This is a genomic window from Streptomyces sp. NBC_00727, from assembly GCF_045161745.1.
Taxonomy (GTDB): Bacteria; Actinomycetota; Actinomycetes; order Streptomycetales; family Streptomycetaceae; genus Streptomyces.
This window is the reverse complement of sequence record NZ_CP108981.1, coordinates 5,702,960-5,760,630: the sequence shown is the minus strand read 5'-3', so window position 1 is coordinate 5,760,630 and position 57,671 is coordinate 5,702,960. Positions and strand designations below refer to the sequence as shown.

Sequence of the window (57,671 nt, the reverse complement as noted above, 5' to 3'; positions counted from 1 at the left end):
TCGGACTGGTTGAGCTTCACACCTTCGGAGTTGATGCGCACGAAGATGTCGGCGACCTGCTCCTCGTTGGCCGAAGCACCCAACTCCACAACCTGAAAGCGGAACTCGTGCAGGTCCCGGACTCTGTCCACGCGTTCTTCGAGCGCATCCTTGGCAGCGTCTGACAAGGGCTGACCAATGGCCTGTTCGAGCCGTTGGAAGAACTGTCGGACGGTGGGTTTGTAGCCGCCTTGAGCCCATAGCGCGGTGATGTCCGGGATGAAGTGGGCGTCACGCTCGATCGCCGCGTCCGTGACCTCGAACGTCTGGTCCTCGGGGTGGAACGCGATGCGAACGTTGATCTCGTCGAAAGACTTGGTGACGATCTTGCGCCCGGTGAGGACTGCGAACAGGGCGGTGAGCCGCTGCTGCCCGTCAACAACCAACAGCTGAGGCGCCCGATCACCGGCTTCCGTTCCGATCTGTCGCGTCCCCACCTCAGCGCCGGTCTCCCAGAACATCAGGGTGCCGATCGGGTAGCCCCGATACATCGAGTCGAAGAGATCGCGGGTCTTCGCCGCGGACCAGACGAACGGGCGTTGGATGTCGGGGAGTCCGATCCGGCCGCCTTCGATGTTCTCGATCAGATGCCGGAGCGTGTAACCGGTGTCGCGATACAAAGTGGGTGGCACAGCCGAGGGCTCCTAACGCCCGAAGGCAACTGGCCGGCGGAACGACCAGAGCGTGGGAACAGCATCAGACTTCTACCACGCGGGCACACCACAGCGCAGGGTCAACGGCGCTCCCCACAAGGACGAATTCACGGCAGCGGGACCCAACTAGGCCAATCTGGAGGGGTCACGGGGATGAGCCTCGTCGTGCGTCACGCGATCTCGTCGAGAGGACATCGCACGGACGTTTCGCGGACCGCGGTACCGAATCGACGGACGCGGCAACGAGTAACCCTCACGTCGACATCCCTGCGGGGTGTCCGGGGCTGCCTGCCCCGATCGCCGGGGCGTCCCATGCGCAGCTCGCACGTCGATTCTCAGCCAGCGTACAGTCCGATCCAGCCGCTCACCTCCCTGACCTGCTTCAGCCCCAGCAGAAGACGCGGCCGCCCGTCCTAGACTGTCCGCATCCGCGTACGCCGTCGGCCGGACGCGGCCTCCCCGTGCGTCCGGCTCCTCCGGGACCGCCCGCACCGCCGACAACAGCACGATCAGGTTCGACAGGGGTGGGGCACGGCCGTGTACGAGCTGAACGAGGAGACGGACCCGGCGCTGCTCGGCCCGTTCGAACTGCTCGCCGTACTCGGCCAGGGCGGAATGGGCCGCACCTACCTCGGGCGCAGGCTCCCGCTGGAGCATCTGGGTCCCGAGCTGGAGGCCGGGTATCACCTGACGGAGCTGGACGAGTCGGCGCAGCCGGTGCTGGCGGCGGTGAAGGTCATCAAGCCGTCGAAGCTGCGGGACAGTTCCGAGCACTCCGAGGAGGAGACCAGGGCTCGGTTCGCGCAGGAGATCGAGACGATGCGTACGGTCGCCAGCGCCCGGGTCCCGGCGCTGCTCGGCGCCGATGCCGATGCCGAACAGCCCTGGCTGGCCATGGATTACGTCCACGGCCCGACCCTCCACAAGCTCGTCCACGCCTGCGGCCCGCTGGCCGTGGGACCGTACGGGGCGCTCGGACTCGCCCTGGTCGACGCGCTGCGCGCGATCCACGGCGCCAAGCTGCTGCACCGCGACCTCAAGCCGGGCAACATCGCCGTCGGCCCGGACGGTCCCGTCGTGCTCGACTTCGGTCTCGCCGTGCTCACGGAGCGGGACAGCGACGCGGCTCTCACGAAGACGGGTACCGGCTTCGGCACCCCGTCCTACATGTCTCTGGAGCAGGCGAGGGACGCCAAGCACGTCACGGAGCCGGCGGACATCTATTCGCTGGGGGCCGTGCTCTTCTTCGCTGCCACGAAACGGCCGCCGTACCCGTACGGTCCCATGCCCACCGCCCCGAAGTGGGACGGTGTGTACGGGCCGTGCCTGCCGCTGCTGGGCCGGATTCTCGTACAGACGGCGGAGCAGCGGCCGTCCTTGGACGAGATCGCGAGCGACCTCCGTCAGCTGCTCATCGATCACGGGCTGACGGAGGAGGCCGCCGCGGACCAGCTGCGGAGCCTGGTGGCGGAGTCCGGGCTGATTCCCGAGCTCCCCGCGCGGGCGCTGTCCGATCTGCCGGACCCCGGGGTCCGGCAGGCGGCCCAGCAGGCCGTGGACGACGGGGGCGCTCCGGACAGCCCATGGGCACCCGACCTGTTCGACGAGTTCCTGGAGGCCGAGGCGCAGGTCCCGGCGTCCCTCGCCCCGGCTGCCGAGCCCGCGCCCGGTCCCGCCGGATACGTGCCGACCGTGGTGGACCCTGCGGCGCAGCCGGCTCCGGAAGCCGTCGCGCCGGTGCCGGCGCAGCCCGGGGTGACCAGCTACGACCTGGCACCCCCGCAACCGCACGCGGTGCCCGAGTCCGAGGTGGTGCCGCGCCTCGCCCGGGACGCCGCCGAGCGGCTCCGCAGGGCGTACGCGCACAGCGGACGCCTCTGACCGGCAGCACGGGCAGCCACCGGGCCTGGGGCAAGCAGCGTTCCCAGGCCGTCTAGGCTGCAAAAGCGCCCCGCAGCCCCTCCTCACCGGTAGAAACAGAACGTCGTACGTGCCCGGGTCCGGCGCGCGTCCCGCCGGCCCGTCGAAAGGAACCACCCGCCATGCCCGACGCAGCGTCCGAACTCTCGTCGGGCCCACCCCCCGCGGGCACGGTGATCGAGGTACGGGACGAGGAGTGGCTGGTCCGCAGCAGCGGCCTGACCCCCTCCGGCGAGATCGTGATCGAGGCCACCGGCGCCTCCGAGCTGGTGCGCGGGCACCGGGCGCGCTTCCTGACCTCGCTCGACGGCATGCCACGCGTCCTGCGCCCCGAGAACACCAGGCTCGTCCACGACGGATCGGAGAACTTCCGCCTCAGCCGGCTGTTCCTCGAGGCCGTGCTCCGCAAGACCCCGCTCCCCCAGATCGAACGCCGCCTCGCGCTCACCGAGGGCTTCCTGGTCGATCGCATGGGCTATCAGCTGCGCCCGGCCGAGAAGGCTCTCGCGAACCCGCTGCGGCCGCGCCTGCTGATCGGTGACGTGGTCGGCCTGGGCAAGACCCTGGAGATCGGCATCCTGCTGGGCGAGCTGATCCGCCGGGGGCGCGGGGAGCGCATTCTCGTGGTCACTCCGGCGCCGGTGCTGGAGCAGTTCCAGCACGAGATGTGGACCCGTTTCTCGCTGCCCCTCGTCCGCCTGGACAGTGTCGGCATCTCCCGGATCGAGCGGAAGATCCCCGTCGGCCGGAACCCGTTCACGTACTACAAGCGCGTCATCATCTCGATGGACACCCTGAAGAACGCCAAGCGTTACGGGGCCTGGCTCCAGGGCATCGAGTGGGACGCCGTCGTGATCGACGAATCCCACAATCTGATCAACCGGGGCAGCGACCGCCGTGTGCTGGCCGAGTTGCTCGCGAAGCAGACGGACGCGCTGGTCCTCGCGAGCGCCACTCCGCACAACGGTGTGATGCGGGACTTCACCGGTCTGGTCCGGCTGCTGGACCCGATGGCGGTCAAGGACGAGCAGCACCCGAAGGCGTCGGAGCTGCACCACCTCATGCTGCGCCGTACGAAGGTGAGCACGGAGGTGGCCAAGGCGCTGCACGACTCCTGGGCGCCTCGCGGTGCCTCGGAGCCGATCCCGTGCGCGGCGGGCGAGCTGGAGGAGCGCGTCTTCGCCGAGCTGACCGCGAGCTGGCTCGGGAGCCCGGACCCGCACGGCGCCGATCATCTCTTCCCGTACGTGCTGCTGAAGTCCTTCCTGTCCTCGCACCGGGCGCTGTTCGCGACGGCCCGCAAGAAGCTGTCGAGCCTGGGGTACGCCCTCCCCGACGGCCACAAGCACGTCACCGATCCGCCGCTGACCGGCGCCGAGGCGCACTCGCCGGTGCCGGAGGTCGCCTCGCTGGTACGGCTGACGGAGCTCGCCCGCGAGATCGAGCGGGCGTCGACGGCCGGACCCGGTCCCACAGCCACGGCCAAGCTCGCCGCCCTCGTCTCCTACCTCCGGAAGATCGGGGTCGGTCCGGGCGGCCGGACCCGCGCGGTCGTGTTCTCCGAGCGCCGCGAGACCCTCAACTGGCTCGGGACGATGCTCCCCGCACTGCTGGGCTGGCGAAAGCATGAGGACGGCGAGGCAGCCGTCAAGGTGATGCACAGCGAGGTCTCCGACACGGTCCAGATGGATTACGTGGACGAGTTCGCGCGGGCCGGCAGCGACGTACGGCTGCTGCTGACCGGCGACGGCGCCTCCGAGGGCGTCAACCTGCACCGTCAGTGCCACCACCTCGTCCACTGGGACCTGCCATGGAGCCTGATCCGCGTCGAGCAGCGCAACGGCCGCATCGACCGCTACGGGCAGACGGAGAACCCGGAGTTCCGTGCGCTGATCCTGCGGAGCGACGTCGAGGGCGCCCTGGACGACCGGACCGTCGCGGAGAAGGTCCTCGCCCGCGAGGCCCGGGTCCACGAGGTGCTCGGTGCGGTGGAGGCCGCCACGCGGGAGGACGACTGGGACAAGGAGGAGCGCCGCGTGATGGAGGCGCTGCTCCGCGAGGCCCCTCCGGAGGAGGCGGTCGCGGACCTGGAGGCCGTCGATGTGGAGGCCCTTGCCCGGGGCGGGGGTCTCGGCGAGGAGTTCCCCCTCGCCCGGCGGACGATGAGCGAGTTCGGCACCGGGCCCGCACCGGCGGACGAAGACGGCACGGCCCCGGGCACGGGCTTCGACGCCGACTTCGACTTCGACTTCGATCTGGACATGGACCTGGACGACTACGGGTCCGACGCGCAAGACGAGTCCGTCCCGGCGCACGACGGCCGGGGCCCGGCTCCGGAGGAGCCGGGCGTGCCGACCGTGGACGAAATGCGCCTCTTCGACACCGCACCGGAGCGCAACCGCCTCCTGTACGTACGCACCGGGCTGGAGGAGCTCGCCCGACTGGAGTCCCTCCGTCTCGACGCCACCTTCCACGGCACCGACCTGAGCTTCGACACCCCCGAGGACCTGGCCGACCGGCTCGACGTCCTGCCGTCCGGCTATCTGCGCGACCAGAACATCGCCCGCCGGATGAAGCTGACCTTCAGCCGTGAGGACGCGGCCGACTCCCTCAAGAGAGCACGGGAGGACTCGAACTCGACCTCTCTGTGGCCGGACGCCCACTACGTCGGCGAGCTCCACCCCGTCGTCGAGTGGATCACCGACAAGGTGCTCGTCCAACTCGGCCGCCAACAGGCCCAGGTCCTCCAGGTCCACCCCGCTCGCGCCTCCTCGCCGGTGGTCCTCACCCAGGGCGTGTGGTCCAACGCCGAGGGCCGCCCGACCCTGGTCGCCTGGCGCGCGATCGACCGGCTCGACGGGCCGGAGCCGCGCGTCCGGGAACTCACGCCGCAGCTGCTCGCCGAACTGGGCATCGGCCCGGACATGCCCGACCACTACACCCCGGGCCCCCTGGAGAACCTTCAGCGGCTGGTCCCGGAGGCGGTGGCCGTGACCCGTCGCGAACTCGACGGTCTGCGCGAGATCGCCGACCGGGAGGTCGACGCCCCGCTGCACGCGTACGAGAAGCAGGTCAACGACTGGCGGCAGGAGCTGCTTCCGGGCTTCACCAGGTCCACCCGCGACGAGGCGGCGGACCGCCTGGCCGGGGCGGCCGCCCGGCTGCGGACCTCAGGCGAGCCGATGATCCGGGTCCTGGCCGTGCTGGAGCCCGGCGCATGAGCCCTCGCCCCCTCGACCTCCCCACCATGAACAGCGAGCAGGAGCAGCAGGCGTGACGTTCGACTCCCTGATCAACGAGCGCGAGTACTTCCCGTCCTTCTACCTGGACGACATCCTGCCGAAGCAGCTCGCGAGCGGCCCCCTCAAGCAGTGGTCGGCGCGCGAACGCCAGGGTGAGGCCACGCCCCGGCAGAACCTGCGCGATCTGACCCGCCCCTACATGGACGTCCGGGCCGTGCTCGCCCCGGACTCCGAGAAGTACAACGGGCTGCCGTACGCTCCGGCCGTCGCCGCGCAGGCGGCGGCCGCGGCCGTGCTGAAGGCGGTCGGCCCGGACACGGAACCGCCCGCCTTCCAGCCGCTGCACGAGGCCGAGGCCGACAGCACACCCGAGGGCGCGTGGCGGGGCGCGCTGGCCGGATGGCACGAACGCCTGCTGAAGGCGCTGGACTTCGCCCCGCGCCCCGGGCACTTCACCGCCCGCACCCCGACCGGTCCGATCGCCGTGCCCGTGGCCCACTCGGAGCCCGGCGTCGTCGTCCTGACCGGTGGTTTCGCCGAGGACCTGGACGCCACACGTGGCGACGGCCCGGCGAACCTCCTCGCCGCACCGGTGCGTCTCTCGGCCTCGAAGAACCTGACGACCGTCCGCGAACTGGCCTCCTGGGTGCTGAACGCGGACAACGCCCCGCGCTACGCGCTGCTGCTGTTCGGCGGCGTGCTGATCCTCGCGGACAAGCAGCAGTTCTCCCGTGGCCGCTACCTCGCCGTGAACCTGGACACCGCCCTCCCCCGCAAGGCGGCCAAGGGGGCCAGGGCCAACGAGATCGACCTGATCGCGGCGGTCTTCGCGGCCTCGTCCCTGCGCCCGGCCGAGGACGGCTCGGACGACGAGATCGCCAAGCTGGTCGCCGAGTCCCGGGACCACTCGGTGGGCGTGACCGCGGAACTCCGCGTCGGCCTCCAGAAGTCCGTCCAGCTCATCGCGAACGAGGTGCTGTGGCGGGCGCGCACGGAGTTCGGGGTCCACCCGGACGACCTGCCGGAGTGGCTGCCCGGCGCCCTGCCGGAGCACGGTGACCTGCCGCGCCTGCTCACCGAGGAGTCGCTGCGCTACCTGTACCGCATCCTGTTCCTGCTGTACGCCGAGGCCCGGCCCGAGCTCGACATCCTGCCGGTGAAGAGCGAGGCGTACGCCTCCGGATACAGCGTGGCTCGGCTGCGGGAGCTCGTGGTCCAGGAGAAGCTGGGCAGCGCGTCCCGCGACGGGTTCCACTTCCACGAGTCCCTCTCCCTGCTCTTCGAGAAGGTGTTCAGCGGCCACCCGGTGGCGAACACGGTCACCGACCGGAGCGCGCCCGTCGAGGAGGCCCCGGAGCTGGCCGAGGACGACGGCCACGAGAGCGTACGCATCGAGGCGCTGCGCTCACGGCTCTTCGACCCCGCCTCGATAAAGCTGGTCGGGCAGCGGATCGACTACCCGGAACCGACCCGTCGCGACGGCTCACCGGCCCCGGCGGCCCCCCTGGACCTGCGCCTGCGCAACAAGGTGCTGCACCAGGTCCTGCGCCATCTGACCCTGGTCGAGGGCAAGGGCAAGGGCCGGGGCGGGTTCATCAGCTACGCCAACCTCAGCATCAACCACCTCGGCGCGGTGTACGAGGGCCTGATGTCGTACACCGGTTTCATCGCCGAGACGCCGATGTACGAGGTCGCCAAGGGCGGCAACCCGGAGGGCGGGTCCTGGCTGATCACGACCGACCAGGTCCGCAGCGGGCTGTACTCGGACGCGCCGGGCGACAGCGTTTTCGTGAAGCAGGACGCCATCAACCCGGACACGGGCGTGCCCGACTCGGTGGTGCACGAGGTCGGTTCGTACGTGTACCGGCTGGCAGGCCGGGACCGGCAGACCAGTGCCTCGTACTACACACCGGAGTCCCTGACCCGGGCGACGGTGGAGCAGACGCTGCGCTTCCGCCTCGACGACGAGGGGCGCGTCGACCCGCGCGAACCGGAGAAGTCCGGCGTCACGGCGGCGGAGGTGCTGCGCTGGCGGGTGTGCGAACCCGCCCTCGGTTCGGGGGCGTTCCTGAACGAGGCGGTCAACCAGCTGGCCGAGCTGTATCTGAAGCTGGCGCAGAAGGAGCGGGGCGAGCAGATCGACCCGGAGGAGTACCCCCGCGAGTTCCAGAAGGCCAAGGCGTACATCGCCCTCCACAACGCGTACGGCGTCGACCTCAACAGGACCGCGGTGGAGCTGGCGGAGATCTCGCTGTGGCTCAACACCATGTACCCGGGGATGCGGGCGCCCTGGTACGGGCTGCACCTCCACCGGGGCAACTCGCTGATCGGTGCGGCGCGCAAGGTGTACCCGGGGAAGTCGCTGGGTGACGGCGGCTGGCTGAAGTCCTCCGGCCGCCAGGCGCCGAAGGCGGTCCCGCTGACGGAGGCGCTGGGGGGCAGCGGTGTGCACCGGCCGGTGCACCAGTTCCTGCTGCCGGCGCTCGGGTGGGGCTCGGTCGGCGACTCGGTGTCGGTGCGGAAGGCCACCGGGAAGAGCGTGGTGGCGGGGGCTGTGGCGGAGTGGCTTGACCCGTCGCTGATCGAGGCGATGCGGAAGTGGCGCTCGGGGATGCGGCGGGCGCCGAAGGGTGAGAAGAGGGGGTCAGCCTCGGTCTCGGCCTCCGCTTCGGGGAAGGCCGCGACGAGCCAGGCGACCGTCCTGAAGCGGGAGGAACGAACCGGGCAGGGGGCGCTGGACCTGGGCCTGGACATCTGGGAGCAGTCGGGCTTCGACTTCGCGGCGGCGTCGGCCGCTGACGCCGCGCCCGCCAAGCGTGTCGCCTCTTCGGCGGCCGGTACGAACGCGGACGACGGCTCTTACGGGCAGACGGGCCGCCTGCGGGCGCTGGCCGAGCGGGTGGAGTACCTGTGGGGCCTGGTCCGGCTGCGGCTTGAGCTGTCGGAGCAGGAGATCTCGCGTGACATCCCGGTGTGGGGTGCGAAGGGGCGGGACAAGCGGTCGGCGCCGGTGATGGACCGGAAGGCCGTGCTTGAGGCGCTGGAGGCGCCGGGCAGCCCGTACTGGCGGCTGAAGCAGGTCATGGACGCGTGGTGCGCGCTGTGGTTCTGGCCGCTGGAGGAGGTCGCGCTCCTGGACGGCACGGCGCCGGACTACTTCAACGGGGCGCAGGACCTGAAGAAGCTCGGCAAGGGCGCCATGGACCGGAAGGTGGCGCTGCGGAATCTGGACGAGTGGATCGAGTTCGCGGAGTCGGTCGTCGGCCGGGTTGATGTGGAGCCGGGGAAGGATGCCGGTTCGCTGTTCGAGATGCCGAAGGTCAACGGGCTCAAGGGCCTGGATGAGTTCGAGGGTGCCCTCGACGACAAGATGACCGAGATCTCGGGGTGGGTGGACTTCGGGAACCTCGGGGACCTCTTCCCGTGGCACGGAACGGCGGTGCAGATCGCGAAGGATCGGGGGTTCCTGCACTGGGAGCTGGACTTCGCGCATGTGTTTGCAGCGGGTGGGTTCGATTTGATGGTGGGGAACCCGCCGTGGGTCCAGCAAGAATGGAAGGAGGATGGCGTTCTCGCCGAGTTCGAGCCGTGGTTCAAGCTTGCCGATAAGTCGACCACTGAAGAGTGGTCGGCCCGCAAGTCCATCGCACTTGACCGCCCCGGCCGCCGAGCGGCCTTTCTCGGGGAACTCGCGAACCATGCCGCATTTTCACAGTTCCTCGGGTCGATAGATTGCTATCCGGAACTGGTTGGCACTCAGCCAGACCTTTATCGCGCGTTCATGGTGCAATCCTGGCGGGCAACCGAAGGGCGAGGGACAGCAGGGCTAATTCACCCATCCACGCATCTCACGGGAGCGAAAGAGGGGAACCTTCGGAAATCGACGTATGGCCGCTTGCGCCTTCATGCCGACTTCGTTAACGAGCTTTTCTTGTTTGCGTGGCCCGTGCGGGATGACACTCGCTTCAGCGTGAACGTCTACGGCAGATCACGTGAAATCAATTTCCAGCATGCGGCCTGGCTATTTCACCCCCGGGTCCTACTCGAATCCCTCCATCACGAAGGCGCCGGGGATCTCCCAGGCATCAAGCGGTACGATCGGCAAAGCGACAAGTATGTGTGGGACCTCCGCGCGCATCGCGATCGAATCCTCACTGTCGACAGGCAGACATTGGCCGGATGGCACGAGCTAGCGGGAGAGGACAAGACTCTATCCGCCGATGAAGCTAAACTTCTCTTCCCTGTAACCAAGGACGAGCAGTCAGCCATCAGCGCTCTGGCTGAATGGCCTCATAGGCTGGCAGCCCTCGATCCGCGCATCAGCTCCGGATTCCACGAGAAAAGCGATCGTACCGCTGGCTACATCGGCTGGAATTCTGGCGACGTGACCGACTGGAGTGAAGTGGTCATTCAGGGGCCCTTCTTCAGTGTTGCTACACCCTTCGCCAAGCAGCCCCTAGAGGGGGCCTCCTCGTCGAATGAATTGGAAACTTGGGACCACGTGACGCTTGCACACGACGCGATCCCTCGGACTAACTACCGTCGCAGCAGGCCGCTTCCCGAATTCGCGGCGAAGCAGGACCGTTGGTTGGACCACGCAGAATTTGCACGCCTGAAGGCGAATAGCGATGCAGTGGACGAAGCAACAGAGGCTGCACGCAGGGCCCATCCGGAACTCACAGAAGATTCCGCGCGAGAATCAGTCATTGCCAGCCTCCGCGCGCAAAGTTTCCGCCCATATTCGCAGTTCTTCCGAGTCGCATGGCGAGAAATGAATCGCGCCAAAAATCAGCGAGTCCTCCACGCGAGCCTAATTCCGCCGGGCCCGACGCATGTCAATGCTGTCTGCAGTATGGCGCTTGACACTTCCATGGAGACGGCCCTCATGGCCGGGTTCTTCGCTGGGTTGCCAGCGGAATACTTGCTCAGGATTACGAACCGCAGCCATATGAACGTCTCGGACGCGCACGTCTTCCCCGTACCACGCCCTGAACATCCGTTGGTGCAAGCATTGCTCACCCGGACACTCCGCCTCAATTGCCAGACAGATGCCTACGCACCCCTTTGGAGCGCGCTGTTCAATCCCGCCTGGCAGTCCGAAGCGTGGGCAGCGAACGACTGGCCTCTCTTCTTGGCGCCGCTGACGGACGGCGTCTCACGCGACTGGGATGGCAGTGCGCCTCTCCGTACCGAAATGTCACGCCGCGCCGCCCTCGTGGAGATCGACGCGCTCGTAGCCGTCTGGCTCGGCATCAGTGCCGACGAGCTCGTCGCCATGTACCGCGCCCGGTTCCCCGTACTCCAGCAGTACGAGGAGAACATGTGGTTCGACGCGACGGGACGGCGTATCGCCAAGGCGCACCAGCAGCACGGGTACGGGCAGCCGAAGGACGCCTGGAAGCAGCTCAGCTCACACGAGAGCTTCCCGCTCGAAGCGAACGTGCCCGAGGGGTACGAGGGACCGCTTTACCGCGCCGACCGGGTCAAGGAAATGCGGGCTGCGCACGCGGAGTTCACGCGTCGGATGCGGGCCGTCGGGTGGGAGCCCGGGGACACGGAGCCGCCGGAGTCCACCGAGCAGTAGGCAGGGTCCGAACGCAGTCCGCCCCGCTCCCTCAGGGAGAACGGGGCGGACAAGCGGGCCGCGCTACGGAACCATGGGCGGGGTCAGAACTCGGCGGGATAGTCGTCGATCCTGATCACGCGGGCGAGGTGGAACCCGCGCTCCCCCTTCTCCGTAGCGGTCTCGTGGAACTCGACAAGGCCGAGGCCGCGCGGGATACCCTCCGTCGCCGGGAGCGGCCGGCCACTGGGGGGAAGTACGCCCAGTTCCAGCGCCTCGCGCATCTCGACCATGACGGAGGAGACGGCCGACATCACGTCGGCGGGAGTGTCGAGGCTAAGAGGTCGTTTTCGTCCAACGTTTCATCCCGAGATGGGATGTTCTGTGGTCTTCTTCGGGTCGCGCCAGGAGATGGTGTTCTCGCCGGTGAGGCGGCGGGTCATGAGGCTGGTCATGGCGAGGTGGATCAGGGCTTCGGAGCGGGTGGGCAGGGTTTCGTAGTCGCGGGCCAGGCGGCGGTTCAGCATGAGCCAGCCGTAGGTCCGCTCCACCGCCCACCGTTTCGGTATCGGGGTGAAGCCCCTGGTCCCGGACTTGCGGGCGGTGATCTCCATGTCGATGCCGAGGGTCGCGGCGTGCTCGACGAGGTACTGGCGGTAGCCGCCGTCGACCCAGACCTTGCCGATGCCCGGGTGTTCGGCGGCGACCTGGTCCAGGAGGTGGGTGCCGGCAACGGAGTCCTGCACGCCGGCCGCGGTCACCAGCACGGCGAGGAGGAGTCCGAGCGTGTCGGTGGCAATGCTCCGCTTCCTGCCGACGATCTTCTTCCCGGCGTCGATGCCCTGGCTCGAGGCCGGCACGCTGGTGGAGGTCTTGACGCTCTGGGCGTCGATCACACACGCCGATGGTTCACCCTCCCTGCCCTCCTTCTCCCTCAACAACTGCCGCAGCAAGCCGTTGAGCTGCGCGAACACACCCTCATCGGCCCATTTGGCGAAGTAGCCGTAGACCGTGTTCCAATGCGGGAAGTCGTGTGGGAGATAGCGCCACTGGACCCCGGTGCGGTCCACATACAAGATCGCGTCCATGATGTCGCGCAGGTCGTGCTCGGGCGGCCGGCCAAAGTGCAGAGCCGTACGTCGGCGCTCCAATCGCCACGCGGACAGGACCGGCTCGATCAACTCCCAGCGCGCGTCGGACAGGTCACTCGGATACGGGCGTCGCTTCGGCATGCCTCCGGCGTACCGCCATGAGCCGAATGCGCCCAGGCGCACTGCAGCAGCAGTGGAAGCACACGACTACGAAGGCCGGGCACCCTGGGATGAAACAGGATCACGTCGCCTTCCGCCCCACCCGCAACCCCACGAGCCCCGCAGACACCGACAATTCCCACGGCCTCACCCGCACCACCGTCCGACGCCTCAAGAAACAGCCGATACGCTTGCAAAGAGGGTGAAAACGACCTCTAAAGAGGACCTCTTCGACCTGTGGCGAGAGGGTCAGCGGGTCTTCCTCCTCGGGACCCTCGTCCAGTCATCCTCAGCACTCACCGCCCACGCTCCCGCAGCTCCCGCAGCTCCCGCAGCTCCCGCATGACCGTGGACGCCGAGCGCCCCGGGGCCGTGCCCGCCTTCACCGCAGCGGCTGTACGCACGGTCTGCGGGTCGCCTGCCACCTGGACGAGCAGCCACCAGTTCGTGAGCACCTCCCCGATCGTCTCGGGGGTCGCTTCACCCATCTCGCGGTAGAACTCCATGCGCTGCGCAGCAGGCAACGCGGCTGCGACGGCGTTCTGCGTGCGCGGGATCGGCTGCGGGTCGGAGTGGATCGGCTGCGTAGTCACGGTGACCTCCAGGGTGGGCCCCGCCAGCCTATCCGGCGGAGTCGTGGACGTGTCGGGGTCGACGCGGAGCGCCTTGACCCACCCACGGTGGAACGCGAGCACCGTCACCGCGCCGCGCGCACTCACTCGGCACCGTCCCGGTCCCCGCCGCGCCCGCTCGGGAAGAGGTCGATCACGTCCGGCACCGGCGGGAAGTGGGGGGCGCACTTCGGGCACGCGTACATGTTCCATCCGGGCCCGGAATTCTGGTGCACCTCGGCCACGACCACGGGTGCGTCCGTGACGAGGCAGCAGCGCACGCAGAGGCGGACGGGCTTCCGCGTCGGCGTACGGGGAGTCGGCTCGCTCACCAGGCCACCCCCGCCGCGTGCACGTCGCGGGCGTCCAGGTCGATACCGAAGTCCGCCGCCATCACGAGGCTGAGCCGCCGCAGGTGCTGCCGGGCGCGCTCCTCCTGCCGCTCGTACGCGACGAGGTAGGGGCGGACGAGGGCGCTGTCCTCTCCGGCGAGCCGTTCCCCGAGCCCGTACGGGGACCTCGGCCGGGTGGCGCGTGCCCGCGTGCGTTGTCGGGCCGGAACGCCGGTCGGGCCGACTCCTTCCGGCCGCCGGACGGAGGTCGGGGCGGTCGGCTGCGCGCCAACCCCGCGTCGTCCTGAACCAGGCGCCAGCCCGCCCAGCAGCCACGCAAGCAGCGCGGCGATATGGTTTCGCATAGCCGAAGCTCCAATCTTCGGTGTGCCCCTGAGCGATCCCTAGGCCGGATCTCTCAGGGGCGTTTTCGTGTGCACACCCAGTCTAAGCACACTGTGCACAGCGTGCACAGTGTGCTCCCCAAAGTGTGGCTTGCGCAGTGTGCACAGACGATGGAGATGTGATCTATGAATGGCAGCGGGTGGCCAACGACATCGAGCGACGCATCCGCGCTGGAGAGATCCCGCCGGGCGGACGAGTCGAGAACGAGCGCGAACTGGCGGACGTCTACAACGTCAGCGCGGGAACCGTCCGTCGCGCTGTCCGAGAGCTGCGCGAGCGCGGACTCGTCGAGACCCTCCCCGCTAAGGGCTCGTACGTCGTAGACGTACTGCCCCCCGCCGGCTGACCCCCACCCCGGCCGATTCCGGACCCACTGTCCGACCCCGGACGTAAAGTGGGCGGGGCCGGGGGCGGATGATCACCCGCGGCCGACGTCACACGTCACAAGGCGCGTCCGGGAGCGCCCGGAGCAGGACACAGGGGGAGGGCCGGCGGGCACCATGCGTCCCACACTCGCCGCGCAGGCGCTGCGCGACACCACGGTCGAGTATCTGACCACCACGTTCGCGCTCGCCGAGCCCGACACCCAGAAGGCCCTCACCGAGTTCCTCACGGACCCGGCCGACGGACTCTTCCGCGGGCCGTACCACCGGCTCCGGCGGCCGTTCCGCGCGGCCGAGGACGGCTGGCAGCAGCACCTCGACTGGTACAAGGGCGGTTTCTGGCCGTACGCGCACCAGGCCGAAGCCTTCGCCCGGCTGACGACCAAGGGCGGGCACGTCCCGCAGCCGACGCTCGTCACGACCGGCACGGGCTCCGGCAAGACGGAGGCGTTCCTCGTCCCCGTCATCGACCACTGCCGGCGGGCCAAGGCGGCAGGGAAGCACGGGATCAAGGCCGTGCTGCTCTATCCGATGAACGCGCTCGCGGGTGACCAGGCGGACCGGATCGGCGAGCTGCTGGAGGACGAGCGGCTCCGGGACGTGACCGCCGGGCTCTACATCGGTGAGGCCAGCTCCGCGAAGAACGGCTCCCCGTACGGGCGGGTCGCCGTGGACCGGGCGGAGATCCGCCGGAATCCGCCGGACATCCTGATCACGAACTACAAGATGCTGGACCTGCTGCTCCAGCGGCAGCAGGACGCCCCGCTGTGGGCCGACGCGGACCTCGCGTACATCGTGATCGACGAGTTCCACACGTACGACGGCGCCCAGGGCACCGACGTCGCCATGCTGCTCCGGCGGCTCGGCGCGGTCGTCGGGGCTGCCGACAAAGGCCGGCCGCTGGGCTCGATCTGCCCGGTGGCGACCTCGGCGACCCTCGGCGAGTCGTCCGTGAAGGACCGGCAGGACCAAGGGGGCGGGGGCGGGCCGCGGGCCATGCTGGATGTGGCCTCGCAGGTGTTCGGGGTGCGCTTTCCCGACGACGCCGTGGTCGGGGAGGACCGGCGGGACCTGAACTCCTTCCTCTCCCCCGTGGACGTGTGGTTGCCGCTGCCCTCGCCCGCGGAGGTCGCGGCCCTGCCCGATCCGCCCGCGCGCGACGGCGGGCTCGACGAGGTCTCCCGGCTGGTGCTGGGCTGCGACACGTCCGACGCCCGCGAGATGGGGCGCCGCCTCCTCGCGCACCCGCTCACCCACGACCTGCTGACCGCGGACGTGGATCAGCCGCTCACGGCCGGGGAGATCCTGGCGGCCTTCCCCGCCGGCTCCGCATGGCGGGTGACGGCGGCGCAGGACCCGGAGACCGCCGCCGAGGCGCTGGCCCGGTTCATCGCGCTGATCTCCGTAGCGCGTGACCCGGGGGCACCCGCCGGCAAGGACCGGCCGCTGCTGCTCGTCGAGACGCACCTGTGGGTGCGTGCGCTCTCCCGGGTGCTGCGCTTCGTCGCGCCGCGGCCCGCCTTCTCGTGGACGGACGCCGACCGGGCCGCCTCCGCCTCCGTGACATCCGCCGCGCAGGCGGACCGGAACCGCGTCGTGCCGCGGGCCGGGCGGCTGCCGTCGGCATACTGCCGGCACTGCGGCCGCTCCGGCTGGAGCGCCGTGTGCCCCGAGCGCAACCCGACCTCCCTCGTCTCCGCGCCCGACGACGTCTACCGGCTCAGCGCGGGTGGTGGTCCCGGCAAGGCCCGGGTGCGGGCGCTCATCGCGGCGACGCCCGCCGAGGCGGCGAACCAGGCGCGGCAGGCACTCGGCCGGAGCATGCGGCGCGGGAAGCGGGCGGCGGTCCGCGAAGCGACCGTGCTGGTCCTGGAGGACAACGGGGAGGCGCTGCGCAGGATAGACCCCGACGAGGTGCTGCGCCCCGACGGATCGATCGCCGAGGCCCCGGAGAACGGGGTGTTCGTCAAGGCGTGGTTCGACAACGCCGACCAGGACGTGTACGCCAAGCAGGACCGCTGCCCGGCCTGCGGGCAGGCCCAGGGCATCCGGTTCCTCGGTGCCGGTGTGGCCCCGCTCGCCTCGGTGGCGGTCACCCAGCTGTTCACCGGCGGGGAGCTGCCGAAGAAGGACGCCGACGGCAACGACGCGCGCAAGACGCTGATCTTCAACGACTCCGTGCAGGACGCGGCGCACCGGGCCGGATTCGTCGCGTCGCGCGCCTGGAAGTTCTCGCTGCGTTCCCTCGTGCAGGAACAGCTGGCACAGCGCTCGGCCGAGGAACCGGACTTCGCCGACGAGGGCGTGCCGCTGAACGAGCTGATCGCCGCGCTGGTGAAGCGGGCCTCCGTGGACAAGGAGAAGCTGCTCGCGTCCGTCGTGCCGCCCGACCTGCACGACGTGGACAAGGTGAAGCGGCTCCTGGCGGGCAAGAAGCGGCTGCCCAAGGGGACCTGGGAACTGATCGGTGAGCGGCTGGCGTTCAACACCCTGCTGGAGTTCGGACTGAACTCGCGGGCGGGCCGCACCCTGGAGCTCACCCGCACGGTGGCCGCGGAGGTGTATCTGCCGGACCCGGCGACCGCTGCCGAGCTCGCGGAAGGGCTGTACAGGGAGCACCTGCGCCGGCAACTGCCCGTGGACCCCGAGGAAGCGGCGGAGGACGACGGACTCGCCAAGAAGTCCGCTCCTCCGGTCCTGCCCGCTTCCGGGCCGGACCGACTGCGCCGCTTCGAGGGGTTCGTCCGCGGACTCCTGGAACACGTGCGGACCAGCGGCGGCATCCGGCACGAGTGGCTGGACAAGTTCATCGACGCCGAGGGGCGCAACCGCTACACGATCTGGGGCGGACGCCCCGAAGGGATGCAGGCCTTCGGATGGAACTCGGACGCACCCGCCTTCGTCCTGGTGGGGTCGCGATCGGGCCGTACGGACTTCGAGCGGGTCGACACCAAGGAGAGCTGGTACGCCGACTTCGCCGCACGCTGCCTGGGCATGGACCGGACCCTCGCCGCCGGCTATCTCGCCGAGCTGCTGCCGCGGCTGGCCGACCCGGAGATCGGCGCCCTGGCCCACCGGCGCACCGGCCAGGAGGCGGCGGGCCGGGGGAACCAGGACCACGGGACCTACGGGCTCACCCCCGGGCACATCCGGGTGCGGCCGCTGACCGACGAGCAGACGGCGCACGCGGCACTGGCCTGCCCGGAGTGCGGCTGGACGCAGACCGTGCCGCCGGAGCGGGTGCCGGTGTGGCAGGGCCTGCCGTGCCCGCTCAAGGGCTGTGAGGGGCAGTTGGCGGTGCCCTCGACCGAGGCGCCCGGCAGGGCCGGCCGGGACTACCGGGCGGACTACTACCGGCAGCTGTACCGGGACGCCGGGCCGTACAGCGTGGTCGCCGCCGAACACACCGGGGTGCTCACCCGCAAGGAGCGTGAAGAGGTCGAGAAGGGCTTCCGGCAGGGCGTCCGGCACACAGACCCCAACGTGCTGTCCTGCACGCCCACCCTCGAACTGGGCATCGACATCGGCCAGTTGGAGGCGGTCGTGCTGGCCTCCCTGCCGCCGACCACCGCCGGATACGTCCAGCGCGTCGGCCGGGCCGGCCGCTCGACGGGCAACGCGCTCATGGTGTCGCTCGCCGACACCAGCCCGCGCGCCCTCTACCACCTGGCCGAGCCACGGCAGTTGATCGCGGGGCGGATCCTGCCTCCCGGCTGCTTCCTTTCGGCGGGCGAGCTGCTGCGCCGCCAGTACGTCGCCCACCTCGTCGACCTGGCCGCGCGCGGGCGCCTGGAGGGCGTGACCCCGCTGCCCGACCGGGTGACGGCCCTGTTCGGGCGGGTCGGCTGGCTGCGGCGGTTCTCCCAGGCCGTGACCGGGCGCAGGGACCTGGCCGACGACTTCCTGGAGCTGTTCCCGGAGATCGACGGTGTGCCCGACTCCGGGGTCTCCCGCGATGCCCGTGCGTCGCTGCACCGCTATGCGGCGGGGAAGCTGGCCGAGGCCCTGCGGGACGCCGAGGAGGACTGGGAGGCCGAGCGGGCCGAGCTCGTGGACCGGCGCGCCCGGATCAACGAGGCGGCCGAGGCCCTGCACGAGAACGTGGAGGACGAGGCACGGGAGCAGCGCAACCTCGCCCGGGAGGCCAGGGCCGTCGGGGGTCAGCTCCAGGAGTTCGCGCAGGCCGGGGCTCAGGCGTTCCTGGTCCAGCGGGGTCTGCTGCCGAACTACAGCCTGGTGGAGGGCGGTGTGCGCCTCGAAGCCGCGCTGACCCACAAGGAGCCCGCCAAGCGGGCCCGGAACGCGGCCGGTGCCGACGCGGAGAAGGCGCCCGCGTCGCAGTGGCGCACGGAGCCCCGGACCTACACCCGGCCGGCCGAGTCCGCGCTCACCGAACTCGCCCCCGGGAACTCGTACTACGTCCTCGGCTACCACCACACCATCGACGGTTTCGATCTCGGTCCGCGCCCCAAGGACGGCGAGGACGAGGCCCGTCCGGCGGTGGCCGCCTGGCGCGTCTGCCGGGAGTGCGGGCACGTGCGCACCAAGGACGCCGAGACCGACATCTCGCCCTGCCCCCGCTGCGGCGGCCCCGGCATCGGCGGCCGGGCCGCGCTGCACCACGTGGTCGTCCCGCACAAGGTGACCTCCCGGGACAAGCGGAACGACGCCCGGATCATCGACGACGTCGACACGCGCAACCAGCGCCACTACTCGACGGCCACGGCGGTGGACATCGATCCGGCCGCGATCAAGGAGAGCTGGCGTCACACGGGGGCCACGTTCGGCGTCGACCACGTGCGCGAGGCGGTCATCCGGAGGTTCAACCTCGGGCCCGTCAGGGCGAACCGCCGCCCCGACACGTACTTCGCCGGCACCGAGGTCACCGTCACCCCCTTCGTGCTCTGCCCGCTGTGCGGGGGCGCCACCGACCACGAGCCCGGGCACGCCCCCGTGCAGGAGGAGCTGTCCGAATCCCTCGCCGGACGGCCGGATCTCGCCCACCACCGCCCCTGGTGCCCCACCCGGCGCCGCGGCCGGGCCGTCCAGGCCCAGGACCGGCGGGTGATCACCGCCACCGAGCACCGCACCGAGGCGCTGCGCATCCTGCTCCCCGCCGCGACCCTGCACGTGCCGGAACGCCTGGCGTCCTTCTCCGCCGCCCTGCACCTGGGGCTCGCACTGCGCTACGGCGGCGACCCCGCGCACATCCGGTCCACCCCGAGCACGGAACCGGACCGCGAGACCGGGCTGACCCGCAACTACCTGGTGCTCTACGACTCACTGCCCGGCGGCACGGGCTATCTGCAACGGCTCGTCGAGCGCGTGGGCGACGAATTCCGGGCGGTGCTGGCGGCGGCGCAGGAATACCTGCGCGCCTGCCCGTGCGAGAACGGGCCCCGGCGCGCGTGTCACCTCTGTCTGCTGGGATACGCGCCGGAGCGCGAATACCCGCTCCTGGACCACCTCGAAGCGCTGTGGATGCTCGACGACGTGCTCGGTGCGGACGGGCGCAGCCGGTGGGACGTCAGGCCGCTCCGCAAGGACCGGGCGGGGCGCGCGGAGGCCGAGGAGGAGGACCGCAGGCGCTTCGCCCGGCAGGCCCAGAGCGATCTGGAGCGGCGGTTCATCGACTGTCTCGACCGCTGGCTCGACGATCCCGCGAACAAGGCCGACGTGGAGCACGAGGAGACCCCGACCGGACGCCAGGGCAAGCAGTTCACGCTGCGCCGGCGGGACGGCTCGCCTATCCGCTGGGAGTCCGTCGCACAGAAGCCGCTGCACGCCCAGGGCACGGTGCCGGACCTGCTGCTGCGCCCCGTCGCGGGTGAGACCACGTCGGACGGGGCTCCGCCCGTGCCGGTGGCCGTCTACCTGGACGGCTACCGGTGGCACGCCTCCGCGGCGACGAACCGGATCGCGGGGGACGCCGCCAAGCGGGCCCGGCTCCGGGCCGACGGCATGCTGGTCTGGCAGATCACCTGGGACGACGTCATGGCCTGGGACAAGGAGCTGCGGACCCGGGCCGGCCGCGGTGCGGCGGCGGACGGGGACGAGGGCGCACAGGCCCTCACCCCCGCCCTGGCCGGGCCGTCGGCGCAGGCCGCGTGGCCGCCGTACGCCGTCGACGGGGACGCCACACCGGGTGGCCGGGCCCGGGCCAACTGGGCGCGGCAGCGGCAGGACCCGGCCGAGATCGACCGGCTGTTCGCCGGTGCCGTCCCCGCCCTCCTCGCCTTCCTCGCAGACCCCGACCTGCGGCGCTGGCACGCGCTGGCCCGGCTGTGCGTGGGGGGCCTGCTCCCCTTGGCGAAGCGGGAGGAGGTGGTCGACGCCTCCCCCGAGGCGGCCGTCGCGTGGATAGAGGCGACGCTGCGGGGCGACGCCCGGCCGCCGGTGAGCGGTCAGGGGCTGAAGCTCTACCCCGTACGCGACGGCTCAGGCCTGCCGCTGACGTTGATCGGTGACGCCCGGACGAAACCGCAGGGGCTGAGCGCGCTGGCCGTGCTCGACGACCGTGCGGAGGCCGTCGCCGGGGACGGCGACACGCACCGGCGGCGCTGGAAGGCGTGGCTGTGCTGGGGCAACGTACTCCAGTTCCTGGATCCGGCCGGGACCGGCCGGGCCGACGGTCTGCAACTCGCCCGCAGCGAGCTGGACTCCTTCGACGCGGGACTGCTGGCGGCCACGGCCGTACGAGCCGGCGGGCTCCTGCCGGCCCTGCGCGAGGAGCTGCCGGGCACGGGGCTCGTGCTGCCGGAAGCGGAGCGGGAGGACCCGGGCGCTGCGCCGGAGGCGGCGGCCGAGGCGGCTCCCGGCACGTCGCCGCAGGCCGACGGTGCGCGTGCGGTGCCGACGGAGCTGGAACGCGCCGCGTGGGATCTCGTCCTTCGTGAGCTGTCGTACGTGGGCGACCCGGCGATCGAGGCCCTCGCCACGGCACTCGCCGAGCGCGGCCAGGTGCGGGCCGCCGAGGCGGGCTGGGACGCCCCCGGTCTCTCCAGGCCGCTCGAACTCGCCTGGCCGGACCGCAGGATCGCGGTCGTCCTGGACGAGGACGCGGCCGACGACGCGTACATGGAGCAGTGTCACGCGGCCGGGTGGCAGGTCCGGGCGCCGGGCGGCTGGGACGAGAAGGAGCTCGCCGCCCTGCTGGACGACCGGCGGGAGAGCGCATCCGGAGAGGGAGGGGACCGGTCATGAGCCAGGGAGTCCGGACACAGGTCACGGTCACACCGCAGGCCAACGAGGACATCCGGCGCCTCGACGCGGCCACGAAGAACGCGGTGGGCGACTTCGTCCGCCGGCTGCGCACCGACCGGTCCAACAGGGCGCTGCGTCTGGTCTTCCTGCGGGAGACGGGCGGAAACGGGCGTCTGTTCCTTGCTTCCCTCGACGGCAGTCGCATGGGGCTGCTCCTCGAGACCGAGGAAAACCGCTTCAGTCTGCTGGCCGTCCGGGTCGGGCCGGCGGCACGGGACGAACTCGCCCGGCTGACCGTGGAGATCAACGCGGTCTCGGGTGGTGTCGAGCTCGTCGACCAGAGCGAGGTCAGCGCCCAGGTGGTGGCGATGCCCGCACGGCCGGAGCCCGATCCGACGCCGGATGCCGTGCCGGGGGAAGCCCTGGCCGCCGAGGAAGCCGCCTCGCCTTCCGAACCCGTGCCGACCGCTCTCCCGGTCCCGCTCTTCGCCCGCTACGACGACGGGGAGCTGGTCGAGCTCGGTGTCATCGCCTCCCTGCTGCCCGCTCTGCGGCGCATCACCGACGGCCGCCAGCTGGAGGCCGTGCTCGGTCACAACCTCCCGGGGCTCACCCGGGAGGTGCTGCTGGCGCTGCACGACGGCATGGAGCCGCCCGAGGTGCGCGCGTTCGTCACCGACCAGTGGCGGGCCGACGGACGAGTCGACCCGCAGGACTGGGCGCAGGCCGCTCGGCGCCCCGTCTCCCAGGTGAGCACGGAGGACGCGGCGGTCCTGGACGCGCTCGGGGACGGTTTCGAGGCGTGGCGGCTCTTTCTCCATCCCGAGCAGCGCCGGCTCGCCACCACGTCCTTCAAGGGATCGGCGAAGGTCACGGGCGGGCCGGGTACCGGCAAGACCGTCGTGGCACTCCACCGGGTCCGGTACCTCGTCGACCGGCTCCCCCCGGGCCAGACCCGGCCCGTGCTGCTGACCACGTACAACACGAACCTCGCCGCCGACCTGAGGGAGCGCCTGCATCGGCTCGGCGGTGACGCGCTCGTGCGCCGGGTCGACGTCAAGTCCGTGGACCAGGTCGCCCGGGAGGTGGTCGAGCAGCATCCCGGTTCGGTGCTCGGCACGCCCATGGGCGACGAGGAGGCCATGGCGCTCTGGCACCGCGCGTGCACGGAGGTGGGTGTCTTCGACTACGACGTCGACTTCCTCGACGCGGAGTTCAAGCACGTCATCCTCGCGCAGGGCTGCGGAACGGAGCGTCTGTACTTCCGCGCGGAACGCAAAGGCCGGGGAGTGCTGCAACGAGCCGACCGGAAAAAGGTGTGGGAGCTGGTGCAGACGTACCGCTCGCTGCTGGACAGTCCGCCCCGCCGCACCACGTACGCGCTGATCGCCGACGAGGCCGCGCGGATCGAGGGGCGCCACATGGCGAAGGCCGTCGAGCAGGCACGCTACAAGGAGGAGCACGGCGGCCTGGACCTCGTCCATCGTGAGGCCGGAAGCGGCATGTGGCTCAAGCCCCGCTACCGGCATGTGGTCGTCGACGAGGCCCAGGACCTGTCGGCCTCCCACTGGCGGATGCTGCGGGCGATGACGGCCCCCGGGCCGGACGACATCTTCCTGGCCGGTGACGCCCACCAGCGCATCTACTCGCACCAGGTGGTGCTGGGCCGGCTCGGCATCAACACCCCTGGACGGGCCTCCCGACGGCTGACCCTGAACTACCGCACGACGCGGGAGATCCTGGGCAGCGCCCACGGCCTGGTCCACGGTGAGAGCTTCGACGATCTCGACGACGGGGCCGACACCCTGGACGGGTACCGGTCCGTACTGACCGGGCTGGCTCCCCAGTACTGGCGTGCTCCCGACTGGGAGACCGAGATGCGGGCGATCGCCGCCCTGCTCAAGGAACGTCACGAGCGCTACGGCACTCCGTACGCCGCCATGGCCGTCAGCGTGCCCGACAAGGACGCCGTCACACAGCTCGCCTACACGCTGGCGTGCAAACCGTTCCTGATTCCCGCGAGTGAGATCGGCCGGGAGGGCCCCCGCGACGTCGACACCGTGCACATCGGCACCATGCACCGGTTCAAGGGGCTGGAATTCCAGCGGGTGTTCCTGGCGGGTGTCAGCGAAGGCTTGATTCCCCATCAGCGCATCGAGACCTTCAGGCTGAGCAGTCCCGACCGGTATCGCCAGGAGGAGCAGCGAGCCCGCTCCCTGCTCTTCGTGGCGGCGACCCGGGCACGGGACGAGCTGATCGTCACCTGGCACGGCAGAGCCAGCCGTTACCTGCCCCGGCAGGCCGACCGCGACGCCGGCCGCGCGTCGTCCCTGTTGCGGGAGGACGGTCCGCCTTCGGGTTCAAACGCGGCCTGACGCCACATAATCTCAGGTCAGGCCCTCTTGTCCGCAGGTTACAGAATCGCCACCCACTCCGCTTGCGAGGTCATCGGAAACGCTTCGACGATTTCCACGGACTCGCGACGCCGGCCAGTCCCCTGCGGCAACGGGGTCGTCCGCTCCACGGTGCGCACATCAATATGGCCCGTATGCAGCCCAGAGAACGCGGTAGTGGGCTGCAGTAGCCCCTGGGACTTTCGACCGCACCAACGTGTACGCGCAGGAGACACCTGAAAGATGATTAATTCAGGTCAACGTTCTGCCGCCGCGTATCGCCGCAGGCCATAGAACTGCGTGGTGTCTTCCGGGACATCTAGGCGCAGGGGTCCATCGGCGGATGCGGACCCCCCGTTGGCTCGGTGTTGTCGACGCGTTGGAGTGATCACTTAGCTTGATCACGAAACGTCCGGAGACCGGCACGTTCTCCGGATTCACGATGACATCGACCCAACGGGGGGCATTCCCATGTCCAAGAACATCGCCGCACGCGCCGCCATGGCAGCCGGCGGCCTCGCCCTGGCCACCGCCGGGCTCTTCGCCGGCGCCGGTACGGCCGCCGCCGGCTCCAGCGGCCAGCAGATCTCGTACACGGACCACGCGACGCCCGGCCTCCGGCACTCGATCGAGCTCTACGGCTACAACCACAACGGCGAGGAGAGCCTCGGCTGCTTCACCATCAACTCGGGCGGCACCACGAACATCGGCGGCTGGTGGTGGCGCGGCGACCTCGTGGTCAAGGCGTTCAACACCTCCAACTGCACGAACGGCTACAGCTGGGGGACCCACGTCGCCGTCCCGTACTCGCAGAACGGCGACTGGACGTACGTCACCGGCTACTAGGCCGGCCGTCACCAGCGGGGGAACGCACATGAACGCAACTCGCCGTGCCGTCGGCGCGGTGGCGCTGCTCGCCGCCCTGAGCGGCATCGCCGCCTGCGGGCCGGACGGCTCCGAGGATGAGGGAGCATCGACAGGCTCCGGGACCAGTGCCACGCCGTCCGCCACCGCCTCCGGGGCCTCCGACTCCGGCGAGGACTGCGGCAAGCCGCCCAAATTGCCCGTCGGGCACACCCGGGTCAAGGTCACGCTGATGCGCGACTCCGGAGGTTTCGAGGCGGCGGTGGCCAAGCCGCACTGCACGCCCAACGACTGGATCTACGGGGCCGACGAGACGGATCCGGTCGAGCACTACGTCCTCCCCGAGGACGTCGAGGCGCAACTGGCCCTGATGGACGGCCCCGGCCGGTGGAAGCGGGTCGGCCACGAGGAGTTGGCCCTGCACATCGACCGCTGCCACGCCCAGGAGATCGGCGCCCCCACCGACGACTACCCCGAGGTGGAGCCGCCGTTCGGCTGCTTCGGCAACGTCTACGAGATCACCGTGGGCGCCGGGGGCGAGGTGAGGACGATCAAGGAGATCTGGAGCGTCTGACGCATCCGGCATCCAGGAACCGCCGAGACGCCCGCGTCTCGGCGGTTCGGCGTTTCATACCGGGTGCCGCCCCGTGCGGCCTGGTGGTCGACCCGGGTTCCAGGCCCGCCCCAGGGCCGTTCGTTGGAATGGCTCGGTGGTTCAGGACGAGTCAGGACGGCGGTGGGGTCGTGGTCGGGCGGGATCGTTCGCGGGGGGCCGGTCTCGGGCCCGAGGAGTTCGGGGGGCTCGATCCCGGGCGACGGGAGGAGGCCGTGCGGCGGAGTTCCGGGAGTTCGGGGTGGGCGGAGAGCGCGCGGATCGCGTTCATGCTGGGGCGGCCGCGGACCTGTGTGCCCGGGAATCTGGCGTTCGTGCTGGGGTGGACGGCCGCGGGGGGCACGGTGTCCGCGGGGTTCTTCCTGGGGATGTTCATGTCGTTCGGGTTCGGACTGGTGGCCAACCTCTACAACGCGTACACGGATCTGGCGGAGGACAGCCGGAATCTGCCCGGGCGGGTGTGGCTGGTGCTGCGGCTCGGGCATCGGCGGACCGCGTGGATCGGTCATGCGGCGAGCGGTGTGCTGCTCGTCCTCGCGCTGCCGTACGGCGGTGTCTCCATGCTGCCGCTCGCGCTGTTCCTGCTCGTGGGGGCGCACCAGTACTCGTTCCGGCCGCTGCGGCTGAAGGACGGGCCCGTGGTGGGGCTGCTGGCGTTCAGCCTGGCGGTCTTCGGGCCGTTCCTGCTCGGGTTCGCCGGGGTGCCGGACGGTCGCGGGCCGGGGTGGGCGCTGTTCGCGTTCCTGGTGGTGTGGTTCGTCGCCAAGGGGATGATGAAGAACCTCCCGGACTTCGAGGGCGACCGTGAGGCGGGGCTGCGTACGTCGGCGACGGTCTTCGCGAGCCGCGCGCGTGCCGCGCGGGCCGCGACCGTGGTGACGCTGGTCGGGTATCTGTCGCCCGCGGTGTTCGTGGCCGCCGGGCTGCTGCCGGGGCGGGTGCTGTGGGCGCTGCCGTGGACGGTGGCGGCGCTGGTGCAGTGCCGGGCGATGGCCCGTACGCCGGAGCGGGCCGGGGCCAACGCGGTGCTCAAGGTCGACATGCTGCTGTCGACCGCCTTTCTCGCCTCGGTCCTACTGCTCCACTCGCCGGGCTGGGTCTCGGTGACGGGTGTCGTGCTGGGCGCGGTCCTGCTGTTCGGCAGCGACCTGCTGGCCCTGGACTCCCGGCGCCGGAGCGATGTCACCGCCGCCGCCTCCCCCACCCCGTAACCTCCAGAAGGAGACGACGTCATGCCCGCCTTTCCCGGTCCTCGGACGCCGGCGCAGTACCTACGTGTCGGCCGGGCCTTCCAGCGCTCGCTGCCGGAGGGCCTGGAACACCTCCGGGACACCTACGGTCCGGTCAGCGCGTTCGGCTTCGGCCCGACCCGGACGCACTTCCTGTTCGGGCCGGAGGCCAACGCCCTGGTCATGAAGAACCAGGACAACTTCCGCTTCAGCGGGGCGTACGACATGCTGCGCCCGATCGCCGGTGACACCGCGCTGGTCACGACGGACGGCGAGGAGAACGCCCGGCGCAGGCGCAAGGCGCGGCCGGCGTTCCACCGCGGCGGGGCGGAGGAGAGCACCCGGCTGATCCTGGCGTCCGTCGACGAGACGATCGGCCGGTGGCGGCCCGGGCAGCGGGTGGACGTCCACGGCGAACTGCGCTCGGCGATCCGCAGTGCGATGCTGCGGCAGTTCTGCGGTGAGCGCCTGGCGGCCCAGGAGGCTTATCTCGTAGGCCAGTTGGAGCGCGTACACGAGCTGATGGACTATCCGTTGCCGCAGCAGCTGATCGCCTGGAAGCTGCCCGGCGCCGCGCGCAGGAGGGCGCTGGACGGGATCGCGGCCGTGGAAGGGCTGATCTACGCGGAGATACGGCGCCGGCGCCGCGAGGGCGGCCCCGAGGGGACGCGCGATCTCATCTCCGTGATGCTGTCCGACGACGGCCCCGCGATGTCCGACCAGGAGGTCCGCGACATGGTGGTCAGCGCGCTGATCGCCGGGTACGACCCGGTCGGCTCGGCGCTCGGCTGGGCCGTCTACAACTCGCTGAGTACGCCGGGGGTCTGGCAGCGGCTGCGGGAGGAGGCGGAGGCGGCACCGCCGGGCGGGGCGGTGTCGGCGGCCGAGGTCCGCGAGCTGCGCTACACCAACCAGGTCGTCCAGGAGAGCCTGCGCACGCACCCGCCCGTCGTCCTCAGCCCGCGCCGCTGCGTCCGGGGCTTCCGGTACGCGGGCCACCTCGTCCCGGCCGGCAGCCTGGTCGCGGTCAGCGAGTACATCACGCACCGCTCCCCCGAGGTGTGGCCGGAGCCGGACCGCTTCCTGCCGGAGCGCTGGGACGCCTCGCGGGACGGGTACCGGGCCCCCGGGCCGTTCGAGTACCTGCCGTACGGGTACGGCGGGCGCCGCTGTGTCGGGGCGACCATCGCCTCCGTGCTCCTGCCCGCGGCGCTCTCGCGGCTCGCCCTGCGCACCACGCTCGACCTGCGGACCCGGCATCCGCAGTACGGCGGCATCCCGGCGCTGATCCCCCGCGACGGCCTGTTCGTCGAGGTGGGCGCGGCCCCGCGCGCCGAGCGGACCGGCGCCCTGACGGAGGAGGCCCGATGACCGCGCCGACGATCGGAGCCGCCGGGGCTGTCGCCGTGCCCGATCCCGAACAGGCCGCCGATGCCTGGCACATGCGGGAACTGATCTACGGCCACGTGCGCTCACGGGCCGTCTGCGCCGCCGCCGAACTCGGCCTCCCGGACACGATCGGCGACGGTTCGCCGACCGCGGCCGGGCTGGCCCGCGCGACCGGCGGCGACCCGGTGCTGCTGACCCGGTTGCTGCGCGCGCTGGTGTCCTTCGGGGTGCTGCGCCAGGTGCCGGGCGAGGGCGCCGACGGCTTCGCGCTGACGGGGCTCGGCCGGACCCTGCGCTCGGACGCGCCGGCCTCCGCGCTGCCGACGGCCCTGCTGGTCGCCTCGACGATGGCGCCCGCGTGGGAGCGGCTGACCGACGTGGTCCGCCGGGGGCGTCCGGCGTTCGCTGAGGTCTTCGGCACGGAGTTCTTCGGCCACCTGGACGCGGACCCGGCGCTGCGGGGGCTGTTCGACCGGTCCCAGGAGACCGGGCTCGCCCTGGAGCTGGAGGGCCTGCTCCGGGCCGTGGACTTCGACGGCCCGCTGACCGTCGTCGACGTCGGCGGCGGGGACGGTGCCCTGCTGACCGGGCTGCTGCGGGACCGGCCCCGGGCGCGGGGTGTGCTGGTCGACCTTCCGGCGACGCTGCCGGGGGCGGCCCGGCGGCTGGCCGGGGCGGGGCTGGACGACCGGTGCGAACTGGTCGGGGGCGACTTCCTGACCGCGCTGCCGCCGGGCGGGGACCTCTATCTGCTGCGGCACATCCTGCACGACTGGGACGACGACTCCTGCCGCGCGATCCTGCGCAACTGCCGCCGTGCGATGGGTCCGGGGGCCCGGCTGGTCGTCGTCGACCACCTGGCCGACGCGGCGGACACGGACGGCCCGGAACGGGGCCCGAGCGGCGAGTGGGGGGCGCTGATGGACCTCTACATGATGTCCCTGTTCGAGGGGGGCCGCGAGCGGACCCGCAAGGAGATGGCGGGCCTGCTGGGCGAGGCGGGGCTGACGCTGGTGCGGACCACCCGGCTGCCCGCCGGCACCGGAGTCCTGGAGGCGCGGTCCGTCGGCCGCCCGGGCGACACGGGAGGCGAGCGCTGATGCCGTCGCGGAACGAGACCCGCTTGCCGGTGCGGCCGCCGACCGCGGCGGAGGCCGAAGCGGCGGTGCGCGAATGGCTCGACTCGTACATCTGCCGCCCGCACGGTGAGTTGGGGCGCGCCGGACCCGTATGCCCGTTCGTGGCGCCGGCGTTGAAGGCGGGGACGCTCGTCCTGCGTTCCCGTACGGGGATGGCGGCGGCCGACGCCGACGACGCGAAAGCGGTGGTACGGGAGTTGGCGCGGGACTTCCGGGCGCGGAGCTGGCCGCATGCCAACCCGACGATGCGGACGCTCCTGCTGGTGCTGCCCGATCTGCCGCCGGCCGGGTGGCCGCTGCTGGACCGCGTACAGGCGGAGTTGAAGGCGGAGCTGGCCGGGCAGGGGCTGATGCTCGGGCAGTTCCATCCGGACTGCACCGAACCGGCCGCACGGAACCCCGACTTCCTGGTGTCCCGTTGCCCGGTGCCGCTGCTGGTGGTCCGCAACATGGCCGTCCACGACGTGCTCTTCCTCCACCACCGCGGCGACTTCTTCGACGAGTACCGCCGGCGCTTCGGCTCCCGCTACGAGCGCCGGGCGGTGGCCGACACCCTGTTCCGGGAGACGTACCAGAACGCGGTCTCCTGGCATGCGCCGAGCGCGTCCGACACCCCACCCCGCCAGACGAACGGAGAACCGGAATGAGGAAGTTCAACCAGCGCTTCGAGGACTACATGCGCGGCCACACCAGTGAGGCGAGCCGCTGGATGCATGTGGCGGGCATGGCCGCGGCATTGGGCGTCGCGGCCACCGCCGTACGGCGGCGCCGCCCGAAGCTGCTCGCGGCCGCGCCCGGCGCGTTCTTCGCCTTCGCCTGGAGCGGCCACTTCGTCTTCGAGCGGAACCTGCCCATCGGCTTCAGCGATCCCGGTGCGGCGTTCTCCGGCGACCTGAAGATGATCTACCTGATGGCGACCGGCCGCAACGCCGAGCTGAAGGAGCTGGTGGAGCGGCTGCGGCGGGAGGACGGAGCCCCCGCCGCCGAGGAGCCCTCCGCGCAGGCCCTTCAGCGGGTCTCCTGAACCCTGCTCACGCCGACGGCGCGGGAGGCGCCGTCGGCGTGGGCTCGGTGCGCCTGCCGCCCGCGGGCACCGCGGCGAAGACCGCGAAGGCCACGCCCACCAGCCCGAAGACGATCGCCAGATAGCCCTTGACCTGCGTCTTCGACTGGCGGACCGCGATCTCCCGCTCCCAGAGCGCCGCGTTCTTGTCCGTCTGCGCCATGTGTTCGAAGTAGCACTTCTGGAAGGGCTGGTCGGGCTGGGTCTTCTTCCACCCGGTCTGGCAGTCGGCGTCCTTGAAGGGACTGAGCGAGCCGCTGGTCCCGACCACCGTCTCGTCGGAGACCTGCGAGGCCGCGTCCATCGCGACCGCGCCGAAGATCACCGCCGTGATCATGCTGAGCACCGCCAGCACGATCCAGAGAACGGCTCCGGCGTTGCGTCCTTGAGATGACATGCCCATGAGGCTAGTCATCCCCGGAAGCCGCCGTCAGCCGCCCTCGGCCCGCCCTCCGAGGGGCGTCGGACCGGGCGCGGACTGCCGCGCGCGGTCGCCGCCGACCAGCAGCGCGTGGACGCGACGCCACGCGTCGGATGCCGTGGTCGGATCGGCGTGCAGGAAGCCGTGCCCAGTACCGGGGTAGACGACCATCTCGTAGCGTATTCCGGCCTTGAGGAGTGCGTCTTCGATCTCGCGCCGCTGTGCAGGCGGTACGACGTGATCCTCCTCGCCGACGAGGAAAAGGACACGCCCGGTGATCTTCGGAGTCAGCGACAGCGTCGGCTCGGGCCGGCTGATCGGGATGTCGGTGCTCGGGAGCCAACCACCGTAGAAGACGGCGACTGCGGCAAGGTCGAACTCGGTGGCCGCGAGGTAGGCGATGTGACCGCCCAGGCTCAGCCCGACCATGCTGACGTGTACGCTCCCGCCCGCGTGAAGGTGGTCGATGCAAGCGCCCACGTCGCTGAGAACCGTGGTGCGCGTCATCAGCCCCAGCAGTTCGAAGCCACGTTCCCGGCCCACGGGGTCGCGGGGCAGTTCGCTGCCGGGGGCGGTGCGGTGGTGGAAATCCGGCGCGAGAGCCACGAACCCGAGCCGGGCAAGCTGGTCGCAGACATCGCGGACACCGGCATCGACGCCGAAGAGTTCCATGCCCACCAGGACACCCGGGAACGGGCCGGAAGCCGTTGGCCGGGCGACGTAGGCCCTCATCGGCGGCCCGTCGCCCACCGGGATACCAACGTGTTCCGTTCGGATGGCGTACGACCCGGCCCTACGGGGGTTCGTGTTCATGACGTTCATGACGCCAACGTAGCCACGGCCTAGAGTGGTATCCACAGGGTGTTTTTCCTAGTAATGGAAGTACCAGGATGCCTCAGTCCACGGCCCGGTCCAAGGAGCTGGGCGAGCTGCTCCGCTCTCGCCGCGAGCGGCTCCAGCCCGCCGAAGTCGGTCTGCTCACGGGGCCTCGACGCCGGGTCCGAGGTCTGCGCCGGGAAGAGGTGGCCCAGCTGGCGGCCATTTCCCCGACGTACTACACCTACTTGGAGCAGGGCCGCGAAATGCGTCCCTCCCGTCAGGTGCTCGACTCCCTTTCGGTGGCCCTGCAGCTCGACGCCGCCGAGCGCAGCCACATCCACGACCTCGTCCACGGCGCCCCGCCCGCCGAAGAGCCCGCCGTTGCTGAGAGCCTCGCGCCTGCCGTCGTCGCGCTCGTCGACCGGCTCGACCCGTGCCCGGCCTACGTCACCGGTCGGTGCTGGGATGTCCTGGCCTCCAACCGGGCCGCCCGCGCCTTGTGGACCGACTGGCCGGCCAAGGCGCCGGATGCCCGCAACCTGCTCCGGTGGATGTTCACCGACCCCGGCGCCCGCCAGGTGATGGTCGACTGGCCGGCCGAAGCATCCGCACTGCTCGGCCGATTCCGCTCCGCCGCGGCACGTCACCCGGGCGACACCGGCTTCAGCACACTGCTCGAACGTCTGCACACGGCCAGCCCCGAGGTACGAGAGTGGTGGCCCCAGCACAGAGTCGTCCCCCTGAGCTCCGGCACCAAGCGGCTACGTCATCCGGCCCTCGGGGTACTGGAGTTGGAGCACGTCGTGCTCCAACTCGCCGACGACCCCGAGCAGAAACTCGTCACCTTCAACGCCACCAACCAGGACCAAGCACGGATCGCCCAGCTGATACGGAAGAGCCCCACGGACGCCGGTCGCACGTCCGCTCCGCCACCGGCGCGCGAATGATGTGTCGATTCCCCGCAGATCTTCTACGGTGCACGGCGGGCCCCTGAGTACGCCATCAACCTCCAGGAACTTCCTGGCCATGTGCGTGTTCGGGCCTCACTTGCCGACACCTGCGGAGGGAGGCGTCCAGGGCGGCCATGAGCTGCGCGGCGCGGCTCCTGCCGCCGGGGGCGGGCGGATAGCGCCGCAGGACGTCGATCAGGACCGGCGTGGCCCGCTCGCGGGCCCTCTCGACCGCCCGGTCCCCGGCCCCGGGATCGTCGCCCGCGCAGAGCTCCGCGACGCGCGCCGCGTTCGCGGCGGCGCGCAGGATGTGGCCCACCTGGTGGGCCTTGGCGATGGGGTGCAGATAGGCGGCGGCCGCGGCATCGCCCGCCGCCTGCGCGGCAAGCCGAGCGGCTTCGGTGACAGCGTCCTCCGCCGCGCGGTGCGCGTCCATCGCGGTGACACGCTGAAGCCTGGTCCGGGGCGCGCCGCCGATGAACTCCCACGCCGCGTCGATGGCAGCGCGCGGCCGGGTGTCACCGGGATGGGCATCCTCGAAGACCGCCAGAACACCTTGCGCCGCTTCGGTCGCGTACCGCGCCACGACGCGCAACTCGCCCACCGACAGCTCGAAGTCCCCGCTCATGCTGGTCATTCGAGCGATCGTCGCACATACGCCATGTTCGGCCGTACGGCTCCGAGGGGCCACCCTGTCCGCCGGGGGCGGGGCATCGAGTGGGACGCGCCCTTGGAGCGCATCAAGCCGGTGCCCGGGGCCGACAAGGCTTAGCTGCTCCCCCGGGCGATGGCGTCGCGCACGACGTCCTCCCACCCCAGGTCGGCGGCCACCCGCACCGCATCCTTGGTCACCACCGTGTCGCGGACGATGCGGCGCACGGGGTGGCCGCCGACCCCGGCCTGAACGATCAGCGACTTGAGCTTGGCGTCATGCCCCGGTGCGAACTTGCTCTGCGTCGTCGCGACGCAACCGGTGGCCTTGAGCTGCCACACCTTGTCGCCGCTGGGGTCCTCGTGCATCAGCACTTCGAACGAGTAACTGCCGCACACACAGGCGGTGTTGGGGTTCTGTGTAGTCATGGCGAGGATCATAAGTGCGGAATACGTGGCTCTGTGACCGATCACCCGGAACAGCCGGATCGAGTCCGCCGCAGGGCTCAACCCGGAAGCGCCCCGCAGCCCCCGATCCTCGGGAGGAAGCCGAGCAGCGGGATCTTGTCCGGGGCGACGCCCTCGGGTGAGTAGAGGCACCCGCCAGGAGAAGACCGAAGAGGCTCGGAGGGCTTCGTCGCCCAGTTCCAACGGGTGGAACGGACCAAAGGTCTCAGAAGCCGCTGTCCACCGATCTTGGTGAGCTTGTCCGTCTTTGATGATGTCAGCTTGCGCTGAGTGGCTCGGCCTCCTCAGCGTCGAGCTGGTAGTCGGCCCAGACGTAGCTTTCGGGAAGCAGATCTGAGATGGAGGCGGTCCGGAGCCGGTCGGCGGCCCCGACGATGACTTGCAGGGCCGGGAAGTAGTCGAGAGGGATCTGACGGCACCGTCCGCACGGGGGAACGACCCCTCTGTCGCGGTCGCCCACGGAGACGATGGTGTCCAACTCATAGGCACCTTGGGCGGCTGCCGTGCCGAGGAGAACCAGCTCGGCGCAGGGGCCGCAGACGTTCACTGCGGTGACGATCCGGCCGTCCTGTGCGCGGGCTGCGGCAGCCATGGTGTGGCTCTGGGAGGCACCTGCGCTGCGACCCGTCGCCCGAATGACAGCCCCGACCTGCGGAGCACCGACTCCCTCGTCTACGGCCCTACACCCGGCCCCAGCCTCCGCCTCATCACCTGCACCGGCTGGGACTCCGACGAGCGCGAATACCGCGACAACGTCGTCGTCTACGCCACCACCCACACGAAGCACTCGCCCACATAGTGCTACGCAGGCTGCCGGCCAGACTTCACACCCCAGCCGTCTGGGCAGTTGTCGTGACAGTCTCGCTGGCCGCCGTCCTCGCATACGTGGTGTCGCGGATGGTCGCACTGCCAGAGATCGCCGACGACATCGGCAACTGGACCGAACCTCTCGGACTGCCTCATTCGCCGGTCTCGCCGTCGATGAGCTCGCGTGCGATGTCGACGTGACCGACGTGGCGGGCGTACTCCTGGAGGAGATGGAAGAGGATCCGGCTGAGCGTGGGTGCTTGGTCGGGTGTCTTGAAGCGGCCACCGAGACGTGCCTTGTCGCTCAAGCCGGCCGTCGCCAACAGAGAGTTCGAGGCGGCTACTTCTGCCTGGTAGTCGGCGATGACCTGCGCAGTGGGGGTGCCGGCGGCAACCGTCCACTCCGCGGCGTCTCCGCCGGGTGGATGGGCGACGACATCCACAGCACCGAACCCCCATCGCAGCCAACGTCGTTCGACCCAGCCAAGGTGCTGGACCAGGCCCAGCGGCGACCAGCCCATGGGGTCAACAGGCGCGCGAAGCACGTCGTCGGGGAGTCCGGCGAGCTTTCGCATCAGGGCCTTGCGGTACCAGTCCAGATAGCCGAGGAGAAGTCCGCGGGTATCGGAGACGCCCACGGCCGGTCCGTCGAGGAGCGCGGGCTCCTCCTGCGAAGGCTGCTGCATCCAGCGAACATAGCGCCAAGTCGGGCGGCGACTGCATCGAGGTCGCCGCCGGTGCGGGCGCCGTGCACGTCCGGGACTCCAAGGCCGCGACCGGCCCCGTTCCCCGCGTCTCGCGCGACGCCTGGACCGGGCTCGTCGGGCTCGCCACGGCGGAGTAGTGCAGGCGTCGTTTGAACGCGCGGAGGCTCTGCCGGTCCGAGGAGGACCGGCAGAGCCTCCTTCTTCGAAAGATCCTGTGGTGCGGCCGGTCACCGGAAAGCACTTCTCGTTCGCCGTGAACCGTGCGCCGGAACTCCTCTTTTGCGCACCGCCGCTGACAATAATTCAGATCCCTCGGGCGAGTAGTGAAGACTTCCTTCGTTCACTGTTTCCAAGTACCTTCTGCGTCACGGGAAGAGAAAGCCTCTCCACTCGACAGAAGGGCCGACTCCAAGCATGCAGCGCAAACTTCAGCGAATCGCCACCGGCACCACCGCAATATTCGCCCTGGCGGCCGGAAGCCTGGCACTCGCGAGTCCCAGCACGGCGGCCTCGCCCGCTTCGGGAACCGCCACCGTCACGGCGGCCGTGGCCGCGGCCGGGTACAACAACCTGGGGCTCACCTCGACCCAGGCCCGCGGTGTCCAGTGCTTCCTGAACACGTCGATCTACACCAACATCGCCGAGGACGGGCACCTGGGCCCGGCCAGCTGGAAGGCGATGCAGTCGTTCCTCAACCGGAACTGGGGTCAGAAGCTCGTCGTCGACGGCTCCCCCGGACCTGCGACGATCAAGGGCCTCCAGTACTTCCTGAAGCACGGGAACTGGGGATACACCGGCGCCCTTGACGGCATTGCCGGGCCCGGTACCAAGGCAGCTTTCGCCAGGTTCGGGAACGCGACCTACAAGCAGTTCTGCTGAGCGAAATACGCAGCCCTCCGGCTCGAATTCGACACGCGAAACAAATGGCGTGCCGATTCGGGCCGGAGGGCTGAATTCTCGGCTCCCGAGGATGAATTCTAGGTCCCTCGGGGGCTCGCGGCTTTTCCGTTCGTGCGGGAAAGTTTGCCAGTCGTGCACCGGCGCCCCGGTCGTTGCGCCTCGCCTGTGTGTCCCGCACACTCAAGGCGAATGGTCCTTGTCGAGGGGGGCACGTGGAGCGAGGAATCAGGTTGGTGCCGGAGCCGGCGGGGTGCACCGGATGAGCCCGGCGCTGGACACCACGTACATACGGCCGCAGGACCGCGAGGAAGTCATCCGGGACGCGGTCTGGGACTCCGTCGTGGTCGTCGACATCGACCACCGGCCGCCGGACGGCGAGATCTCCGCACGGATGGACGTGGGCACCGTCGGCCCGCTCCGAGTCTGCTCCGCGCGGTCCACGGCCGTCCGGCTGCGCCGTACCGAGCGGCTGGTGCGGAAGGACGAGGAGCCGTCGCTCTTCCTCAGCCTTCAGGTGACGGGCACCAGCATGGGCGCGCAGTACGGGCGCGAATGCGTCGTGGGGCCCGGGGAGTTCGCCGTGTTCCGGTCCAACGCCCCGTACACGCTGCTGTTCGACGAGGGCGTCGACCACCACTTCCTGCGGCTGCCGCTGGCGGCCCTCGCGCTGCCCGACCGGCTGCTGCGGGACGCCACCACGGTGACGTTCGGCGCCGACGACCCGCTCGCGCGGCTGGCGTACACGTACTTCTCGCAGCTCGCGGTGAGCGGCGAGCTGCACCGTGGCGATGCCGCCGAGGCCGTCGCCGCGCCCAGCATCGAGCTGCTGCGCGCCGTCCTCGCCTCCCGGCACGGAGACGCGCAACGGGCGAAGGGGCCGCTGGAGGCCACGCTCGGCCTGCGGATCAGGCGCTACATCCGGGAGCACCTGGCCGACCCCGAGCTGTCGGCGGCCCGGATCGCGGCAGCGCACGGCATCTCCGTACGCCATCTGTACGCGGTGCTGTCGCGGGCCGGGATCAGCCTCGGGGACTGGATCCGGGCGCAGCGGCTCGATGCGTGCCGGCGGGAGCTGGCCGGGCCCGCCGGGCGGTCGCGGACCGTGGCGGCGATCGGGCGGAGCTGGGGGTTCGTGAACGCGACCCACTTCAGCCGGGTGTTCAAGGAGGCGTACGGGCTGTCGCCCCGGGCCTGGCGGGATCAGCGGCACGACTGGTGCTCCAGTCCGTGACGTCCAGACACTTGCCCGAACCGGCGCTGACCAGGCTGCCGTTGGCGCCCGTCGTCCAGGGCTGGGCGCCGGAGCCGTTGCAGTCGTAGAGCCGCACCTTCGTACCGTTGGCCGTGCCGGCTGCCGCGACGTCGAGGCACTTGCCGAGGGCGCGGAAGGTGTTGCCGGTGCGGGTCCACTGCTGGGCCGAGGTGCGGATAGTCCCCATGCGCGTCCGACACGGCACCGGCGTGCCCGCCCCACCCATCCGGGTGGCCCCGTCCCGCTGGAAGGCGCAACGCCTCGTGTCGCGCGCGCGGAGTGAGGGCCCGGGCTGCCCAGGATGCCGCCATGAAACCCATGCCCAAGCGCCTAGCCGCGTTGCGCTCACGCGCGCGCACCACGGGTGCGGCCTGCGCCGTCCTGGCGACCGTCGTCCCCGTCTTCACCCTCGGCGTCGGAGCCACGCCCGCCGCCGCCGCGACCCTGCCCGGCGGGCTCGGGCCGTGTGTGCCGGGTGACTGCCCCGACCCGTTCCCCGGGGTCAACAACGGACCGATCGCCGGCCGGGACGACGCGATCAACATCTTCGTGGGCGACGACTTCCTCGTCCGGGGGCGTGCGGCGGAGGCCGAGGGCCGAGTGGTCGTGCTCGACGACTTCGACCAGAACAAGGACCCGATTACGGGCGGGCTGTACAACCTCGGGATCGTCGGGGTGGGGTCGCGCGTAGCGCCACCCGTCGACTCGGACTTCCTGACCGCCGGCGGGGACGTGACCATCGCCGCCGGGCAGACCCTGGACACGACGGGCGCCCTCGTCGACGAGCTGGGCACCGTGCGCTACGCGGGCACGCAGACCGGGACCGTCACCGGGAGGACCATCCAGGACGACGACGCGACGGTCCCGTACGTGGGCCTGCGCGACGAGCTCACGGCGGCCAGCCAGTGCTACGCGCGGCCGGACGGAACGCCCCGGACGCCCACCGGGACCGCGGTCAACGAGGGCTACCGGACGCTGTTCACCGGCGACGGGACGTCGCAGCTCCAGGTGTTCAACGTCGACTTCGACATGGTCAACCCGAACTCCCCCAACGGAAGCCAGTCCATCGAGTTCGCGGGCATCCCCGACGACGCGACGATCCTGGTCAACGTGATCGGGGAGAACCGTGTCATCAACACCACCAGCGGAGGCGACACGCTGGGCCAGTACCGCGAGCGGCTGCTGTGGAACCTGCCGGACGCCACCACGGCGGCCTTCACCGGGTCCGGGCAGTTCCAGGGCAGCGTCCTGGTGGGCGAGCAGGCGTCCATGACCACCGTGAGCCTGCCCGGTATGAACGGCAGGTTCTTCACCACCGGCTCGCTCACCCACACCAGCGAGAACGCCGGGGTCGAGTTCCACGCCTACCCGTTCGACGGCGACCTCCCGGACTGCGACGGTCCGCAGCCGGTGACGGGCGCGGTGAGCGTGCTGAAGACCGACGCCGAGACCGGCGACCCGCTCGCCGGAGCCGACTTCGAGCTGTGGCGCGAGACCAACGACGTCCCCGGCCTCCAGACGGACGGCGCCGCCCCAGACACCCACGTCACCGACTGCACCACCCCCGACAACGGTGTCTGCTCCGAGACCACGACCGTCGGCACCTACTACTGGCTCGAAACCGGGGCCCCCGACGGCTACGAACTACCCGACCCCAACGTCTTCGGACCCCTCACCCTCACCGAGGACAACGCCGACCAAGGCGTCCAGACCGAAGCCCTGAACAGCCAGACACCCGTACCGCCCGTGACCGGCGAGGTCCGCGTACTCAAGACCGACGCCGACACCGGCGACCCGCTCGCCGGGGCCGACTTCGAACTGTGGCGCGAGACCAACGACGTCCCCGGCCTCCAGACGGACGGCGCCGACCCCGACACCCACGTCACCGACTGCACCACCCCCGACAACGGCATCTGCTCGGACACCACGGTTCCGGGCACCTACTACTGGCGCGAGACCGAGGCCCCCGACGGCTACGAACTGCCCGACCCCAACGTCTTCGGCCCCCTCACCCTCACCGACGACAACGCCGACCAAGGCGTCCAGACCGAAGCCCTGAACAGCCAGACACCCGTACCGCCCGTGACTGGTTCGCTCACCCTGGACAAGACGGACGCGAAGAACGGGGAGCCGCTGCCCGGAGCCGTCTTCGAGCTGTGGCGCGAGACCAACGACGTGCCGGGGCTCCAGACCACCGGGGGCAACCCGGACACCCTCGCCGACGCGGGCTGCTCGACCGACGAGGACGGGCAGTGCACGTTCGACGACCTGCCGCTGGGTGAGTACTACCTGCGCGAGATCGCCGTCCCGGAGGGCTACGTCGTCCCGGCGAACCCCGTCTCCGGTCCGTTCGAGGTGACGGAGGAGAACAGCGACGAGGGCGTCACCGTGGAGCTGGCCAACCACCGCGGTGAGCCGTGCAAGGGCAAGGACTGCAAGGACGACTCGCACAAGGCCGTACGCGGCTGACGCGATCACCCTCCCGGCCGCCCACTCGTGGGCGGCCGGGCGGTTGCGCTGATTGGCTCGGCAGTACGTACGTCCCCGTTGATTACCCAGGAGGTCCGGCCGTGTCCCGTCCCCACCGCCTCATCGGTGCCGCAGTCGCCACGGCGGCCATGGCACTGCTGTCCACCGCGGCCCCCTCGGCCGCATCGCCCGGCCGCGACGCCGCGTGCACCGCACCGGCCGGCCCGTACCAGCGGCAGTTGGAGAAGCACCTCGGGCTGACCGTGGACGGCCGTCAGTCAGCGGCCGACTGCCGGGCCATCAGGTCCTTCCAGACCGAGCAGGGCCGCCCGCACCCCGACGGGTTCGCCGACCTCGGCACGTACCGCGCCGTGCTCGTCGTCGAGGCCGCGCCGGACCCGAACGCCGCCGGGGACTGCCCCGTCGAGACCGGCCGGGTGACCTGTGTCGACATGGACCGCCAACTGCTGTGGGTGCAGAAGGGGAAGAAGGTCGTCTTCGGTCCCGCGCCCATCCGTACCGGCCGCGACGCGCAGGAGACGCGGCCCGGCCGGCACACCATCTACTGGCGGGACAGGGACCACGTCTCCGACATCTACGACGACGCCCCCATGCCGTACTCGCAGTTCTTCGACGGCGGGCAGGCGCTCCACGGGCACCCGGGCGACCTCTACGACGGCGGGGGCTCCGCGGGCTGCGTCAACCTCACCGTGGACGACGCGGCGAAGCTGTGGGACCTGCTCGCGCTGGACGACGTCGTGTACGTGTGGGGTGTGAAGCCCGGCACCGCCGGCTGAGGGCCGTCGTCGCTCAGTCCTCGCCCTCCAGGTTTCCTTCCGTTTCCAGGAAGACCTCGCGCAGCGCCTCCAGGACGGCCGGGTCGGGCTTGGCCCACATGCCGCGCGACTCGGCCTCCAGAAGGCGTTCCGCGATGCCGTGCAGGGCCCACGGGTTGGCACGTTCGAGGAAGGCGCGATTGGCCGGGTCCAGGACGTAGGTCTCGGTCAGCTTGTCGTACATCCAGTCCGCGACCACGCCCGTCGTGGCGTCGTACCCGAAGAGGTAGTCGACGGTCGCGGCGAGCTCGAACGCCCCCTTGTAGCCGTGGCGGCGCATCGCCTCGATCCACTTGGGGTTGACGACGCGGGCGCGGAAGACGCGGGAGGTCTCCTCGGTCAGCGTGCGGGTGCGGACCGTTTCGGGGCGGGTCGAGTCCCCGATGTACGCCTCCGGGGCGGTCCCCTTCAGCGCGCGGACCGTGGCGACCATGCCGCCGTGGTACTGGAAGTAGTCGTCGGAGTCCGCGATGTCGTGCTCGCGGGTGTCGGTGTTCTTCGCCGCCACCGCGATGCGCTTGTACGCGGTCTCCATCTCCTCCCGGGCCGGGCAGCCGTCCAGGTCGCGGCCGTAGGCGTAGCCGCCCCAGGTCGTGTACACCTCGGCGAGGTCGGCGTCGGTGCGCCAGTCGCGGGAGTCGATGAGCTGGAGCAGCCCGGCACCGTACGTGCCGGGACGGGAGCCGAAGATACGGGTGGTGGCGCGGCGTTCGTCGCCGTGCGCGGCCAGGTCCGCCTGTGTGTGCGCCCGTACGTGGTTGAGCTCGGCCGGTTCGTCGAGGGATGCGGCCAGCCGGACCGCGTCGTCGAGCAGGCCGATGGTGTGCGGGAACGCGTCGCGGAAGAAGCCGCTGATGCGCAGGGTGACGTCGATGCGGGGGCGGCCGAGCTCGGCTGCGGGGATCGGTTCGAGTCCGGTGACGCGGCGTGAGGCGTCGTCCCAGACCGGGCGGATGCCGAGCAGCGCGAACGCCTCGGCCACGTCGTCGCCGGCGGTGCGCATGGCGCTCGTACCCCAGAGGGAGAGGCCCACGGACACCGGCCAGTCGCCGTTGTCCGTGCGGTAGCGCTCCAGGAGCGAGTCGGCCAGGGCCTGGCCGGTCTCCCAGGCGAGGCGGGAGGGGACGGCCTTGGGGTCCACGGAGTAGAAGTTGCGGCCGGTGGGGAGGACGTTGACCAGGCCGCGGAGGGGGGAGCCGGAGGGGCCTGCGGGGACGAAGCCGCCCTGGAGGGCGTGTACGCAGTGGTCCAGTTCGTCTGTGGTCCTGGCCAGGCGGGGGACGACCTCTTCGGCGGCGAAGTTCAGGATCGCCGCGACGTCTGGGTCCAGGTCGTGGAGCGGTGTGCGGGTCGTCTGCGCGGGGCTCTGCCCCGGACCCCGCTGCTCAATCGCCGCAGGGGCTTGAATTGGCTGCACGATTGGCTCAGGCGCCTGATGTGGCTGCTCGATCGCCGCAGGGGCTTGATTCGGCCGGTCGATCGCCGCAGGGGCTTGAGATACCGGCTTCCAGTTGGCGTCCTCCATTGCCTGGACCAGGGCGCGGGCCTGTTCCTCCACCGTGTCCGCGGCCGTGCGGGTGGCTGCCGACTCGTCCAGGCCCAGGGCTTCGCGGAGGCCCGGGAGGGAGGTCTTGCCGCCCCAGATCTGGCGGGCCCGGAGGATGGCCAGGACCAGGTTGACGCGGGCGGTTCCTGTGGGGGCGCCGCCCAGGACGTGGAGGCCGTCGCGGATCTGGACGTCCTTGATCTCGCAGAGCCAGCCGTCGAGATGCATGATGAAGTCGTCGAAGCCCTCGTCCTCGGGGCGTCCTTCGATCCCCAGGTCGTGGTCGAGCTTCGCGGCCTGGATCAGGGTCCAGATCTGGGCGCGGATCGCCGGCAGCTTGGCCGGGTCCATGGCGGCGATCTGGGCGTGCTCGTCGAGGAGTTGTTCGAGGCGGGCGATGTCCCCGTAGCTGTCGGCGCGGGCCATCGGCGGCACCAGGTGGTCCACGAGCGTGGCGTGCACCCGGCGCTTGGCCTGGGTGCCCTCCCCCGGGTCGTTGACGAGGAACGGGTAGACGAGCGGGAGGTCGCCGAGCGCCGCGTCCGGGCCGCAGGCGGCGGACAGGCCCGCGTTCTTGCCGGGCAGCCACTCCAGGTTGCCGTGCTTGCCGAGGTGGATCATCGCGTCGGCGCCGAAGCCGTTGTCGTCGGCGCGGGCGGCGATCCAGCGGTAGGCGGCCAGGTAGTGGTGCGACGGCGGCAGATCGGGATCGTGGTAGATCGCGATCGGGTTCTCGCCGAAGCCGCGCGGCGGCTGGATGAGGACGAGGAGGTTGCCGCGGCGCAGGGCGGCGAGGACGATGTCGCCCTCCGGGTTGCGCGAGCGGTCCACGAACATCTCGCCGGGCGGCGGGCCCCAGTGCTGCTCGACGGCCTCGCGGAGTTCGGCGGGCAGGGTGGCGTACCAGCGGCGGTAGTCGGCGGCGGGGATACGGACCGGGTTGCGGGCGAGCTGTTCCTCGGTGAGCCACTCCTGGTCGTGGCCGCCCGCCTCGATGAGGGCGTAGATCAGCTCGTCGCCGTCGCCGGACGCGAGGCCGGGGACCTCCTCGTCGCCGAAGTCGTAGCCCTCCTCGCGCAGCCGGCGCAGCAGCGCGACCGCGCTGGCGGGGGTGTCGAGTCCGACGGCGTTGCCGATACGGGAGTGCTTGGTCGGGTACGCGGACAGGACGAGCGCGAGGCGCTTCTCGGCGTTCGGGATGTGGCGCAGCCGGGCGTGGCGGACGGCGATGCCGGCGACGCGGGCGGCGCGTTCGTCGTCGGCGACGTAGGAGGGCAGGCCGTCCTCGTCGATCTCCTTGAAGGAGAACGGGACGGTGATCAGGCGGCCGTCGAACTCGGGGACGGCGATCTGGCTGGCGGCGTCCAGCGGGGAGACGCCCTCGTCGTTGTCCTGCCAGTCCGTGTGGGAGCTGGTGAGGCAGAGCGCCTGGAGGATCGGGACGTCGAGCGCGGTGAGCGCCCCCGCGTCCCAGGACTCGTCGTCGCCGCCGGCGGACGCCTCGGCGGGCCGGGTGCCGCCCGCCGCGAGGACCGTGGTGACGATCGCGTCGGCGGCGCGCAGGGTTGCGATGAGCTCGGGTTCGGGGGTACGCAGCGAGGCGACGTACAGCGGGAGGGCGCGGGCGCCCTGGGCCTCGACGGCCCGGCACAGCGTCTCGATGAACGCGGTGTTGCCGCTCATGTGGTGGGCGCGGTAGTAGAGCACGGCGACCGTGGGGGCGCCGTCCTCGGTCGCGCCGGGTGTGCGCTCCAGCGGGCCCCAGGAGGGTGCGGCGGCGGGCGGTTCGAAGCCGTGGCCGGTGAGCAGGACGGTGTCGGACAGGAAGCGGGCGAGCTGGTCCAGGTTGGCGGGGCCGCCGTGCGCGAGGTAGGCGTGGGCCTCGGCGGCGATCCCGATGGGGACGGTGGAGGCCGCCATCAGCTGCGCGTCGGGGGCCTGTTCGCCGGTGAGGACGACGACGGGGCGGCCGGTGGCCAGGACCTGGTCGAGGCCGTCCTGCCAGGCGCGCACACCGCCGAGGAGGCGTACGACGACGAGGTCGGTGCCGTCGAGCAGCACGGGCAGGTCCTGGAGCGGGAGCCGGGAGGGGTTCGCGTACCGGTAGCCGACCGGTCCGCCGGAGGCACGGGCGCTGAGCAGGTCGGTGTCGGACGTCGACAGGAGCAGGATCATGCGGCGTCTGGCCTTCCTCGGGGTGTCCACGCCCCGGGCGGTGTCGAGAGCTCCCCTGCCCGGACCTGCCGAACGTGCGGGGAAGGGAGTTCCTGACTCGCCCGGTCCTGGTGGGACCAAGCTCACAGTGGCGGGACCGCGCCGGAATCGCACCGGGCTTCCTCCCCTGTCGCCGTCTGTGGCGACGACGGACCCGGAGGTCCGTCACTGGGCATAGTAAGGGCCTGAGGGCGACGATGGGCCATACGGATCGGATGAGATGGTCGGTATGCTCGCCGCCATGCCTCCCCCAGCCCCCCGTTTCGCGCAGCCCGACGACGCCCGTTTCCGGGCTCGCGGCGACGCCTGCCCCGGTGCGCTGCGGCTCCACCGGGCGGACGACGGGGCGTTGGCGCGCGTCCGTGTGCCCGGTGGTGTGCTGACCTGGGACCAGGCGGACGGGCTGCGGGAGTTGGCCGGCGGGCTGGGCGATGGTGAGCTGTATCTCACTTCGCGCGGCAATGTGCAGCTGCGCGGTCTGGGTGCGGAGTGCGGCGCCGAACTGGCTTCCCGGATGAGCGGAATGGGACTTTTGCCCTCCGGGCGGCATGAGCGGGTCCGCAATGTGGTGGCCTCTCCGCTGTCCGGGCTCGACGGGCTCGGTGCGCGCGATGTCCGCCCGTGGCTGACCGCGCTGGACGCGCTGGTCTGCGCGAGCGAGGAGGCGGCCGGGCTTTCGGGGCGGTTCCTGTTCGCGCTCGACGACGGCCGCGGCGATGTGGACGCGCTGGGCGCGGATGTGACGCTGCGGGCGCGGGACGACGGGGACGCGGAGCTGCGGATCGGGGGGCTGGAGCCGGTCGCGCGGATTGCGGGGGACGAGGCGCCGCGAGCGGCGCTGCTCGCGGCGGTGGTGTTCCTGGAGGCTGCGGGCGGTTCCGGTGCGGATTCGGGGGCCGGTGCGGATTCCGGGGCCGGTGCGCGCGTCGCTTCCGGTGCGTGGCGGGTCGCCGACCTGCCCGGGGGTGCCGCGCCGTTGTTCGACGAGGTGGTACGGCGGTTGCGTGCCGTCGGGCTGTCCGTCGTCCTCGGGACCGTACCGGTGCCGGCCGCCGCCCCCCCGGTGCTCGGTGTGGTCACCGGCCCCGGCGACACGGACGCGCTGTCCGTCGGGCTGCCGCTCGGGCGCGCCGACGCGGTCCGGTGGCGGACGCTGACCGACCTCGCCCGGGACCACGGCGCCGGCGAGTTGCGGCTCACCCCGTGGCGCGGAGTCGTCGTGCCCGGCGTCCGGCGGGACCGGGCGCCCCGAGCGCTCGACGCGCTGGGGGCCGCCGGCCTGGTCACCGGGGACCGGTCGCCGTGGTCCGGGGTCGGCGCCTGCATCGGCCGGCCCGGATGCGCGAAGTCCCTGGCCGATGTGCGGGTTGACGCGGAAGCAGCGGCCCCGCCCGTCGCGCCGCCCGGGACCGCGCTGCCGGTCCACTGGTCCGGGTGCGAACGGCGGTGCGGCCACCCACGCGGTGAGTGGGTCGACGTCGTCGCCGGAACGGACGGCGGCTACCGGGTCTCCGTCGTACGGGACGGCGGCCGGACCGGGGAGCCGGAGCGCGTCGCCGGTGACCCCGCCGCGCTGGCCACCGCCGTGGCGGCGGCCCGCACCACCCGCACCTGACTTCCCCACCCCACACTTTTCCGCCCGACCCCCCGCCCGATGAAGAGAGCGACACCACTGTGCACGAGTACGAGAAGGACGGACCGGCCATCTATCGCCAGTCCTTCGCCACCATCCGGGCGGAGGCGGACCTCGCCGGCCTGCCCGCGGACGTGAGCCAGGTCGCGGTCCGGATGATCCACGCGTGCGGCATGGTCGACCTCGTACGCGACATCGGCTACACGCCCGACGCGGTCGCCCGCGCCCGCGCGGCGCTGCGGGCCGGCGCGCCGATCCTGTGCGACGTGGCCATGGTCGCCAGCGGCGTCACCCGCAAGCGGCTGCCCGCGGACAACGAGGTGGTGTGCACCCTGTCCGACCCGGCGGTGCCCGGGCTCGCGGCGGAGCTGGGCACGACCCGCTCGGCGGCGGCCCTGGAGCTGTGGCGGGACCGCCTCGACGGCGCGGTCGTGGCCGTCGGGAACGCGCCGACCGCCCTGTTCCGGCTGCTCGAAATGATCGAGGAGGGGGCCCCGCGCCCCGCGGCCGTCATCGGGGTGCCGGTCGGGTTCGTCGGCGCCGCCGAGTCCAAGGACGCCCTGGCCGCCCACCCGTCCGGGCTCGACCACCTGATCGTGCGCGGCCGGCGCGGCGGGAGCGCCATCGCCGCCGCCGCGCTCAACGCCATCGCCAGCGAGGAAGAGTGACCGTGAGCGAGCAGAAGACGGGACGGCTCTACGGGGTCGGGCTCGGCCCCGGGGATCCGGACCTGATGACCCTGCGCGCGGTGGAGGTCATCGCCGGGGCGGACGTCGTCGCGTACCACAGCGCCCGGCACGGCCGGTCGATCGCCCGGTCCATCGCGGCCAGGCACCTGCGCGCCGACCACATCGAGGAGGCCCTGGTCTACCCCGTCACGACGGAGACCACGGACCATCCGGGCGGATACCGGGGCGCGATGGAGGACTTCTACACCGAGGCGGCGGCCCGGCTCGCGGCGCACCTGGACGCGGGGCGCACGGTCGCCGTGCTCGCCGAGGGCGACCCGCTCTTCTACGGCTCGTACATGCACATGCACAAGCGGCTCGCCAACCGCTACCCCACCGAGGTCATCCCCGGGGTCACCTCGGTCAGCGCCGCCGCCGCCCGGCTCGGCACCCCGCTCGCGGAGGGCGAGGAGGTCCTGACGATCCTTCCCGGCACCCTGCCGGAGGAGGAGCTGACGGCCAGGCTGGCCGCGACGGACGCGGCCGTGGTGATGAAGCTCGGCCGCACCTTCCCCGCCGTGCGCCGCGCGTTCGAGGCGTCGGGCCGGCTGCCCGAGGCCCGCTATGTCGAGCGGGCCACGATGGCCGGGGAGCGGCTGGGCGAACTCGCGGACACGGACGCGGACTCGGTGCCGTACTTCGCGGTCGCCGTCCTGCCGAGCCGGATCGACGCCCGCCCCGAACGCGCCCCGGGCGACGGCGAGGTGACCGTCGTCGGCACGGGTCCGGCGGGGCCGCTGTGGCTGACACCCGAGACGCGCGGGGCGCTGGCCGCCGCCGACGACCTGGTCGGCTACACCACGTACCTGGACCGGGTGCCGGTCCGGCCGGGGCAGGTACGGCACGGCTCGGACAACAAGGTGGAGTCGGAACGGGCCGAGTTCGCGCTCGACCTGGCCCGGCGCGGGCGGCGGGTGGCCGTGGTGTCCGGCGGCGACCCGGGCGTCTTCGCCATGGCGACGGCCGTCCTCGAAGTGGCGTCGCAGGAGGAGTACGCGGGCGTGCCGGTGCGGGTGCTGCCCGGGGTGACGGCGGCCAACGCGGCGGCGGCCCGGGCGGGTGCGCCGCTGGGCCACGACTACGCGACCATCTCGCTCTCGGACCGGCTCAAGCCGTGGGAGGTCATCGCGGAGCGGCTGCGGGCCGCCGCGTCGGCGGACCTGGTGCTCGCGCTGTACAACCCCGGTTCGCGGAGCCGGACCTGGCAGGTCGGCAAGGCGCGCGATCTGCTCCTCGAACACCGCTCGCCGGACACGCCCGTGGTCCTCGGCCGGGACGTCGGCGGGCCGGCCGAGAGCGTACGGACCGTGCGGCTGGGCGACCTCGATCCGGCCGAGGTGGACATGCGCACGATCCTGATCGTCGGGTCGTCGCAGACCCGGTGGGAGCGGCGGGGCGAGGGTCAGCAGATCGTGTGGACGCCGCGCCGCTACCCGGAGAACTGATCCGTCAGCCAGGCCAGGGCCTCTTCCGGGCTGCCGGCCACCGCGCCTCCTTCGGGGACCGGTGGCCGGCGGACCACCACGACCGGGATGCGCGCCTCGCGGGCGGCGGTCAGCTTGGGGGCGGTCGCGGTGCCGCCGCTGTCCTTGGTGACGAGGACGTCGACGCGGTGGCGGCGGATCAGCTCGCGCTCCCCTTCGAGGGTGAAGGGGCCCCGGTCGAGGAGGGTCTCCATCCGCGCCGGGTACGGCGGTTCCGGGACGTCCACGGACCGCATCAGGAACCACAGGCCGTCCAGGTCCGCGAAGGCGGCGAGGCCCATCCGCCCGGTGGTGAGGAAGACGCGCCGTCCGAGTGCGGGCAGCGCGTCGGCCGCCTCGGACAGGGAGCCGACCGGGTGCCAGTCGTCGCCGTCACCGGGCACCCAGCCGGGCCGGCGCAGCATGAGCAGGGGAACATGGGCGGCGGCGGCCGCGACAGCCGCGTTGAAGGTGATCGTCCCGGCGAAAGGATGGGTGGCGTCGATGAGCGCGTGCACCCGGTGCGAGCGGAGCCAGTCCGCGAGCCCGTCGGCTCCGCCGAAGCCCCCGACGCGGACCTCCCCCGGCGGGAGCTTCGGCCGGGCCACCCGGCCGGCCAGGGAGCTGGTGACCCTGCTCCCGGCGGGCAGCTGGGCCACCAGCAGCTCGGCGAGCCGGCGGGCCTCCGTCGTCCCGCCCAGAATCAGTACGTGCACAGGGACCATCCATGAGTGAGGCGAAAGGCGGGCGCGGCGCCCAACTCAAGCACACCGGTCTGCGGCCCGGCTGGACGACCGGTGCCTGCGCCACCGCCGCCGCGACGGCCGCGTACACGGCGCTGCTGAGCGGCGACTTCCCCGACCCGGTCACGATCACGCTGCCCAGGGGCCAGACCCCGGCGTTCGCCCTGGCGGTGGAGGAGCTGGCCGACGGGCGGGCGACGGCGGGCGTGGTGAAGGACGCGGGCGACGACCCGGATGTGACGCACGGCGCCCTGGTGCGGGTGAGCGTGCGGGTGCTTCCGGCGGGCTCGGGCGTGGTGTTCCGGGCCGGGCCGGGCGTGGGTACGGTGACGCTGCCGGGGCTGCCGCTGGAGGTCGGCGAGCCGGCGGTCAACCCGGTGCCGCGCCAGATGATCCGGGACCACATCGCGGAGGTCGCGGCGGCGCACGGCGGGTCGGGGGACGTCGAGGTGACGATCGGCGTGGACCACGGCGAGGAGATCGCCCGCTCCACCTGGAACCCGCGCCTGGGCATCCTGGGCGGCCTGTCGATCCTCGGCACGACCGGGGTGGTGGTGCCCTACTCCTGCTCGGCGTGGATCGACTCCATCCGCCGGGGTGTGGACGTGGCGCTCGCGGCCGGGCTCACCCATGTGGCCGGCTGCACGGGCTCCACCTCGGAGAAGACGGTGGTGGCCGAGTACGGTCTGCCGGAGATCGCGCTGCTCGACATGGGCGACTTCGCTGGCGCGGTGCTCAAGTACGTACGCCGCCATCCGGTGGACCGGCTCACGGTCTGCGGCGGGTTCGCCAAGCTGTCGAAGCTCGCCGCCGGCCATCTCGACCTGCACTCGGGGCGCTCCCAGGTCGACAAGGGGTACCTGGCGGAGCTGGCCCGGCGGGGCGGCGCGGACGAGGCCCTGGCCGCCGAGATCGCCGTCGCCAACACAGGCCTCGCCGCACTCCAGTTGTGTCAGGCGCACGGGGTGCCGCTGGGCGATCTGGTGGCCGTGGCGGCGCGGGACGAGGCGCTGTCGGTGCTGCGGGGAGCGCCGGTGGCCGTGGACGTGATCTGCGTCGACCGGGCGGGCACGGTGGTGGGGCGCAGCTCCGTGCGCTGACCCGCCCGCCCGTCCGGCCGGATGGTCAGCAGGTGTGGCGGTCGCGGGCCGGCGAGTAGAGGTGGCTGTCGCGGAACTGCTCGGCGCCCAGGGTGCGGCCGACCATGATGACGGCGGTACGGATGACGCCCGCGGCCTTCACCTGTTCCGCGATGTCCTCCAACGTGCCGCGCAGGACCAGCTCGTCGGGGCGGGAGGCCATCGCGACGACGGCGGCCGGGCAGTCCGCCCCGTAGTGCGGCAGCAGCTCCTCGACGACGCGGTCCACGTAACGGGCGGCCAGGTGCAGGACGATCAGGGCGCCGCTGCGGCCGAGCGTCGCCAGGTCCTCGCCCTCCGGCATGGCGGTGGCCCGCTGGGCGATCCGGGTCAGGATGACGGTCTGGCCCACGGTCGGCACGGTCAGCTCGCGCTTGAGGGCCGCCGCCGCCGCCGCGAACGCGGGGACGCCGGGCACCACTTCGTACGGCACGCCCGCCTCGTCGAGGCGGCGCATCTGCTCGTTGACCGCGCTGAACACCGAGGGGTCGCCGGAGTGCAGCCGCGCCACGTCGTGGCCGGCCCGGTGCGCGTCGACCAGTTCGGCGGTGATCTCGTCGATGTCGAGCTGCGCGGTGTCCACCAGCCGGGCGTCGGCCGGGCACTCCGCCAGGAGCTCGCGGGGCACCAGGCTGCCCGCGTACAGGCACACCCCGCAGGCGGCGAGCGTGCGGGCGCCGCGCACCGTGATCAGGTCGGCGGCGCCGGGGCCCGCGCCGATGAAGTACACGGTCATCTGTCGTCTCCTGAGGGTTGTGCGGTGTCCGTGGTGGGCTTGCGTACGGACCACTGGGTGACGGGCATGGCCTGGCGCCAGCCGGTGAACGTGCCGACGGGCACGGCGTGCGACACGGCGAGGCGTACCAACTCACCGCCGTGCGCCTTGTGCTGGGCGGCGAGCAGCGCCTCGGACTCCAGGGTGACCGTGTTGGCGACCAGCCGGCCGCCGGGCGGGAGCGCCGCGAGACAGCTGTCGAGGAGTCCGGGTGCGGTGAGGCCGCCGCCGATGAACACGGCGTCGGCTACGGGGAGCTGGTCCAGGCAGTCGGGGGCGCGGCCGGTGACGACGCGGAGGCCGGGGACGCCGAGCCGGGCGGCGTTCTCCGCGATGCGCGCCGCGCGGACGGGGTCGCGTTCGACGGTTATGGCCCGGCAGGAGGGGTGGGCGCGCATCCACTCGATGGCGATCGAGCCGGAGCCGCCGCCGATGTCCCACAGGAGTTCGCCGGGGGCGGGGGCGAGCACGCCGAGCGTGACGGCACGGATGTGACGCTTGGTCAGCTGTCCGTCGTGGGCGTAGGCCTCGTCCGGCAGGCCCGGTACGGCGCCGAGGCGCAGCGCTCCGGGGGCGGTCCGGCACTCGACGGCGATGACGTTGAGCGGGTCCCCGGCCGGGTGGTCCCAGGTGTCGGCCAGGCCCTCGGCGCATGCCTCGTCCTCGCCGCCGAGCTGTTCCAGGACCCGCATGCGGCTGGGTCCGAAGCCGTGGTCCCGCAGCAGTGCGGCGACCGTGGCCGGGGTGGTGGCGTCGGCGCTGAGGACGAGGAGCCGGCGCCCTTGGTGCAGGGCGGCGGCGAGCCGGGCGGCGGGCCGGCCGACGAGGGTGACGACCTCGGTGTCCTCCAGCGGCCAGCCGACGCGGGCGCAGGCGTAGGACACGGACGAGGGGTGCGGCAGGACGCGCAGCCGGTCCGGGCCCAGGACCTCGGTGAGGGCGCGGCCGATCCCGTAGAACATGGGGTCGCCGCTGGCCAGGACGGCGATACGGCGGTCCGCGTGGGCGGCGAGCAGGCCGGGGACTGCGGGGCGCAGGGGCGAGGGCCACGGCACCCGGGCGCCCGCGCACTCCGGCGGGAGCAGGCCGAGCTGGCGTCCGGCACCGATGAGGACCTGGGCGTCCCGCAGTGCGTCGCGCGCCGGTCCGGTGAGCCCCGGCCAGCCGTCGGCGCCGATCCCGACCACGGTCACTGCGGGCGGGAGGGGGTGCTCGGGGGTCACGGACGGTACCTCGGGTCTCGGGGGCTGGCGCACCCGCACTCTACTGGCCGGTCACAGGCGGCCCCTAGGAGCTTCCTCCAGGGAGTACCGCAGCTGCCATGTGTTTTCCCATGGAAAGCTGTAAATGCGATGTGTTCACCCATACTCTTTGGCACATGCTGCTCTCCATGACTCCTGCTCCCACCCAGCGGCGCGCCGCCGCGGCCCTCGTCGTCGTGGGCCTGCTCACTCCTCTCACCGCGTGCGGCGGGGACGACGACACCAAGGACACGGCCACCGGCCTCACCGTCCTCGCCGCGTCCTCCCTCACCGATGTGTTCAAGGAGGCGGGTGCGGCGTACGAGAAGGAGCACCCGGGGACGAAGGTGACGTTCTCCTTCGCCGGGTCGCAGGAGCTGGCCGCGCAGGTCAAGCAGGGCGCCCCCGCCGACGCGCTGGTCACCGCCGACACGAAGACGATGGACGGTCTGAGGACGGACACCGGCACGCCGACGGTCATCGCGAAGAACCGCCTCGTCATCGCGACCGGGAAGGGCAACCCGGAGAAGATCGAGAACCTCGCGGACCTGGCCGGCACCGGGCTGAAGGTGGTCCTCGCCGCGCCCGAGGTGCCGGTGGGCCGGTACAGCAAGCAGATCCTGGACGCGCAGAAGATCACCGTGAAGCCGGTCTCCCAGGAGCCCAACGTGCGCGCGGTACTCAGCAAGGTCGAGCTGGGAGAGGCGGATGCCGGGCTGGTCTACAAGACCGATGTCGCCTCGGCCGCCGGCAAGGTCGACTCGGTCGGCATCCCGGACGAGCAGAACGCCGTCGCCTCGTACCCGGCGGCGACCTTGAAGACCAGCGAGCACGGCGCGGCGGCCGAGGCGTTCGTAAAGTGGCTGTCCTCGCCCGAGGCACGGAAGATCCTGACCGGTGCGGGCTTCCAGCAGCCGTAGCGTGGACAAGGAACGCCGATGAACCGATCCCCCCGCGCGCCGATCGTGCTGGCGCTCCCCGCGCTCCTGGCCGTGGCGTTCCTGCTGCTGCCGCTGGCCGGCATCCTCGCCCGCACCTCGTGGGGCGAGCTGGGCGGCCACCTCACCAGCGAGGGCACCACCCAGGCGCTGACGCTGTCGCTGATCGTCTCCGGCTGGGCCCTGGGCCTCTCCCTCGTCCTCGGGGTGCCGCTGGCCTGGCTGCTGGCCCGGGTCGACTTCCCCGGCAAGGTCTTCGTCCGCTCGCTGGTGCTGCTGCCGATGGTGCTGCCGCCGACGGTCGGCGGTGTCGCCCTGCTCCTGGGCTTCGGCCGCCGGGGGCTGCTCGGGCCGTGGCTGGAGGACTGGTTCGGCATCACGCTGCCCTTCCACACCTCCGGCGCCGTGCTCGCCGCGACCTTCGTCGCCATGCCGTTCCTGGTGATCAGCCTGGAGGGCGCGCTGGGCGGGCTGCGCCCCCGTTACGAGGAGACGGCCGCGTCCCTGGGGGCTTCGCCGGTACGGGTGTTCTTCACGGTCACGCTGCCGATGGTCGCCCCCGGGCTGGCCGCGGGCGCGGCGCTGACCTGGGCGCGGGCGCTCGGCGAGTTCGGGGCGACCATCACCTTCGCGGGCAACCTCCCCGGCACCACGCAGACGCTGCCCCTCCAGGTCTACCTGCTGCTCCAGGACAGCCCGGAGGCCGCCACCTCGGTGTCCCTGCTGCTCCTCGTCATCGCCATGGCGGTGCTGCTGGCGCTGCGCGGGCGGTGGACCGGGACGCCGCGGGCGCGTACGCCACGGGAGGTCGTCCACGACGACCCCGCGCACGTACGCGAGCAGCCCCTCCCGCAGCCGTCCGGCTCGGAACTCTGGCCGCTGCACGCCGAGGTCACCGGCTTCAACGAGCTGACGCTCGACGCGGAGGCCGGCACCACCATCGCCGTCGTCGGCCCCAACGGCGCGGGCAAGACGACCCTCCTGCGCGCCCTGCTCGGCCTCACCCCGCGCGCCCACGCCCGGCTCCGGCTCGGCGACACCGACGTCACCGCCCTGCCCGCCCACCGCAGGGGCGTCGCCTGGGTCCCGCAGGACGGCGCGCTGTTCCCGCACCTGAGCACCCTCGCCAACACCGCGTACGGGCTGCGCGCCCGGGGCGTGCCGCGCGCCGAGGCCCGCCGCAGCGCCCAGGAGTGGCTGGACCGGCTCGGCGTCGGGCACCTCGCCTCCCGCCGGCCCGCCCAGGTCTCCGGCGGGCAGGCCCAACGCGTGGCGCTGGCCCGTGCGCTGGCCGCCCGCCCCCGCCTGCTGCTCCTCGACGAACCGCTCGCCGCGCTCGACCAGACCACCCGGTCCCAGGTCCGGCACACCCTGCGCCGCCACCTCGAAGGGTTCGGCGGCGTCTGCCTGATCGTCACCCACGACCCCGTGGAGGCCGTCGCGCTGGCCGACCGGGTCCTCGTCCTGGCGGAGGGCCGCACGCTCCAGGACGCCCCGCCCGCCGAGGTGACCCGGCACCCGCGCTCCCCGTGGGTCGCCCGGATGCTCGGCCGCAACGCCTGGACGGGGACGACCACCGCCGACGGGCTCGCGCCGGCAGGCGGCGGCCACCTCGTCGTCGCCGACCCGCTGCCCGCCGGGGCGCCCGCACTCGCGGTCATCGCGCCCGAGGCCGTCTCCGTACACCGGGAGAAGCCCACCGGGAGCCCGCGCAACGTGTGGCCCGGGACGGTACGGGAGATCACCTCGGGCGGGAGCCGGCTCCGGGTGCTCGTGGGGTCGGAGCAGGCGCCGGACCTGGTCGCCGAGATCACCCCGCAGGCCGCCGCCGAGCTGTCCCTCGCGGACGGGGTCGCGGTGTGGACCAGCGTCAAGGCCACCGAAGTGACGCTCGTGGCGCTCTGAACGGGCGGTCAGTAGACGTCCCGGACGTACCGCTTGTCGGCGGCGAGCTGCTTCACGTACAGCGCGGCGGCCTCCGGGTCGAGCCCGCCGTGCGCGACGGCGATGTCGCGCAGCGCCCGGTCGACGTCCTTCGCCATCCGGGCCGCGTCGCCGCACACGTAGAAGTGGGCGCCGTCGCGCAGCCACGACCACAGTTTGGCGCCGTGCTCGCGCATCCGGTCCTGTACGTAGACCTTGGCGCGCTGGTCGCGGGAGAAGGCGGTGTCCAGGCGGGTGAGGGTGGAGTCGGCGAGGAAGGACGTCAGCTCCTCCTCGTAGAAGAAGTCGGTGGCCCGGTGCTGTTCCCCGAAGAACAGCCAGTTGGGGCCGGGGTCGCGGCGGGCCCGGCGCTCCTCCAGGAAGCCGATGAAGGGGGCCACGCCGGTGCCCGGGCCCACCATGACCATCGGTGCGTCGGGGCGGGCCGGTGGCCGGAAGTGCGGGGCGCGGCGCACGAAGACCGGGACGCCGGTGTCGGGTGGCGCGTCCGCGAGGAACGGCGAGCAGACACCGGCGCGCGGGCGGCCGTGGAGGTTCTCGTAGCGGACGACGGAGACCGTCAGGGAGAGGCGGTCGGGGTCGGTGAGCGGGCTGGACGATATCGAGTACAGGCGGGGCTGGAGGGGTTTGAGGATGCCGGCCCACTCCTCGGGGGTGGCCTTGACCGGGTACTCGGCGAGGACGTCGACGGCCTGCCGGCCCCAGGACCAGCGGGCCAGCTCGCCCTTGTTGTCGGGCCGCAGCATCTTCTTCAGGTCCCGGTCGCCGGTGCGTTCGGTGACGAAGCCGAGCAGGGCGGGGGTGAGGCGGGTGATGTCCAGGTGGCTGTGGAGCGCGTCGCCGAGCCGCAGGCCGCCGAGGCCGGAGACCTCGATCGGTGCGTCGGCGTCGAGCCCGGTGACGGAGAGCCATTCGGCCACCAGGTCCGGGTGGTTGACGGCGTGGACGCCGAGCGCGTCCCCGGCCGCGTACTCCAGGGCGGTGCCGGTGCCGCTGGTGTCGAAGGTGAACCGTCGGACCTCCTTGCCGGAGCCGGGCAGGCCGAGCAGCCGGTTGCCGGCCAGCCGGGCCGTGACGGGTGCGGGCTTGGGGGTGCGGGCCGGGGCGGGCGCGGGGGCCGGCCGGGGCGCGGAGGCCGTGCCGGTGGGCGGGGCGGTGAGACCGGCGAGGACCTGGTCGAGCCAGCTGAGCGCGGACGGCTCGTAGTCGGGTTCGCAGTCGGTGCGCGGGGCGAGGCGGACGGCCCCGAGCTCGTCCAGGCGGCGGTCGAGCCGGCGCCCGTGCCCGCAGAAGTCGTCGTACGAGGAGTCGCCGAAGGCCAGGACCGCGTACCGCCTGCCGTCCAGGGGTGGGAGGTCCGCCGCCGTCAGCGCGTCCCAGAACCCGGAGCCGTTGTCCGGGGCGTCGCCGTCCCCGAAGGTGCTGGTGATCAGGAGGAGGTCGGCGGCGGGCGGCAGGGCGCGCGGGTCGGCCTCGTCCATGCCGAGGAGCCGGGTGCGGTGGCCCGTGGCGGTGAGCCGGTCGGCGGTGGCGACGGCGAACTCCTCCGCGTTGCCCGTCTGCGAGGCCCACAGCACGACCACCTCGCGGCCGGGGGCCTCGGCTGCTGCGGGCGCGGGGTCCTGGGCGGGCTGTCCGGTGCGCGAGTACATGCCGGCCAGGACGCCGTTGACCCAGCGGGCGTGCTCGGCGCCGAAGGGCGCGCCGGGCGGGAGGACGGGGACGCCGGGGGCGCCCAGGGGCAGCCCGGCGAGGAAGCCGACCAGGTACTGCCGCTCGTGCTCGGCGAGAACCGGGGGCGGGGTGGTCTCCAGACCGAAGACGGCGGCGGTTTCCGGAGCAGCCGGTACGGGAACGGGCACGGCCGCCACCTTCGTCAGGGTCACCGCGCACACCTTGAACTCCGGCTGGAAGGAGACCGGGTCCACAAAGTCGCTGGTCACGGCGTTGACGCTGAGGTACTCGCCGAAGAGGTCGTTCCAGTGGAAGGGCGCGAAGCAGCAGCCCGGGGCCACCCGGTCGGTCACCACGGCCGGCAGCACGGCCCGGCCGCGCCGCGACTCGACCTCCACGGAGTCTCCCTCCGCGATCCCGAGCCGCGCCGCGTCCTCGGGGTGCACCTCCACGAACGGGCCGGGGTTCAGACGGTTGAGCTTGGCGACCCTGCCGGTCTTGGTGAGGGTGTGCCACTGGTGCTGGACCCGTCCGGTGTTGAGCAGGAACGGGTAGTCGTCGTCCGGCAGTTCGGCGGCCGGAAGGTGGGGGCGGGCGAAGAAGCGGGCGCGTCCGGTCGGTGTCGGGAAGACCGGTCCGCCGCCGTCCGGGGCGAGGTAGCGGACGGGGTTGCGGGCCGGTCCGCCGGCGGTGGGCGCGGGCCACTGGACGGGGGCGGTGCGCAGCCGCTCGTACGTCACGCCCCGCAGGTCGTAGCCGGTCCGGGGGTTCGCGGCGCGCTTGATCTCCTCGAAGACCTCCTCGGCGCTGTCGTACGTGAAGGCGTCCTCGTACCCCATGGCGCAGGCGATACGGGCGATGATCCGCCAGTCCGCGAGGGCCTCGCCGGGCGGCTCGACGGCCGGGCGGGCGAGGGTGAGGTTGCGTTCGCTGTTGACGAGTACGCCCTCTGCCTCGCTCCACAGGGCGCCGGGCAGGACGACGTCGGCGTAGGCGTTGGTCTCGGTGTCGGCGAACACGTCCTGGGTGACGACGAGTTCGGCGGCCTCCAGCGCCTCGATG

Annotated in this window: 41 protein-coding genes, 3 pseudogenes and 1 riboswitch (2 of these 45 running past the window's edge); of the genes and pseudogenes, 26 read left to right on the top strand and 18 right to left on the bottom strand. The window is 71.8% G+C overall.

Annotated elements, in window-relative coordinates:
* Positions 1-671: the 5' end (the start) of a DUF262 domain-containing protein gene (locus OG242_RS26110; RefSeq protein WP_405900454.1), read on the bottom strand. Its footprint begins 1,606 nt before the window's first position; the window shows 671 of its 2,277 coding nt (coding positions 1-671); it begins with the start codon at positions 669-671; its stop codon lies beyond the left edge, outside the window.
* Positions 672-1,229: 558 nt separating this feature from the next.
* Here OG242_RS26110 and OG242_RS26105 point away from each other — a divergent pair.
* The 3 genes from OG242_RS26105 (at position 1,230) to OG242_RS26095 (ending at position 11,438) form a co-directional block, all read left to right on the top strand.
* A complete protein-coding gene (locus OG242_RS26105; protein ID WP_405762243.1) occupies positions 1,230-2,573 on the top strand; it encodes a serine/threonine protein kinase in 1,344 nt (447 codons plus the stop codon).
* A gap of 161 nt (positions 2,574-2,734) precedes the next feature.
* Positions 2,735-5,833 (top strand): SNF2-related protein, encoded by a 3,099-nt coding sequence (locus OG242_RS26100; RefSeq protein WP_405762241.1) that lies wholly within the window; start codon positions 2,735-2,737, stop codon positions 5,831-5,833.
* Positions 5,834-6,053: 220 nt separating this feature from the next.
* The gene (locus OG242_RS26095) at positions 6,054-11,438 is read left to right on the top strand and encodes an Eco57I restriction-modification methylase domain-containing protein (RefSeq protein ID WP_405900453.1); all 5,385 of its coding nucleotides are present in this window, start codon (positions 6,054-6,056) and stop codon (positions 11,436-11,438) included.
* A gap of 83 nt (positions 11,439-11,521) precedes the next feature.
* Here the strand turns inward: OG242_RS26095 and OG242_RS26090 are convergent, their stop codons facing one another.
* The 5 genes from OG242_RS26090 to OG242_RS26070 form a co-directional block, all read right to left on the bottom strand.
* A complete protein-coding gene (locus OG242_RS26090; RefSeq protein WP_405762237.1) occupies positions 11,522-11,734 on the bottom strand; it encodes a hypothetical protein in 213 nt (70 codons plus the stop codon).
* Positions 11,735-11,779: 45 nt separating this feature from the next.
* The gene (locus OG242_RS26085; protein ID WP_405762236.1) at positions 11,780-12,649 is read right to left on the bottom strand and encodes an IS5 family transposase; all 870 of its coding nucleotides are present in this window, start codon (positions 12,647-12,649) and stop codon (positions 11,780-11,782) included.
* 314 nt (positions 12,650-12,963) lie between these two features.
* Complete coding sequence (locus OG242_RS26080; RefSeq protein WP_405900452.1) at positions 12,964-13,260, bottom strand: hypothetical protein; 297 nt, start codon at positions 13,258-13,260, stop codon at positions 12,964-12,966.
* A gap of 122 nt (positions 13,261-13,382) precedes the next feature.
* Positions 13,383-13,610 (bottom strand): hypothetical protein, encoded by a 228-nt coding sequence (locus tag OG242_RS26075; RefSeq protein WP_405762233.1) that lies wholly within the window; start codon positions 13,608-13,610, stop codon positions 13,383-13,385.
* On the bottom strand, positions 13,607-13,975 hold the full coding sequence (locus OG242_RS26070) for a hypothetical protein (protein ID WP_405762231.1): 369 nt from the start codon (positions 13,973-13,975) through the stop codon (positions 13,607-13,609). The genes OG242_RS26075 and OG242_RS26070 overlap by 4 nt, the downstream gene beginning before the upstream one ends.
* A 158-nt stretch (positions 13,976-14,133) precedes the next feature.
* Between OG242_RS26070 and OG242_RS26065 the strand changes: the two genes are divergently transcribed.
* The 10 genes from OG242_RS26065 to OG242_RS26020 all read left to right on the top strand — a co-directional run bounded on the left by OG242_RS26065 (position 14,134) and on the right by OG242_RS26020 (position 30,252).
* The gene (locus tag OG242_RS26065) at positions 14,134-14,361 is read left to right on the top strand and encodes a winged helix-turn-helix domain-containing protein (RefSeq protein ID WP_256088736.1); all 228 of its coding nucleotides are present in this window, start codon (positions 14,134-14,136) and stop codon (positions 14,359-14,361) included.
* A 154-nt stretch (positions 14,362-14,515) separates the two neighbouring features.
* Entirely contained in the window at positions 14,516-21,601 is a 7,086-nt protein-coding gene (locus OG242_RS26060) for a DEAD/DEAH box helicase (protein ID WP_405900451.1), read from the top strand.
* Positions 21,598-23,976 carry a UvrD-helicase domain-containing protein gene (locus tag OG242_RS26055; RefSeq protein ID WP_405900450.1) on the top strand — a complete coding sequence of 793 codons (2,379 nt, stop codon included), beginning with the start codon at positions 21,598-21,600 and terminating at the stop codon, positions 23,974-23,976. The genes OG242_RS26060 and OG242_RS26055 overlap by 4 nt, the downstream gene beginning before the upstream one ends.
* A 489-nt stretch (positions 23,977-24,465) precedes the next feature.
* A complete protein-coding gene (locus OG242_RS26050) occupies positions 24,466-24,840 on the top strand; it encodes a hypothetical protein (protein WP_330454438.1) in 375 nt (124 codons plus the stop codon).
* Positions 24,841-24,868: 28 nt separating this feature from the next.
* A complete protein-coding gene (locus OG242_RS26045; protein ID WP_405900449.1) occupies positions 24,869-25,432 on the top strand; it encodes a hypothetical protein in 564 nt (187 codons plus the stop codon).
* A 254-nt stretch (positions 25,433-25,686) separates the two neighbouring features.
* Positions 25,687-26,682, top strand: a complete 996-nt coding sequence (locus tag OG242_RS26040; RefSeq protein WP_405900448.1) for a UbiA family prenyltransferase — start codon at positions 25,687-25,689, stop codon at positions 26,680-26,682.
* A gap of 21 nt (positions 26,683-26,703) precedes the next feature.
* Positions 26,704-28,071, top strand: a complete 1,368-nt coding sequence (locus OG242_RS26035) for a cytochrome P450 (RefSeq protein WP_405900447.1) — start codon at positions 26,704-26,706, stop codon at positions 28,069-28,071.
* Positions 28,068-29,189, top strand: coding sequence for a methyltransferase (locus OG242_RS26030; RefSeq protein WP_405900446.1), 1,122 nt, complete (start codon positions 28,068-28,070; stop codon positions 29,187-29,189). The genes OG242_RS26035 and OG242_RS26030 overlap by 4 nt, the downstream gene beginning before the upstream one ends.
* Positions 29,189-29,875, top strand: a complete 687-nt coding sequence (locus OG242_RS26025; RefSeq protein ID WP_405900445.1) for a DUF6875 domain-containing protein — start codon at positions 29,189-29,191, stop codon at positions 29,873-29,875. Before OG242_RS26030 ends, OG242_RS26025 begins: the two co-directional genes overlap by 1 nt.
* Positions 29,872-30,252, top strand: a complete 381-nt coding sequence (locus OG242_RS26020; protein WP_405900444.1) for an Mpo1-like protein — start codon at positions 29,872-29,874, stop codon at positions 30,250-30,252. The genes OG242_RS26025 and OG242_RS26020 overlap by 4 nt, the downstream gene beginning before the upstream one ends.
* A 7-nt stretch (positions 30,253-30,259) precedes the next feature.
* On the opposite strand, the gene OG242_RS26015 is transcribed toward OG242_RS26020, so the two are convergent.
* Positions 30,260-30,688 (bottom strand): hypothetical protein, encoded by a 429-nt coding sequence (locus OG242_RS26015; protein WP_405900443.1) that lies wholly within the window; start codon positions 30,686-30,688, stop codon positions 30,260-30,262.
* 33 nt (positions 30,689-30,721) lie between these two features.
* The gene (locus tag OG242_RS26010; protein WP_405901729.1) at positions 30,722-31,525 is read right to left on the bottom strand and encodes a dienelactone hydrolase family protein; all 804 of its coding nucleotides are present in this window, start codon (positions 31,523-31,525) and stop codon (positions 30,722-30,724) included.
* A 77-nt stretch (positions 31,526-31,602) separates the two neighbouring features.
* Between OG242_RS26010 and OG242_RS26005 the strand changes: the two genes are divergently transcribed.
* A complete protein-coding gene (locus tag OG242_RS26005; RefSeq protein ID WP_405900442.1) occupies positions 31,603-32,478 on the top strand; it encodes a helix-turn-helix transcriptional regulator in 876 nt (291 codons plus the stop codon).
* Positions 32,479-32,533: 55 nt separating this feature from the next.
* Here the strand turns inward: OG242_RS26005 and OG242_RS26000 are convergent, their stop codons facing one another.
* The 3 genes and pseudogenes from OG242_RS26000 to OG242_RS25990 form a co-directional block, all read right to left on the bottom strand.
* A complete protein-coding gene (locus OG242_RS26000) occupies positions 32,534-33,118 on the bottom strand; it encodes a putative immunity protein (RefSeq protein WP_405900441.1) in 585 nt (194 codons plus the stop codon).
* 131 nt (positions 33,119-33,249) lie between these two features.
* Positions 33,250-33,561 (bottom strand): hypothetical protein, encoded by a 312-nt coding sequence (locus OG242_RS25995; RefSeq protein WP_405900440.1) that lies wholly within the window; start codon positions 33,559-33,561, stop codon positions 33,250-33,252.
* Positions 33,562-33,856: 295 nt separating this feature from the next.
* Positions 33,857-34,201, bottom strand: a pseudogene (locus OG242_RS25990) (cytidine deaminase family protein); the annotation flags it as partial.
* On the opposite strand from OG242_RS25990, the gene OG242_RS25985 reads away from it, so the two are divergent.
* Positions 34,196-34,399 (top strand): hypothetical protein, encoded by a 204-nt coding sequence (locus tag OG242_RS25985; protein WP_405901788.1) that lies wholly within the window; start codon positions 34,196-34,198, stop codon positions 34,397-34,399. The pseudogene OG242_RS25990 and the gene OG242_RS25985 overlap by 6 nt on opposite strands.
* A gap of 160 nt (positions 34,400-34,559) precedes the next feature.
* On the opposite strand, the gene OG242_RS25980 is transcribed toward OG242_RS25985, so the two are convergent.
* The gene (locus tag OG242_RS25980) at positions 34,560-35,093 is read right to left on the bottom strand and encodes a DinB family protein (RefSeq protein ID WP_405900439.1); all 534 of its coding nucleotides are present in this window, start codon (positions 35,091-35,093) and stop codon (positions 34,560-34,562) included.
* A 2-nt stretch (positions 35,094-35,095) separates the two neighbouring features.
* On the opposite strand from OG242_RS25980, the pseudogene OG242_RS25975 reads away from it, so the two are divergent.
* From OG242_RS25975 to OG242_RS25965, 3 genes and pseudogenes are all read left to right on the top strand, one after another.
* Positions 35,096-35,251, top strand: a pseudogene (locus OG242_RS25975) (DUF397 domain-containing protein); the annotation flags it as partial.
* A 277-nt stretch (positions 35,252-35,528) separates the two neighbouring features.
* The gene (locus tag OG242_RS25970) at positions 35,529-35,993 is read left to right on the top strand and encodes a peptidoglycan-binding protein (RefSeq protein WP_405900438.1); all 465 of its coding nucleotides are present in this window, start codon (positions 35,529-35,531) and stop codon (positions 35,991-35,993) included.
* Positions 35,994-36,273: 280 nt separating this feature from the next.
* On the top strand, positions 36,274-37,245 hold the full coding sequence (locus OG242_RS25965; protein WP_405900437.1) for a helix-turn-helix domain-containing protein: 972 nt from the start codon (positions 36,274-36,276) through the stop codon (positions 37,243-37,245).
* Here OG242_RS25965 and OG242_RS25960 read toward each other — a convergent pair.
* Positions 37,226-37,615 (bottom strand): annotated as a pseudogene (locus OG242_RS25960) (ricin-type beta-trefoil lectin domain protein); the annotation flags it as partial. The gene OG242_RS25965 and the pseudogene OG242_RS25960 sit on opposite strands and share 20 nt — an antisense overlap.
* Here OG242_RS25960 and OG242_RS25955 point away from each other — a divergent pair.
* Together OG242_RS25955 and OG242_RS25950 are read left to right on the top strand one after the other, a co-directional pair.
* Complete coding sequence (locus tag OG242_RS25955) at positions 37,576-39,735, top strand: choice-of-anchor A family protein (protein ID WP_405900436.1); 2,160 nt, start codon at positions 37,576-37,578, stop codon at positions 39,733-39,735. The pseudogene OG242_RS25960 and the gene OG242_RS25955 sit on opposite strands and share 40 nt — an antisense overlap.
* A gap of 101 nt (positions 39,736-39,836) precedes the next feature.
* Complete coding sequence (locus OG242_RS25950; RefSeq protein ID WP_405900435.1) at positions 39,837-40,532, top strand: L,D-transpeptidase; 696 nt, start codon at positions 39,837-39,839, stop codon at positions 40,530-40,532.
* Between the two features lie 13 nt (positions 40,533-40,545).
* Here the strand turns inward: OG242_RS25950 and cobN are convergent, their stop codons facing one another.
* Positions 40,546-44,292, bottom strand: a complete 3,747-nt coding sequence (gene cobN, locus OG242_RS25945) for a cobaltochelatase subunit CobN (protein ID WP_405901728.1) — start codon at positions 44,290-44,292, stop codon at positions 40,546-40,548.
* A gap of 66 nt (positions 44,293-44,358) precedes the next feature.
* A riboswitch (cobalamin riboswitch) is annotated at positions 44,359-44,513 on the bottom strand.
* Positions 44,514-44,551: 38 nt separating this feature from the next.
* On the opposite strand from cobN, the gene cobG reads away from it, so the two are divergent.
* The 3 genes from cobG to OG242_RS25930 are packed head-to-tail and all read left to right on the top strand — an operon-like array spanning position 44,552 to position 48,137.
* Positions 44,552-45,946, top strand: a complete 1,395-nt coding sequence (cobG, locus tag OG242_RS25940; protein ID WP_405900434.1) for a precorrin-3B synthase — start codon at positions 44,552-44,554, stop codon at positions 45,944-45,946.
* A 59-nt stretch (positions 45,947-46,005) separates the two neighbouring features.
* Positions 46,006-46,632 (top strand): precorrin-8X methylmutase, encoded by a 627-nt coding sequence (locus OG242_RS25935; RefSeq protein WP_147975493.1) that lies wholly within the window; start codon positions 46,006-46,008, stop codon positions 46,630-46,632.
* A complete protein-coding gene (locus OG242_RS25930; protein ID WP_405900433.1) occupies positions 46,629-48,137 on the top strand; it encodes a precorrin-2 C(20)-methyltransferase in 1,509 nt (502 codons plus the stop codon). Before OG242_RS25935 ends, OG242_RS25930 begins: the two co-directional genes overlap by 4 nt.
* On the opposite strand, the gene OG242_RS25925 is transcribed toward OG242_RS25930, so the two are convergent.
* Positions 48,122-48,871 carry a cobalt-precorrin-6A reductase gene (locus OG242_RS25925; protein ID WP_405900432.1) on the bottom strand — a complete coding sequence of 250 codons (750 nt, stop codon included), beginning with the start codon at positions 48,869-48,871 and terminating at the stop codon, positions 48,122-48,124. The genes OG242_RS25930 and OG242_RS25925 overlap by 16 nt on opposite strands.
* Before the next feature lie 11 nt (positions 48,872-48,882).
* Between OG242_RS25925 and OG242_RS25920 the strand changes: the two genes are divergently transcribed.
* Positions 48,883-49,998, top strand: a complete 1,116-nt coding sequence (locus OG242_RS25920; protein ID WP_405900431.1) for a cobalt-precorrin-5B (C(1))-methyltransferase — start codon at positions 48,883-48,885, stop codon at positions 49,996-49,998.
* 25 nt (positions 49,999-50,023) lie between these two features.
* Here the strand turns inward: OG242_RS25920 and cobM are convergent, their stop codons facing one another.
* Both cobM and cbiE read right to left on the bottom strand, forming a co-directional pair.
* On the bottom strand, positions 50,024-50,773 hold the full coding sequence (gene cobM, locus OG242_RS25915; RefSeq protein WP_405900430.1) for a precorrin-4 C(11)-methyltransferase: 750 nt from the start codon (positions 50,771-50,773) through the stop codon (positions 50,024-50,026).
* Positions 50,770-52,035 carry a precorrin-6y C5,15-methyltransferase (decarboxylating) subunit CbiE gene (gene cbiE / locus OG242_RS25910; RefSeq protein WP_405900429.1) on the bottom strand — a complete coding sequence of 422 codons (1,266 nt, stop codon included), beginning with the start codon at positions 52,033-52,035 and terminating at the stop codon, positions 50,770-50,772. Before cbiE ends, cobM begins: the two co-directional genes overlap by 4 nt.
* Positions 52,036-52,202: 167 nt before the next feature.
* Between cbiE and modA the strand changes: the two genes are divergently transcribed.
* Positions 52,203-52,973, top strand: coding sequence for a molybdate ABC transporter substrate-binding protein (gene modA / locus OG242_RS25905; RefSeq protein WP_405901727.1), 771 nt, complete (start codon positions 52,203-52,205; stop codon positions 52,971-52,973).
* Positions 52,974-52,991: 18 nt separating this feature from the next.
* The gene (locus OG242_RS25900; protein WP_405900428.1) at positions 52,992-54,896 is read left to right on the top strand and encodes an ABC transporter permease; all 1,905 of its coding nucleotides are present in this window, start codon (positions 52,992-52,994) and stop codon (positions 54,894-54,896) included.
* Positions 54,897-54,904: 8 nt separating this feature from the next.
* Here OG242_RS25900 and OG242_RS25895 read toward each other — a convergent pair whose 3' ends face one another.
* A protein-coding gene (locus tag OG242_RS25895; protein ID WP_405900427.1) for a molybdopterin-dependent oxidoreductase crosses the window boundary here: on the bottom strand, positions 54,905-57,671 show its 3' portion. Its footprint extends 1,283 nt past the window's final position; the window shows 2,767 of its 4,050 coding nt (coding positions 1,284-4,050); its start codon lies off the right edge, out of view; the stop codon is at positions 54,905-54,907.

Bases quoted from the DNA above. Each gene is read 5' to 3' on its own strand.
- OG242_RS26100 (WP_405762241.1), top strand. From the start codon at position 2,735: ATGCCCGACGCAGCGTCCGAACTCTCGTCGGGCCCACCCCCCGCGGGC.
- OG242_RS26095 (WP_405900453.1), top strand. From the start codon at position 6,054: ATGGACGTCCGGGCCGTGCTCGCCCCGGACTCCGAGAAGTACAACGGG.
- OG242_RS26085 (WP_405762236.1), bottom strand. From the start codon at position 12,649: ATGCCGAAGCGACGCCCGTATCCGAGTGACCTGTCCGACGCGCGCTGG.
- OG242_RS26070 (WP_405762231.1), bottom strand. From the start codon at position 13,975: ATGCGAAACCATATCGCCGCGCTGCTTGCGTGGCTGCTGGGCGGGCTG.
- OG242_RS26060 (WP_405900451.1), top strand. From the start codon at position 14,516: ATGCGTCCCACACTCGCCGCGCAGGCGCTGCGCGACACCACGGTCGAG.
- OG242_RS26055 (WP_405900450.1), top strand. From the start codon at position 21,598: ATGAGCCAGGGAGTCCGGACACAGGTCACGGTCACACCGCAGGCCAAC.
- OG242_RS26050 (WP_330454438.1), top strand. From the start codon at position 24,466: ATGTCCAAGAACATCGCCGCACGCGCCGCCATGGCAGCCGGCGGCCTC.
- OG242_RS26045 (WP_405900449.1), top strand. From the start codon at position 24,869: ATGAACGCAACTCGCCGTGCCGTCGGCGCGGTGGCGCTGCTCGCCGCC.
- OG242_RS26035 (WP_405900447.1), top strand. From the start codon at position 26,704: ATGCCCGCCTTTCCCGGTCCTCGGACGCCGGCGCAGTACCTACGTGTC.
- OG242_RS26030 (WP_405900446.1), top strand. From the start codon at position 28,068: ATGACCGCGCCGACGATCGGAGCCGCCGGGGCTGTCGCCGTGCCCGAT.
- OG242_RS26025 (WP_405900445.1), top strand. From the start codon at position 29,189: ATGCCGTCGCGGAACGAGACCCGCTTGCCGGTGCGGCCGCCGACCGCG.
- OG242_RS26020 (WP_405900444.1), top strand. From the start codon at position 29,872: ATGAGGAAGTTCAACCAGCGCTTCGAGGACTACATGCGCGGCCACACC.
- OG242_RS26015 (WP_405900443.1), bottom strand. From the start codon at position 30,688: ATGTCATCTCAAGGACGCAACGCCGGAGCCGTTCTCTGGATCGTGCTG.
- OG242_RS26010 (WP_405901729.1), bottom strand. From the start codon at position 31,525: ATGAACACGAACCCCCGTAGGGCCGGGTCGTACGCCATCCGAACGGAA.
- OG242_RS26005 (WP_405900442.1), top strand. From the start codon at position 31,603: ATGCCTCAGTCCACGGCCCGGTCCAAGGAGCTGGGCGAGCTGCTCCGC.
- OG242_RS26000 (WP_405900441.1), bottom strand. From the start codon at position 33,118: ATGACCAGCATGAGCGGGGACTTCGAGCTGTCGGTGGGCGAGTTGCGC.
- OG242_RS25995 (WP_405900440.1), bottom strand. From the start codon at position 33,561: ATGACTACACAGAACCCCAACACCGCCTGTGTGTGCGGCAGTTACTCG.
- OG242_RS25980 (WP_405900439.1), bottom strand. From the start codon at position 35,093: ATGCAGCAGCCTTCGCAGGAGGAGCCCGCGCTCCTCGACGGACCGGCC.
- OG242_RS25970 (WP_405900438.1), top strand. From the start codon at position 35,529: ATGCAGCGCAAACTTCAGCGAATCGCCACCGGCACCACCGCAATATTC.
- OG242_RS25965 (WP_405900437.1), top strand. From the start codon at position 36,274: ATGAGCCCGGCGCTGGACACCACGTACATACGGCCGCAGGACCGCGAG.
- OG242_RS25955 (WP_405900436.1), top strand. From the start codon at position 37,576: ATGAAACCCATGCCCAAGCGCCTAGCCGCGTTGCGCTCACGCGCGCGC.
- cobN (WP_405901728.1), bottom strand. From the start codon at position 44,292: ATGATCCTGCTCCTGTCGACGTCCGACACCGACCTGCTCAGCGCCCGT.
- cobG (WP_405900434.1), top strand. From the start codon at position 44,552: ATGGTCGGTATGCTCGCCGCCATGCCTCCCCCAGCCCCCCGTTTCGCG.
- OG242_RS25920 (WP_405900431.1), top strand. From the start codon at position 48,883: ATGAGTGAGGCGAAAGGCGGGCGCGGCGCCCAACTCAAGCACACCGGT.
- cobM (WP_405900430.1), bottom strand. From the start codon at position 50,773: ATGACCGTGTACTTCATCGGCGCGGGCCCCGGCGCCGCCGACCTGATC.
- modA (WP_405901727.1), top strand. From the start codon at position 52,203: ATGACTCCTGCTCCCACCCAGCGGCGCGCCGCCGCGGCCCTCGTCGTC.
- OG242_RS25900 (WP_405900428.1), top strand. From the start codon at position 52,992: ATGAACCGATCCCCCCGCGCGCCGATCGTGCTGGCGCTCCCCGCGCTC.